At 66.4% G+C, this 56,587-nt stretch carries 56 protein-coding genes (1 of these 56 cut by a window edge); 27 read left to right on the forward strand and 29 right to left on the reverse strand.

From position 1 onward, the window contains the following. Nucleotides 1-44 precede the first annotated feature (44 nt). Nucleotides 45-485 (reverse strand): DUF1707 domain-containing protein, encoded by a 441-nt coding sequence (locus ACFC4D_RS43265; protein ID WP_376072322.1) that lies wholly within the window; start codon nt 483-485, stop codon nt 45-47. Nucleotides 486-649: 164 nt separating this feature from the next. Here ACFC4D_RS43265 and ACFC4D_RS43270 point away from each other — a divergent pair, with 164 nt between their 5' ends. From ACFC4D_RS43270 to ACFC4D_RS43290, 5 genes are all read left to right on the forward strand, one after another. Beyond that, nucleotides 650-1,882, forward strand: coding sequence for an acyl-CoA dehydrogenase family protein (locus ACFC4D_RS43270; protein ID WP_376072325.1), 1,233 nt, complete (start codon nt 650-652; stop codon nt 1,880-1,882). A 2-nt stretch (nt 1,883-1,884) separates the two neighbouring features. After that, nucleotides 1,885-3,009: an acyl-CoA dehydrogenase family protein gene (locus ACFC4D_RS43275; protein ID WP_376072327.1), complete on the forward strand. Its 1,125-nt coding sequence runs from the start codon at nt 1,885-1,887 to the stop codon at nt 3,007-3,009. A 200-nt stretch (nt 3,010-3,209) separates the two neighbouring features. Next, complete coding sequence (locus ACFC4D_RS43280) at nt 3,210-3,647, forward strand: carboxymuconolactone decarboxylase family protein (protein WP_376072330.1); 438 nt, start codon at nt 3,210-3,212, stop codon at nt 3,645-3,647. 108 nt (nt 3,648-3,755) lie between these two features. Next, a complete protein-coding gene (locus ACFC4D_RS43285) occupies nt 3,756-5,978 on the forward strand; it encodes an acyltransferase family protein (RefSeq protein ID WP_376072333.1) in 2,223 nt (740 codons plus the stop codon). A 32-nt stretch (nt 5,979-6,010) separates the two neighbouring features. Continuing rightward, nucleotides 6,011-7,609, forward strand: a complete 1,599-nt coding sequence (locus tag ACFC4D_RS43290; protein ID WP_376072335.1) for a PstS family phosphate ABC transporter substrate-binding protein — start codon at nt 6,011-6,013, stop codon at nt 7,607-7,609. Nucleotides 7,610-7,684: 75 nt separating this feature from the next. Here ACFC4D_RS43290 and ACFC4D_RS43295 read toward each other — a convergent pair whose 3' ends face one another. From ACFC4D_RS43295 to kdpF, 4 genes are read right to left on the reverse strand one after another with little or no spacing between them, the layout of a single operon-like run. After that, entirely contained in the window at nt 7,685-8,566 is an 882-nt protein-coding gene (locus ACFC4D_RS43295; RefSeq protein ID WP_376072338.1) for a potassium-transporting ATPase subunit C, read from the reverse strand. A 1-nt stretch (nt 8,567) separates the two neighbouring features. Beyond that, the gene (gene kdpB, locus ACFC4D_RS43300; RefSeq protein WP_376072341.1) at nt 8,568-10,715 is read right to left on the reverse strand and encodes a potassium-transporting ATPase subunit KdpB; all 2,148 of its coding nucleotides are present in this window, start codon (nt 10,713-10,715) and stop codon (nt 8,568-8,570) included. A gap of 1 nt (nt 10,716) precedes the next feature. Further along, entirely contained in the window at nt 10,717-12,387 is a 1,671-nt protein-coding gene (gene kdpA, locus ACFC4D_RS43305) for a potassium-transporting ATPase subunit KdpA (RefSeq protein WP_376072344.1), read from the reverse strand. Continuing rightward, nucleotides 12,388-12,474, reverse strand: coding sequence for a K(+)-transporting ATPase subunit F (gene kdpF / locus ACFC4D_RS43310; RefSeq protein ID WP_364632752.1), 87 nt, complete (start codon nt 12,472-12,474; stop codon nt 12,388-12,390). It abuts the gene before it with no gap. 293 nt (nt 12,475-12,767) lie between these two features. Between kdpF and ACFC4D_RS43315 the strand changes: the two genes are divergently transcribed. The 4 genes from ACFC4D_RS43315 (at nt 12,768) to ACFC4D_RS43330 (ending at nt 17,116) form a co-directional block, all read left to right on the forward strand. Further along, nucleotides 12,768-13,436 (forward strand): hypothetical protein, encoded by a 669-nt coding sequence (locus ACFC4D_RS43315; protein WP_375954748.1) that lies wholly within the window; start codon nt 12,768-12,770, stop codon nt 13,434-13,436. 334 nt (nt 13,437-13,770) lie between these two features. Further along, nucleotides 13,771-13,923 carry a hypothetical protein gene (locus ACFC4D_RS43320; RefSeq protein ID WP_375954750.1) on the forward strand — a complete coding sequence of 51 codons (153 nt, stop codon included), beginning with the start codon at nt 13,771-13,773 and terminating at the stop codon, nt 13,921-13,923. Then, a complete protein-coding gene (locus tag ACFC4D_RS43325) occupies nt 13,920-16,418 on the forward strand; it encodes a DUF4118 domain-containing protein (protein ID WP_375954752.1) in 2,499 nt (832 codons plus the stop codon). The genes ACFC4D_RS43320 and ACFC4D_RS43325 overlap by 4 nt, the downstream gene beginning before the upstream one ends. Continuing rightward, nucleotides 16,415-17,116 carry a response regulator gene (locus ACFC4D_RS43330; RefSeq protein WP_375954753.1) on the forward strand — a complete coding sequence of 234 codons (702 nt, stop codon included), beginning with the start codon at nt 16,415-16,417 and terminating at the stop codon, nt 17,114-17,116. Before ACFC4D_RS43325 ends, ACFC4D_RS43330 begins: the two co-directional genes overlap by 4 nt. Nucleotide 17,117: 1 nt before the next feature. Here the strand turns inward: ACFC4D_RS43330 and ACFC4D_RS43335 are convergent, their stop codons facing one another. After that, nucleotides 17,118-17,984 (reverse strand): thermonuclease family protein, encoded by an 867-nt coding sequence (locus ACFC4D_RS43335; RefSeq protein ID WP_376072347.1) that lies wholly within the window; start codon nt 17,982-17,984, stop codon nt 17,118-17,120. Nucleotides 17,985-18,026: 42 nt separating this feature from the next. Continuing rightward, nucleotides 18,027-19,220 carry a cytochrome P450 gene (locus ACFC4D_RS43340; protein WP_376072349.1) on the reverse strand — a complete coding sequence of 398 codons (1,194 nt, stop codon included), beginning with the start codon at nt 19,218-19,220 and terminating at the stop codon, nt 18,027-18,029. Nucleotides 19,221-19,328: 108 nt separating this feature from the next. On the opposite strand from ACFC4D_RS43340, the gene ACFC4D_RS43345 reads away from it, so the two are divergent. The 7 genes from ACFC4D_RS43345 to ACFC4D_RS43375 all read left to right on the forward strand — a co-directional run bounded on the left by ACFC4D_RS43345 (nt 19,329) and on the right by ACFC4D_RS43375 (nt 24,292). Next, nucleotides 19,329-19,517 (forward strand): hypothetical protein, encoded by a 189-nt coding sequence (locus tag ACFC4D_RS43345; RefSeq protein WP_376072352.1) that lies wholly within the window; start codon nt 19,329-19,331, stop codon nt 19,515-19,517. Between the two features lie 527 nt (nt 19,518-20,044). Then, on the forward strand, nt 20,045-20,713 hold the full coding sequence (locus ACFC4D_RS43350; protein ID WP_375954763.1) for an HAD family hydrolase: 669 nt from the start codon (nt 20,045-20,047) through the stop codon (nt 20,711-20,713). Between the two features lie 74 nt (nt 20,714-20,787). Beyond that, nucleotides 20,788-21,252 carry an OsmC family protein gene (locus tag ACFC4D_RS43355; protein WP_364630471.1) on the forward strand — a complete coding sequence of 155 codons (465 nt, stop codon included), beginning with the start codon at nt 20,788-20,790 and terminating at the stop codon, nt 21,250-21,252. Then, nucleotides 21,249-21,530: an acylphosphatase gene (locus ACFC4D_RS43360; RefSeq protein WP_375954765.1), complete on the forward strand. Its 282-nt coding sequence runs from the start codon at nt 21,249-21,251 to the stop codon at nt 21,528-21,530. Before ACFC4D_RS43355 ends, ACFC4D_RS43360 begins: the two co-directional genes overlap by 4 nt. A gap of 33 nt (nt 21,531-21,563) precedes the next feature. Beyond that, nucleotides 21,564-22,637, forward strand: a complete 1,074-nt coding sequence (locus ACFC4D_RS43365) for a hypothetical protein (protein ID WP_376072354.1) — start codon at nt 21,564-21,566, stop codon at nt 22,635-22,637. Then, nucleotides 22,637-23,803, forward strand: a complete 1,167-nt coding sequence (locus ACFC4D_RS43370) for a glutathionylspermidine synthase family protein (protein WP_376072356.1) — start codon at nt 22,637-22,639, stop codon at nt 23,801-23,803. Before ACFC4D_RS43365 ends, ACFC4D_RS43370 begins: the two co-directional genes overlap by 1 nt. Before the next feature lie 39 nt (nt 23,804-23,842). Beyond that, nucleotides 23,843-24,292, forward strand: coding sequence for a DUF350 domain-containing protein (locus tag ACFC4D_RS43375; protein WP_375956039.1), 450 nt, complete (start codon nt 23,843-23,845; stop codon nt 24,290-24,292). Here the strand turns inward: ACFC4D_RS43375 and ACFC4D_RS43380 are convergent. From ACFC4D_RS43380 to ACFC4D_RS43405, 6 genes are all read right to left on the reverse strand, one after another. Next, nucleotides 24,289-24,876, reverse strand: a complete 588-nt coding sequence (locus tag ACFC4D_RS43380; RefSeq protein ID WP_376072359.1) for a dihydrofolate reductase family protein — start codon at nt 24,874-24,876, stop codon at nt 24,289-24,291. The two genes, ACFC4D_RS43375 and ACFC4D_RS43380, sit on opposite strands and share 4 nt — an antisense overlap. Nucleotides 24,877-24,987: 111 nt before the next feature. After that, entirely contained in the window at nt 24,988-25,845 is an 858-nt protein-coding gene (gene mutM, locus ACFC4D_RS43385; RefSeq protein ID WP_375954771.1) for a bifunctional DNA-formamidopyrimidine glycosylase/DNA-(apurinic or apyrimidinic site) lyase, read from the reverse strand. 6 nt (nt 25,846-25,851) lie between these two features. After that, nucleotides 25,852-26,616, reverse strand: a complete 765-nt coding sequence (gene rnc / locus ACFC4D_RS43390) for a ribonuclease III (RefSeq protein ID WP_364630453.1) — start codon at nt 26,614-26,616, stop codon at nt 25,852-25,854. Nucleotides 26,617-26,635: 19 nt separating this feature from the next. Beyond that, the gene (gene rpmF / locus ACFC4D_RS43395) at nt 26,636-26,818 is read right to left on the reverse strand and encodes a 50S ribosomal protein L32 (protein WP_330182376.1); all 183 of its coding nucleotides are present in this window, start codon (nt 26,816-26,818) and stop codon (nt 26,636-26,638) included. Between the two features lie 81 nt (nt 26,819-26,899). Then, complete coding sequence (locus ACFC4D_RS43400) at nt 26,900-27,514, reverse strand: DUF177 domain-containing protein (protein WP_364632747.1); 615 nt, start codon at nt 27,512-27,514, stop codon at nt 26,900-26,902. A 76-nt stretch (nt 27,515-27,590) separates the two neighbouring features. After that, nucleotides 27,591-28,337 carry a DivIVA domain-containing protein gene (locus ACFC4D_RS43405; RefSeq protein ID WP_375954774.1) on the reverse strand — a complete coding sequence of 249 codons (747 nt, stop codon included), beginning with the start codon at nt 28,335-28,337 and terminating at the stop codon, nt 27,591-27,593. A gap of 252 nt (nt 28,338-28,589) precedes the next feature. On the opposite strand from ACFC4D_RS43405, the gene ACFC4D_RS43410 reads away from it, so the two are divergent. Then, nucleotides 28,590-29,126, forward strand: coding sequence for a GtrA family protein (locus ACFC4D_RS43410; protein ID WP_375954775.1), 537 nt, complete (start codon nt 28,590-28,592; stop codon nt 29,124-29,126). Between the two features lie 273 nt (nt 29,127-29,399). Next, nucleotides 29,400-30,440, forward strand: coding sequence for a hypothetical protein (locus tag ACFC4D_RS43415; protein WP_376072362.1), 1,041 nt, complete (start codon nt 29,400-29,402; stop codon nt 30,438-30,440). A 58-nt stretch (nt 30,441-30,498) separates the two neighbouring features. Here the strand turns inward: ACFC4D_RS43415 and coaD are convergent, their stop codons facing one another. The 3 genes from coaD to ACFC4D_RS43430 all read right to left on the reverse strand — a co-directional run bounded on the left by coaD (nt 30,499) and on the right by ACFC4D_RS43430 (nt 35,035). After that, the gene (coaD, locus tag ACFC4D_RS43420) at nt 30,499-30,984 is read right to left on the reverse strand and encodes a pantetheine-phosphate adenylyltransferase (protein ID WP_375954778.1); all 486 of its coding nucleotides are present in this window, start codon (nt 30,982-30,984) and stop codon (nt 30,499-30,501) included. A gap of 78 nt (nt 30,985-31,062) precedes the next feature. Next, complete coding sequence (gene rsmD / locus ACFC4D_RS43425) at nt 31,063-31,620, reverse strand: 16S rRNA (guanine(966)-N(2))-methyltransferase RsmD (RefSeq protein ID WP_376072365.1); 558 nt, start codon at nt 31,618-31,620, stop codon at nt 31,063-31,065. Between the two features lie 10 nt (nt 31,621-31,630). Next, complete coding sequence (locus ACFC4D_RS43430) at nt 31,631-35,035, reverse strand: pyruvate carboxylase (RefSeq protein ID WP_376072368.1); 3,405 nt, start codon at nt 35,033-35,035, stop codon at nt 31,631-31,633. A 275-nt stretch (nt 35,036-35,310) separates the two neighbouring features. Between ACFC4D_RS43430 and ACFC4D_RS43435 the strand changes: the two genes are divergently transcribed. Further along, nucleotides 35,311-35,490, forward strand: coding sequence for a DUF1737 domain-containing protein (locus ACFC4D_RS43435; protein WP_375954783.1), 180 nt, complete (start codon nt 35,311-35,313; stop codon nt 35,488-35,490). 3 nt (nt 35,491-35,493) lie between these two features. On the opposite strand, the gene ACFC4D_RS43440 is transcribed toward ACFC4D_RS43435, so the two are convergent. Next, a complete protein-coding gene (locus ACFC4D_RS43440; RefSeq protein WP_376072371.1) occupies nt 35,494-35,865 on the reverse strand; it encodes an SgcJ/EcaC family oxidoreductase in 372 nt (123 codons plus the stop codon). Continuing rightward, nucleotides 35,852-36,760: a helix-turn-helix domain-containing protein gene (locus ACFC4D_RS43445; RefSeq protein ID WP_376072373.1), complete on the reverse strand. Its 909-nt coding sequence runs from the start codon at nt 36,758-36,760 to the stop codon at nt 35,852-35,854. Before ACFC4D_RS43445 ends, ACFC4D_RS43440 begins: the two co-directional genes overlap by 14 nt. Nucleotides 36,761-36,862: 102 nt before the next feature. On the opposite strand from ACFC4D_RS43445, the gene ACFC4D_RS43450 reads away from it, so the two are divergent. Beyond that, on the forward strand, nt 36,863-38,077 hold the full coding sequence (locus ACFC4D_RS43450; protein ID WP_375954788.1) for a DUF445 domain-containing protein: 1,215 nt from the start codon (nt 36,863-36,865) through the stop codon (nt 38,075-38,077). 216 nt (nt 38,078-38,293) lie between these two features. After that, entirely contained in the window at nt 38,294-39,715 is a 1,422-nt protein-coding gene (locus tag ACFC4D_RS43455; protein WP_364630419.1) for a short-chain fatty acyl-CoA regulator family protein, read from the forward strand. Nucleotides 39,716-39,762: 47 nt separating this feature from the next. Here the strand turns inward: ACFC4D_RS43455 and recG are convergent, their stop codons facing one another. Beyond that, nucleotides 39,763-42,030, reverse strand: coding sequence for an ATP-dependent DNA helicase RecG (gene recG, locus ACFC4D_RS43460; RefSeq protein ID WP_376072376.1), 2,268 nt, complete (start codon nt 42,028-42,030; stop codon nt 39,763-39,765). After that, on the reverse strand, nt 42,031-43,911 hold the full coding sequence (locus tag ACFC4D_RS43465; protein ID WP_376072380.1) for a DAK2 domain-containing protein: 1,881 nt from the start codon (nt 43,909-43,911) through the stop codon (nt 42,031-42,033). A 288-nt stretch (nt 43,912-44,199) separates the two neighbouring features. Between ACFC4D_RS43465 and rpmB the strand changes: the two genes are divergently transcribed. Both rpmB and ACFC4D_RS43475 read left to right on the forward strand, forming a co-directional pair. Beyond that, nucleotides 44,200-44,391: a 50S ribosomal protein L28 gene (rpmB, locus tag ACFC4D_RS43470; protein WP_039799620.1), complete on the forward strand. Its 192-nt coding sequence runs from the start codon at nt 44,200-44,202 to the stop codon at nt 44,389-44,391. A gap of 92 nt (nt 44,392-44,483) precedes the next feature. Next, nucleotides 44,484-44,978, forward strand: coding sequence for a GNAT family N-acetyltransferase (locus ACFC4D_RS43475; protein ID WP_376072383.1), 495 nt, complete (start codon nt 44,484-44,486; stop codon nt 44,976-44,978). Nucleotides 44,979-44,993: 15 nt separating this feature from the next. Here ACFC4D_RS43475 and ACFC4D_RS43480 read toward each other — a convergent pair whose 3' ends face one another. The 3 genes from ACFC4D_RS43480 to ACFC4D_RS43490 are packed head-to-tail and all read right to left on the reverse strand — an operon-like array spanning nt 44,994 to nt 46,987. Next, a complete protein-coding gene (locus ACFC4D_RS43480; protein WP_376072385.1) occupies nt 44,994-45,263 on the reverse strand; it encodes a hypothetical protein in 270 nt (89 codons plus the stop codon). A 36-nt stretch (nt 45,264-45,299) separates the two neighbouring features. Further along, nucleotides 45,300-45,977 carry a uracil-DNA glycosylase gene (locus ACFC4D_RS43485; RefSeq protein WP_364630404.1) on the reverse strand — a complete coding sequence of 226 codons (678 nt, stop codon included), beginning with the start codon at nt 45,975-45,977 and terminating at the stop codon, nt 45,300-45,302. Between the two features lie 47 nt (nt 45,978-46,024). Further along, nucleotides 46,025-46,987 carry a thiamine-phosphate kinase gene (locus tag ACFC4D_RS43490; RefSeq protein ID WP_376072539.1) on the reverse strand — a complete coding sequence of 321 codons (963 nt, stop codon included), beginning with the start codon at nt 46,985-46,987 and terminating at the stop codon, nt 46,025-46,027. 201 nt (nt 46,988-47,188) lie between these two features. Between ACFC4D_RS43490 and ACFC4D_RS43495 the strand changes: the two genes are divergently transcribed. Next, nucleotides 47,189-47,965, forward strand: a complete 777-nt coding sequence (locus ACFC4D_RS43495) for a DUF3515 domain-containing protein (protein WP_376072388.1) — start codon at nt 47,189-47,191, stop codon at nt 47,963-47,965. A gap of 18 nt (nt 47,966-47,983) precedes the next feature. Here the strand turns inward: ACFC4D_RS43495 and ACFC4D_RS43500 are convergent, their stop codons facing one another. The 3 genes from ACFC4D_RS43500 to ACFC4D_RS43510 form a co-directional block, all read right to left on the reverse strand. Then, nucleotides 47,984-48,322 carry a DUF6191 domain-containing protein gene (locus ACFC4D_RS43500; protein ID WP_376072391.1) on the reverse strand — a complete coding sequence of 113 codons (339 nt, stop codon included), beginning with the start codon at nt 48,320-48,322 and terminating at the stop codon, nt 47,984-47,986. 39 nt (nt 48,323-48,361) lie between these two features. After that, complete coding sequence (locus ACFC4D_RS43505; protein ID WP_375954806.1) at nt 48,362-49,462, reverse strand: D-alanine--D-alanine ligase family protein; 1,101 nt, start codon at nt 49,460-49,462, stop codon at nt 48,362-48,364. Nucleotides 49,463-49,547: 85 nt separating this feature from the next. Further along, nucleotides 49,548-50,543, reverse strand: coding sequence for an NAD(P)H-dependent glycerol-3-phosphate dehydrogenase (locus tag ACFC4D_RS43510; RefSeq protein ID WP_376072394.1), 996 nt, complete (start codon nt 50,541-50,543; stop codon nt 49,548-49,550). A gap of 154 nt (nt 50,544-50,697) precedes the next feature. Here ACFC4D_RS43510 and cofC point away from each other — a divergent pair, with 154 nt between their 5' ends. The 3 genes from cofC (at nt 50,698) to ACFC4D_RS43525 (ending at nt 54,592) form a co-directional block, all read left to right on the forward strand. Continuing rightward, nucleotides 50,698-51,387 carry a 2-phospho-L-lactate guanylyltransferase gene (cofC, locus tag ACFC4D_RS43515; protein ID WP_375954808.1) on the forward strand — a complete coding sequence of 230 codons (690 nt, stop codon included), beginning with the start codon at nt 50,698-50,700 and terminating at the stop codon, nt 51,385-51,387. A gap of 62 nt (nt 51,388-51,449) precedes the next feature. Then, entirely contained in the window at nt 51,450-53,639 is a 2,190-nt protein-coding gene (locus tag ACFC4D_RS43520) for an RNA degradosome polyphosphate kinase (protein ID WP_364630383.1), read from the forward strand. After that, nucleotides 53,636-54,592 carry an NUDIX domain-containing protein gene (locus ACFC4D_RS43525; protein ID WP_375954810.1) on the forward strand — a complete coding sequence of 319 codons (957 nt, stop codon included), beginning with the start codon at nt 53,636-53,638 and terminating at the stop codon, nt 54,590-54,592. Before ACFC4D_RS43520 ends, ACFC4D_RS43525 begins: the two co-directional genes overlap by 4 nt. Before the next feature lie 195 nt (nt 54,593-54,787). Here ACFC4D_RS43525 and ACFC4D_RS43530 read toward each other — a convergent pair whose 3' ends face one another. From ACFC4D_RS43530 to leuC, 3 genes are all read right to left on the reverse strand, one after another. Further along, a complete protein-coding gene (locus tag ACFC4D_RS43530; protein WP_364630377.1) occupies nt 54,788-55,429 on the reverse strand; it encodes an HU family DNA-binding protein in 642 nt (213 codons plus the stop codon). A 156-nt stretch (nt 55,430-55,585) separates the two neighbouring features. After that, entirely contained in the window at nt 55,586-56,194 is a 609-nt protein-coding gene (leuD, locus tag ACFC4D_RS43535) for a 3-isopropylmalate dehydratase small subunit (RefSeq protein WP_153807886.1), read from the reverse strand. Nucleotides 56,195-56,249: 55 nt separating this feature from the next. Continuing rightward, nucleotides 56,250-56,587: the 3' portion of a 3-isopropylmalate dehydratase large subunit gene (leuC, locus tag ACFC4D_RS43540; RefSeq protein ID WP_375954813.1), read on the reverse strand. It continues 1,087 nt past the right edge of the window; the window shows 338 of its 1,425 coding nt (coding positions 1,088-1,425); its start codon lies off the right edge, out of view; the stop codon is at nt 56,250-56,252.

The following is a 56,587-nucleotide window of genomic DNA, read 5'->3' on the forward strand; positions in this document are numbered from 1 at the left end:
GGTACCTAGGTACACCGGGCCGCCGGTTTTTGTGTCCGGTGCGCTTATCGCACGCGCAGGTTCGCGCCGCAGCCGGTCGAGGCGCTCGCCTCCCAGCCCATGACGGCGCGGAACGCGAGCACCGCACCCCACGGGCCGATGACCCAAATGGGCCAGGGGTAGGTGAACTCGCCCGCCGCCACCGAGACCATGGCCCAGATGGCGACGCAGAGCAGACCGACCGCGAGCCAGGCGCTGCCCTCGATGCGCTGCCAGATCGGGAAGCGTCCCAGTGAGCGCGATTGCGCCACAGGCGCTTTCGAGAGTTTCGGCAGATCGCCGAGCACCCGGGTGAGGTCTTCGCGGGTGGCGGTGGCGTAGACCTGGTTCAGGCGTTCGTGGTATTCGGCGACGTCCAGGCGGCCATCGGCCATATGGCGGCCCAGCGCTTCGGCGACCTGTGCGCGCTCGGCATCGGAGGCGCGGGTACCGGGGCTGATGTCCATGATCGTTCCTTCCTTGATATTCCTTTGTGGAACGTCTTGCATTCCAGAATATTCCTCCACAGTGGAATGTCAATCCCGTCAAGTGAGGGCAGGTGCCAGCACATTTGCCAGCGGGGGTGAGGCAGTGAGATGGTTGGGGTCGGTTCTTCGCACAAGGAGTTTTCGTGGACCTCGACTGGTCGCCCGCTGAGCTGGCGTTTCGCGATGAAGTGCGCCGCTTCCTCGATGAGAATCTGACCCCCGGACTGCGGCGCGCGGGACGGTTGGCCACCAGCGTCTATCCGGACCACGAGGCCAGCATGGAATGGCAGCACATCCTGCACGCCAAGGGCTGGGCCGCACCCGCGTGGCCGGTGAAGTACGGCGGCTGCGATTGGAGCCTGACCCAGCACTACATCTTCGGCCGCGAATGCACCCTCGCCGGTGCGCCGAACCTGTCCCCCATGGGGATTCGCATGGTCTCGCACGCCATCATGGCGTTCGGCACCGCGGAGCAGAAGGATTTCTTCCTGCCGCGCATCCTGACCGGCGAGGTGTTCTTCTGCCAGGGCTACTCCGAGCCCGAGGCCGGATCCGATCTGGCCTCGCTGTCCATGGCCGCGGTCGAGGACGGTGAAGAGCTGGTGGTGACCGGATCCAAGATCTGGACCACGCACGCCACCGAGGCCAACTGGATCTTCGCGCTGGTGCGCACCTCGAAGCAGGCCAAGAAGCAGCAGGGCATCACCTTCGTGCTGATGGAGATGGACGCCCCCGGCATCCAGATCCGCCCGCTGGTGATGACCTCCGGCGAACAGGTGCAGAATCAGGTCTTCTTCGATCAGGTGCGGGTGCCCAAGGCGAATGTCCTGGGGCGCATCGACGATGGCTGGACCGTCGCCAAATTCCTGCTCAATTTCGAGCGCGGCGGCGGCGCGGCGGCCCCGGCGCTGCAGGTGATGGCCGAGGAGCTGGCGCAGGCCGCCCGCACCCAGCCCGGCCCGAACGGCGGTGTGCTGCTGGATGATCCGGCGTTCGCGGCCAAACTGGCCGATGCCCGGATGCGCGCGGATGTGCTGGAGATCCTCGAATACCGCACGCTCGCACTGGTTTCCAGCGGGAAGGATCCGGGTCCGGCCGCGTCCACCATCAAGATTCTGGGCACCGAACTGAGTCAGGCGCTGACCGAACTGGCGCTCGAGGCCGCCGGACCGCGCGGGCGGGTCTATCAGCCGCACGCCACCATGCCGGGCGGGCCGATCGCCGATTTCACCCCGCCCGCGGACGGTTTCGTCTCCGGTGAGGAATGGCAGGCGGTCGCGCCGCTGCGCTATTTCAACGATCGCGCCGGTTCGATCTACGCCGGCAGCAATGAGATTCAGCGAAACATCATCGCCAAAGCGACCCTGGGACTGTAGCCATGGACTTCTCCTTCACCGCTGAACAAGAACTGCTCCGCGATACCGTCGTGGACTATCTCGCGGCCCGCTACGACCTCGAAAGCAGCCGTGCCGCAGCGCGAATCGGCGCGGGCTGGCAGCCGCGGGTGTGGCGCGGACTGGCCGAGGAGGTCGGCATCCTGGGTGCGGCGCTGCCCGAATCGGCCGGCGGCATCGGCGGCGGACCCGTCGAGACCATGATCATCGCCGAGGCGCTCGGCGGGGCGCTGGTGGTCGAACCCTATGTGGACACCGTGGTCGTGGGCGGCGGGCTGCTCCGGCGCGCGAGCGGTAAGCGCGCCGAGGATCTGCTGTCCGGTATCACCGAGGGCTCGGTGGTCATCGGCTTCGCCGGACTGGAACCCCAGTCCGGTTACGACTACGGCACCATCGCCGCCACCGCCGTGCGCGAGGGCGACGACTGGCTGCTGACCGGCGTGAAGACCGTGGTCACCTCGGCCCCGATCGCCACCCACCTACTGGTGACCGCGGCGATCGACGGCGAAATCGCGCTCTTCGCGGTCGATTTCGATGCCGCGAACCCGCCCGCCGGGCTCACCGTGGAGTCGTACCGCACCATCGACGAACGCCCGGCCGCGGATCTGACCTTCCAGAACCTGCGTCTCCCGGCGGATTCCCTGCTGCTGACCGATGCGGGCGGCGCGGTGGCGGCGACCATCGACGAGGCCATCGCCGCGATTTCGGCCGAGGCGGTCGGGGCCATGCGCAAGGTGGTCGCGGACACCGTCGAATACACCAAGCAGCGGCACCAGTTCGGTGTCCCCATCGCCAGCTTCCAGGCGCTGCAGCACCGCATGGTGAATATGCATCTGGAACTCGAACAGGCCGTTGCCGCAAGCTATCTGGTGACGCTGAAACTGACCGCGACCCCGGCCGAACGCGCCAAGGCGGCCTCGGCCGCCAAGGCCACCATCGGCCGAGCCGCCCGCCTCATCGGGCAGGAGGCGGTGCAGTTGCACGGGGCCATGGGTATGACCGAGGAACTGGCCATCGGCCACTTCTTCAAACGTCTCACCGCCGTGCAGTACGAATACGGCACCACCGCGCACCACACCGCCCGCTATGCGGCACTGACCCGGCCGTAACCGCCCGAACCACGGTTACGGCCTCCGGGCCCCAGGGGGTGGGGCCACGGTGACCGCCGGGTCCGCACATCCGAACCAGTGCGCGGACCCGGCGGATCACGCTGTGATCGGCCGCACAGTCGCGTCGCGTCACGAACGCGCGCCCTTTCTCGTCCAAGGTGTGTACCGAACCGATCGGCACGTCATGAAAGGACGAGCACATGTCACGAATGAACCTGGCAGCGGTCGCGCCCGAGGTCTACAAGGCGTGGATGGCGGCCGAGGTCGCGATTCGGCGCGGCCCGCTCGACGCGACGGTCCGCGAGCTGGTGAAGATCCGGGTGTCCCAGATCAATCGATGCCTCTTCTGCATCGAGATGCACACCACCGAGGCTCGCAAGGAGGGCGAGACCGAGAAGCGCATCTACCATCTGAACGCCTGGCGCGAATCCGACCAGTTCACGCCCGCCGAGCGCGCCGCGCTCGAATACGCCGAAGCCGCCACCGAACTCGGTGAGCACGGCGTCTCCGATGAGATCTGGGCCGAGGTGGAGAAGAATTTCGAGGAGGGCGCTCGCGGCGGCCTGGTGGCCATCACCGCCCAGATCAATCTCTGGAACCGCCTCGGCGTCCCGCTGCGCCTGTACGACGCGGACTGATCAGGGTCGGACCGCCCCCTCGATGATCGGGACGATGGCCACATTCCGGTGAAGATTCGTGCGGCGATTGGCAAATATGCGGCTACGGATACCAGAATGGTCGCCGCCATGTCCTTTGCCAGCACCGATCAGCCCGCGCCGTCAGCGCCGGACAGCGAGCCTCAGGCCGCACCGGTGCCGAGTCCGGGTTCCGGGGCACATGATCCGGGGGCCTACCGGCACGATCTGGATGGTTTGCGCGGGATCGCCATCGCCCTGGTGGTGGCGTTCCACATCTGGTTCGGGCGGGTGTCCGGCGGCGTGGACGTCTTCCTGGTGCTATCCGGATTCTTCTTCACCGGGATGCTGGTGCGACGCTCGGATTCGGGCGTCGTCGGGGTGCCCGCGACGATTCGCCGGACCCTGCGACGGCTGCTGCCCGCCATGGTGGTGGTGCTGGCGGCGGTGGTGATCGCGGCGGTGCTGCTGCTGCCGCACACCCGCTGGTCCGATATCGCGGCGCAGACGCTGGCCTCGCTGTTCTACTACCAGAACTGGTATCTGGCGCTGTCCTGGTCGGATTATCTGGCCGCGGACCCGTCGGTGAGTCCGCTGCAGCATCTGTGGTCCATGTCGGTGCAGGGGCAGTGCTATCTCGGCATGCTGCTGATCATCGCGACGGTGGCGTGGCTGTGCCGCCGGGGTCCGGCGCTGCGCCGGTTCACCCCCGTGCGCGGTGTGCTGGCCTCGGATCCGATGCGGGCGCTGCTGCGGTCCGGATTCGGCCGCCGGATGGTGCGGACTTCGCGGCAGAACGTGCTGCGCATCGGCTTGGCCGTGATCTTCACCGCCATCGCGGTCGCCTCGTTCTGCTATGCCGCCGAAGGGGTTTCGACCCAGCAGGGCTGGAACTACTACGACACTTTCGCACGTGCCTGGGAGCCGCTCACCGGTGCGCTGCTGGCACTGGCGGCTCCGATGGTCAAGCTGCCCAAACTCATGCGCGAAATGCTGGGCTGGGCAGGTATCGCCGCGATCATCGCGTGCGGCTGGCTGGTGAACGGCTCCTCGGTCTTCCCCGGTCCGTACGCGCTGATTCCGGTGCTGGCGACCGTCGCGCTGATTCTGGCCGGGGCCGGGCTCGCCACCGCCGGACAGCCGCTGGTGAATCGCCTGCTGGCGAGTTCGCCCATGGTCGGGCTGGGCGGTTTCGCCTACGCGCTGTACCTGTGGCACTGGCCGATCCTGATTTTCTATCTGGGCGAACGGCATTCGCGCGAGGCCGGTGCGGTCGGCGGGCTGATCATCATCCTGGTCTCGTTCGTACTCGCCTATCTCACACACCGTTTCGTGGAGGAACCGCTGCGCCTGCGGTCCACGCCGACCGTGCCCGCCGCGCCCGCCCGCGCCCGCATGCTGATCGGCGTCGCGGTCTCGACGGTGGGCGTACTGCTGCTGGGATCGACCGTCGCCTGGCAGTGGAGCATGGGTGCGAAGGCGCATGCGGTGGGTGAGCTCGATCCGGCGAAGTATCCGGGCGCGGCGGCGCTCGCCGATGGCGCGCTGGTACCGCGCGCGCCGATGCGGCCGACCATCGAGGAAGCCCCGGCCGATGTCGCCTATCCGACCCGGGACAGCTGTATCGCCGATTTCGACACCCGCTCGGTGGTCACCTGCACCTACGGTGACGCGAACGCGCATCGCACCATCGCGGTGGTCGGCAATTCCCATGCCGAGCACTGGATTCCGGCGTTGCAGATCGTGGCGGAGAAGTACCGCTTCAAGATCAGCGTCTACCTGAAGATGGGGTGCCCGCTCACCGTGGCGGAGGAACCCATGTACAAGGGTCAGCAGAATCCGGACTGCAAGGACTGGTCACACGATGTGATCGAGCGGCTCGGCGCGGAACGCCCCGACTACGTCTTCACCACCGGCACCCGGCCCGCCGACAATGGCGGCGACGAGATTCCGCAGGATTACCTCGACGTCTGGCATGAACTCGCCGATCGCGGTTTGCAGGTGCTCGCCATGCGCGATACGCCGTGGTTGCGCCGCAATGGAATTCGCTATCGCGCCATCGATTGCCTGGCCTCGGGCGGTAATCGGGTGGAATGCGGGATGAAACGCCCCGACGCGCTCTCGGCGGTGAATCCGGCGCTGGCGGCCTCGGACGATTTCCCCAATGTGCATGTGCTGGACCTGAACAACGCGGTCTGCGAACCCACCGTTTGCGCCGTGGTGGAGGGCAATATCCTCATCTACCACGATGAGCATCACCTCACCGCGAGCTATTCCCGTTCTCTGGCACCGGAACTCGAACGCCAGCTACGCCCGATTCTGGGCTGGTGGTGAGTTCGTTCTCGTTCCGGTAACCCTGGATCGGTATGGTGCAGCCCAGCAGCTCGATCCTGCGGGCGGACAACAGAATTCGAGGTCTGGTGAACGGCGGGGGCTTTCCTATCGAAATCGTGTTGGCGCTCATCGGCATTGTGGTGCCGATCGCGGCGTTCGTCTGGGAATTCGTGCTGGTCGGGCGCAAAAGGCTGGGCTACCGGGTGCAGATGGACACCCCGGTCACCGGTGAGATCGAATCCGTATTCCCGGGCGTACTACCGCAATTGCAGCCCGACGGCACCGGTACGCCACCGGATCTGAAGGATCTGTCAGTGGTGCTGATGCGCATCGAGAACAGCGGCGCGACCGATATCGACGACGGTGATTACGCGGTGCCCGAGGCCGAACTGGTCGGCGTGCACATCCATTTCCCGGATCGCCGCGTCATCGGTATGGCCGTCACCGAACTCAGCGATGACACCCTCGGCGACTGTCTGCGCCCGGGCACCGGTATCGGTAAGCGCGAGGACGCCGCGCATCACATCGGAATCATCGATCTGCCCAAGGTGCCGATGAATCGGCGCGATCACTACAAGATCCTGGCGATCCTGCAGCGCAGTGCGGGCACCGGCGGCGTCTACCCCACCCCGATCGTGCGCGCCAAGATCAAGGGCGGCCGGGTCGCCGAAACCCGCAGCAATACGGGCACTTCCCCGCGACTGCTGGCATTGATCGGCTTCCTGGTGGTGGTCGTGGCCGTCCAGTACTTCGTCGGCCTGCGCCCGCAGGACACCCCGGTGAACGCCCAATGCACCAGCGGCAAGCTGACCTTGGTGGGATCCACGGCCTTCGAACCGGTCGTGCGCGATGCCGCCGCCGCGTACCACAAGCTGTGCGACGGAGCGGATTTCAGCTTCGCCTTCGACGGCAGCGATCGCGGTCTGAGCCGCGTCGACGATGAGGGTAAGGGCAATCCGGAACTGCTGGCCGTCAGCGATGGCGCCAAGGGCCCCGGGTATCCGGATCTGCGCCCGCGCACCCTGGCGCTGTCCCTGTTCACCATGGTGGTGAATCCCGGTGTGGGCGTGAGCGATCTGAGCGTGGCGCAGATTCGCGATATCTACGCCGGACGAGTGAGCAATTGGCAGCAACTGGGCGGCCCGGATCTGCCGGTGCGCGTGGTGAATCGGGCGCTGGGCTCGGGCACCCGGGAAACCTTCCGCACCCGTCTGCTGGGTGACGAGCAGCCCCCAGCGCCGCCCGCCACCAGCTGCCGCGCCATCAGCGCGGGCAATCCGGCCGGTGCGTCCTTCTGCGAGGTGCAGGTCACCAAGGACATGCTCAAGACGGTCGCGGAATTGCGCGGGGCCATCGGTTACGCCGAGAACGCCGATGCCACAAAGGCTTCCGATGTGAAGACGGTGACCATCGGGGGCCAGTCCCCCACCCGGGAACAGGTGGCGGCGCACGCCTACCCGTTCTGGAATGTCGAATACGCCTACAGCAACGGCGAACTCCCCGCCGATTCGCTCGCCGCGGCCTTCCTGCGCTATCTCACCGATCTACAGGGCAAGGACGTACTGCGGTCGTACGGCAACACGCCCTGCACCGAACTGCCCAACCCGACCACCTGCACGCCGAATCCCTGACGCACGCGGTCCACAGTCACTTCCGTGAAAGTGACTGTGGACCTGCGTCTTCCACCGGCCGATGCCTGGCGGGTATCAGGCGCGGAACGGGTACTTGCCGTCCAGGTCGAGGTTGAGTTCGACCACGTTCACGCGCGGCTGGCCCATGAAGCCCAGGACGCGACCGCTGGTGTGCGCGTCCACCAGCGCCCGCACCTGATCCGAGGAGACATTGCGGGCCTTGGCGATTCGAGCGATCTGGATATCCGCGTACGCCGGGGAGATGTGCGGGTCCAGACCGCTGCCGCTGGCGGTGACGGCATCGGCGGGCACGACCGGCTGTGCCGGGGCGTCACCACGAATCGGGACGATGAGCCCGGCCGAGTAGTCCTCACCGTCGGTGGCGCATTCGACCTTCACACCCTTGTACTCGGCCAGGAACGGGGTCTTGGTCACCGAGCAGAACTCGTTGACGCTCACCACCTTCTCCGGATGCTCGACGGTGCCGTTGGTCTCGCGCGGGCCGATCACCGAGAGCACCGCGCCCACGCCGCCGGGGGTGCAGAACGGGCGAGCGCCGTCCACGCCTTCCAGTTCGCCGATGGTCTTGCTGCGGGTGCACACCGTGGTGAGCAGGCCGGTCTTGTCCGGCGCGCTGTCCACGATGTTCTCCGGGCCGAGATTGCTCGCGGCCGTGGCGGTCGGGTCGTATCCGCTGGACCCGGCGGCGGACGGGCGGCTCTGGAAGTACTGCACCAGCGCGCCGCCCTTGTCATCGGTGAAGGATTGCCCGATGAGGCTGGACCCCACCGTCTTTCCGCCCGATTCGATGAGTGACCCGTCGGCGTTGTCCTTCAGGCCGGGCAGCTGTGCGATCGCGAAAACCGCCAGCGGATAGATGATTCCGGTGATCGCGGTCAGCACCAGTAGCGCGCGCAGGGCCGCCACATGCTGCCGGATCCAGGTTGACATGCGCATTTCAGGACATCCCGGGGAGGAATTGGACGACGAGGTCGATCAGCTTGATCCCGATGAACGGGGCGATGATCCCACCCACGCCGTAGACGGCCAGGTTGCGACTCAACAGCTTCGAGGCTGCCGCGGGCTTGTAGGCCACACCGCGCAGCGCCAGCGGGATCAACAGCACGATGATGATCGCGTTGAAGATGACCGCGGACAGGATGGCGGACTGCGGGCTCGCCAGCCGCATCACATTGAGCATGTCCAGGCCGGGGTACAGCGCCACGAACAGCGCCGGAATGATGGCGAAGTACTTGGCGATGTCATTGGCGATGGAGAACGTGGTGAGTGCGCCGCGGGTGATCAGCAATTGCTTGCCGATCTCCACGATCTCGATGAGCTTGGTCGGATCCGAATCGAGATCGACCATATTGCCCGCCTCTTTGGCGGCCGAGGTGCCGGTGTTCATGGCCACGCCGACATCCGCCTGGGCGAGTGCGGGCGCGTCATTGGTGCCGTCACCGGTCATGGCGACCAGGCGGCCACCGGCCTGCTCCTTCTTGATCAGGGCCAGTTTGTCCTCGGGGGTGGCCTCGGCGAGGAAGTCGTCCACGCCCGCCTCATCGGCGATCGCCTTGGCGGTCAGGGGATTGTCGCCGGTGATCATGACGGTGCGGATGCCCATCTTGCGCATCTCGTCGAAGCGCTCGCGCATGCCCTGCTTCACCACATCCTTGAGATGGATGACGCCGACCAGCCGGGCCCTACCGTCCCTGACCTCCGCGACCACCAGCGGTGTGCCACCGGAGGCGGAGATGCCGTCCACGGTCTGGCCGAGCAGGTCCGGAATCGAACCACCCTGTGCGCGCACCCATTCGGTGACCGCACTGGCCGCACCCTTGCGCAGCTGATGACCATCGGACAGGTCCACACCCGACATGCGGGTCTGGGCGGTGAATTCCACCCAGGTCGCGCCGGTGAGCTCACCGGGGGTGCGCTCGCGCTTGTTGTAGGCGGTCTTGGCGTACACCACGATGGAGCGGCCCTCGGGGGTTTCGTCCGCGAGGCTGGAAAGCTGTGCGGCATCGGCCATTTCGTCGGCGGTGACACCCGGCATCGGCACGAAGTCCGACGCTTGACGATTACCGAGGGTGATGGTGCCGGTCTTGTCCAGCAGCAGCGTGTTCACATCGCCCGCGGCCTCGACCGCGCGGCCCGACATGGCCAGTACATTGCGCTGCACCAGCCGGTCCATACCGGCGATGCCGATGGCGGAGAGCAGCGCGCCGATGGTGGTCGGAATCAGGCAGACCAGCAGCGACACCATGACGATGCCGGTGATGCCATTGCCGTTGAGCGCCAAGCTGTCCGGCACGCCGGGCAGGTTCGCCTTGGAGAAGATGGCCAGCGGCTGGAGCGTCGCCACCGCGAAGACGAAGATGATGGTCAGCGCCGCGAGCAGGATGTTCAGCGCGATCTCGTTCGGCGTCTTCTGCCGCGACGCGCCCTCCACGAGCGCGATCATCTTGTCGATGAAACTGCCGCCCGGCTCCTGGGTGATCTTCACGACCACCCGGTCGGACAGCACCGTGGTGCCGCCGGTGACGGCGGAACGGTCGCCGCCGGATTCGCGGATGACGGGTGCGGATTCACCGGTGATGGCCGATTCGTCCACCGAGGCAATGCCTTCCACGACATCACCGTCACCCGGGATGACCTGGCCCGCCTCCACGACCACGAAGTCGCCGCGCTGGAGTTCGGCCGCGGCGACCTTCTCCTCGATCACCCGTGCGCCGGGTGACCAGTTGGCCAGGCGGCGGGCGACGGTGTCGGTCTTGGCTTTACGCAGGGTATCGGCCTGCGCCTTACCGCGCCCCTCGGCGACGGCCTCCGCCAGATTGGCGAAAAGCACTGTTGCCCAGAGCCATACGACAATGGCCCAGCCGAAGAAGGAAGGGTCGACGATCGCGAGGATGGTGGACCAGACCGCGCCGATCTCCACGATCAGCATGACCGGATTGCGCCATAGCGTGCGCGGGTCCAGTTTCTTGACCGCGTCCGGCAAGGACTTCAGCAGCAGCTGCGGATCGAACAGTCCGCTGGTGACCCGGCCCTTGGGCGCCGACGCCTCCGGCGTCACCGCGGGTTCGATGGTGGGAGCAGACATGTCAGTGGATTCCTTCGGCGAGCGGCCCGAGCGCCAGCGCGGGCAGGAAGGTCAGGGCGACCAGGATGATGGTCACGCCGACGACCATGCCGATGAACTGCGGCCTATGTGTCGGTAGCGTGCCGATCGATTCCGGCGTCGAACCCTGCTGAGCCAGCGAACCGGCCAGTGCGAGAACGAAAATGATCGGCAGGAAGCGGCCGAAGACCATGGCCAGGCCGAGCGCGGTGTTGAACCATTCGGTATTGCCGGACAGTCCCGCGAAGGCGGAGCCATTGTTGTTGGCGGCGGAAGTGAAGGCGTACAACACTTCCGAGAGTCCGTGCGGTCCCCCGTTCGCCATACTGGCGCGCTGGCCGGGCATGGCCATCGCGACCGCGGTGCCGATGAGCACGATGAGCGGGCTGATCAGGAAATACGAAGCGGCGAGCTTGATTTCACGCGGGGTGATCTTCTTGCCGAGGTATTCCGGGGTGCGCCCGACCATGAGGCCCGCGACGAACACCGTGATGACCGCCAGGATCAGCATGCCGTAGAGACCGGATCCGGTACCGCCGGGCGCGACCTCACCGAGCTGCATATTGAACATGGTCATCATGCCGCCGAGGCTGGTGTACGAATCGTGGAACGAGTCCACCGCGCCGGTCGAGGTGAGCGTGGTCGCCGAGGCGAAGGTCGCCGAATTCGATACGCCGAAGCGGGTTTCCACCCCTTCCAGGGATGCGCCGAGCGCGGTCGGGACCGTGCCGTGGTGCTGCAACTGGAACAGGTTGGTCAGCAGGGTGCTGGCCAGCGCGATCACCGACATGACCGCGGCGATGGCATAACCCTGCTTCTTGGAGCCGACCATGCGCCCGAAGGTGCGCGGCAGCGAGAAGCTGATCACCAGCAGCAGGAAGATCTCCAGCCAGTTGGTCCAGGCGTTCGGGTTCTCGAACGGATGCGCGGAGTTGGCGTTGTAGAAGCCGCCGCCATTGGTGCCGAGTTCCTTGATGACCTCCTGGCTCGCCACCGGTCCGCCGGTAATCGTCTGCGTCCCACCGGTAATGGTCTGCGCGACCTGATCGTGCAGGTGGAAGTTCTGGATCACCCCGCTCGCGACGAGCACGATGGCGGATACGAATGCCAGGGGCAGCAGAATGCGGATGGTTCCCCTCACCAGATCCACCCAGAAGTTGCCCAGATCGCCGGTATGCCTGCGCGCGAAGCCGCGCACCAGCGCCACCGCCACGGCCATGCCGACCGCGGCCGAGACGAAGTTCTGCACCGCGAGTCCGGCCATCTGCACCAGGTGGCCCTGGGTCGATTCACCGGAGTAGTTCTGCCAGTTCGTATTCGTGACGAAGCTGACGGCGGTGTTCCAGGCCAGCGCCGGGGTCATCTCGGTGCCCGGATCGTTCAGGTGTAACGGCAGTTTGCCCTGAATCAGCTGGAGGAAGAACAGGAACAGAATGCTCACGGCCGAGAAGGCCAGGACGCTGCGCGCGTACACGCCCCAGGTCTGTTCGACCCCGGGCTGTACGCCGATGGCGCGGTACAGGCCGCGTTCGGCCTTGGAATGCTTATCGCCGCTGTAAACCCGGTACATGTAATCGCCGAGCGGTACATGCACCAGGGCCAGCGCGATCACCAGGGCCATCGTGAAGATGAACCCCGCGGTAGTCGTGCTCACTTAGAACCTTTCCGGGTACAGCAATGCCGCGATCAGAAAAACGGCGATGCCGACGGCCAGAACCAGACCGATAACGTTCTGCGTCACAGCCGTTCCACCCCGCGCTGGATCAGGCCGAGCAGGGCGAAAATCGCCACCGTCAGCACCGTGAACACCACGACGGACATGTATCGAAACCTCTCTCTAACCGGTGCCGCGCCTCAGGTGCGGCAGAGCGAGTCAAGCGGTCGATTGGTCGCTATTCGAGGTCCTTTACGCCTTCTTAGCGTCTCGCGGCCGTGCATTGACGCTCCGCTTACGCGCTCGGCTCGGTGTGTCGGAATGCGGGCGTGGCGCAGGTCTTCCGTACCCTCGATCAGGCAGCCGACAAGGGAGGCCCCATGTTCGAACGCGCACTACAGAAGTCAGTGGAGCTGGTCCTCAAGGGCAGCACCGGGATCCAGGCCCCGCTCGCCGCCAAATACGTGGCGCGACTGCACCGCAAACATCCGGATCGCTCTCCGGCGGGCATCGAACAGGGCCTGGAATTGCGCTATCTGACGGTGGTCACCATCAGTGGCACGCTGGCCGGACTCTCGGCCGCGGTCCCCGGCGTCGGCACCCTGATCGGATTGGCGGTCAGCGGCGTCGAATCGGTGTTCTTCCTGGAGACCTCGGCGCTGTACGCCGCCTCGCTGGGCGCGGTGCACGGTATGGGCGATCTGCCCGCCAAACAGCGCCGCACCCTGGTTGCCGGGGTGGTGCTGGGTGAAACCGGCGAACAATTGCTCGGTAAGGGCGCGAGTCAATCCGCCCGCGACTGGGCCAGCACCGTCGGCGATCACCTGCCGGTGATCAAGAACATCGACAACGCCATGGCCAAACGGTTCATCGTGCAATTCGTCGTCAAACGCGGTGTGCTCATGTTCGGCAAAACGCTGCCCGCCGGCATCGGCGCGGTTATCGGCGCGATCGGCAACCGCGCTCTCGCCAAATCCGTGATCAATAACGGGCAGCGCACTTTCGGGCCCGCGCCGACCAGTTGGGATCGCGCATTCGCCACGAAATAGCTTTGGCACGATAGGTCACATCGCGAGCCGCGTTCGGTCATAACTCGCGCCCTACAGTTGGCGACGGTTCTGGGAATCGTGTGGGTAACCAGACCACTTCGAGGGGTGGAGGTCCCGCCCTCGCGCTCCCGGTGGCCAGTACCCGCGGGGCGGGCCCTCCACCGAAATCTCCCCGGCCGGATCGGCCCCCGTCAGCCGAATGGGCGACTGTCGCCGGAATCACGACACGCGGGCGTTAAGAAAGCGTCAGCATCGGCCGCCGCGGCGAAATCGACGGTCATCCTTGGGAGTCCGGCCATGGCGGCCGGGCTTTTCCGCTGACTGAGGAGAGATCGTGCCGGACATCGTCGTTCCATTGATGGTGATCTTCGGATTCCTGGCTGCCGCACTGTTGCTGCGGGTGCTCGCGAGCACCGAACCGAATCGGGTGCGGGTGCGCGCGGCCCGCCCGGACTTTCCGGCCGCACGCGTGATGATGGACGAGTGAAACGCGGCCAGCTACGGATCTACCTCGGCGCTGCCCCCGGAGTGGGCAAGACGTTCTCGATGCTGTCGGAGGCACATCGGCGGCTCGAACGCGGTCGCGATGTGGTCGCGGCCGTGGTCGAGACGCACGGGCGATCCAAGACGGCCGAGATGCTGGCGGGTATCGAGCGGATCGCCCCCAGGATGATCGAGTATCGCGGGACCACGCTGCCCGAACTGGATGTGGAGGCGGTGCTGCGGCGCGCGCCCGCGGTGGTGCTGGTGGACGAGCTCGCGCATACCAATGTGCCGGGCAGCAAACACGAAAAGCGCTGGCAGGACGTGCAGGAACTGCTGGACGCCGGGATCGATGTGGTGTCCACGGTGAATGTGCAGCATCTGGAGAGCCTCAACGATGTGGTCGAGCAGATCACCGGGGTGGTGCAGCGGGAAACCGTGCCGGACTGGGTGGTTCGCTCCGCGGATCAGGTCGAGCTGGTCGATATCACCCCGGAAGCGTTGCGGCGCAGGATGTCTCACGGCAATGTGTACGCGGCGAGCAAAGTCGATGCCGCACTGCGCAATTACTTCCGGCCCGGCAATCTGACCGCGCTGCGCGAACTGGCGCTGCTGTGGCTGGCCGATCAGGTGGACGCCGCCTTGGCGAAATACCGTGCCGACCACAAGATCACCGATACCTGGGAGGCGCGCGAACGCCTGGTGGTGGCGGTGACCGGCGGCGGCGAATCCGAGACCATCGTGCGGCGCGCCAGCCGCATCGCGGCCAAATCCAGCGCCGAACTCATTGTGGTGCACGTGGTTCGCGGTGACGGGCTGGCCGGGGTGTCCGCCCAGCGGCTCACCCGGCTCCGTGATCTGGCCACCGGACTGGGTGCGAGCCTGCACACCGTCACCGGTGACGATGTCCCCACGGCGCTACTGGATTTCGCGCGTCAGGTGAACGCGACCCAGCTGGTGCTGGGCACCTCGCGGCGCTCGCGCTGGGCGCGCATGCTCGACGAGGGCATCGGCGCGACCGTGGTGCAGGAGTCCGGCAAGATCGACGTGCACATGGTCACCCATGAGGAATCCAATCGCGGTTTCCGCTGGTCCTCGCTCGCACCGCGCGATCGCAAACTCGGATCCTGGTCCGCCGCACTGCTGGTGCCCTCGATCATCTGCCTGATCACCGCGCTGTGGCTGGACAGTTGGCTGAATATCGGCGGTGAGAGCGCGGTGTTCTTCATCGGCGTGATCGTGGTCGCGCTGTTCGGCGGCGTCGCACCCGCGACGCTGTCGGCGCTGCTGTCCGGGGTGCTGCTGAACTGGTTCTTCACCGCGCCGCGCTACAGCCTCACCATCGCCGATCCGGACAACTTCCTGACCATCGTGGTGCTGCTCATGGTCGCGGTGGCGGTCTCGGCGCTGGTGGATGTGGCGGCCAAACGAACTCGGGAGGCGCGCAAGGCATCCCGGCAGGCCGAATTGCTGACGCTGTTCGCGGGCGCGGTACTGCACGGCGCGGATCTGCCGGACCTGCTCGAACGCGCGCGCGAGACCTTCAATCAGGAGGCGGTCAGCCTCATCACCGATGACGAGATGGTGGCCTCGGTCGGCGAGGATCCGCCCACCGAGGTGATCGACGCCTACACCGCGGTCGAGGCGGGCGATGATCTGCACTGGCTGCTGTTGCGCGGGCGGGCGCTGTCCTCGGGTGATCGGCTGGTGCTCGGCGCGGTCGCGAATCAGGCGGCGGGACTGGTGAATCAGAAGCGATTGCAGCAGGAGGCGGGTGCGGCCCAGGCGGTCATGGAGGCCGATAAGCTGCGCCGCGCGCTGCTGTCCGCGGTCAGCCACGATCTGCGCACGCCACTGGCCGGGGCCAAGGCCGCGGTCTCCAGTCTGCGCAGTGACGATGTGGAGTTCTCCCCCGAGGACACCGCCGAATTGCTTGCCACGGTGGAGGAATCGGTGGATCAGCTGACCGCGCTGGTCGGCAATCTGCTCGATTCCTCGCGGCTCGCGGTGGGCGTGATCAAACCGCAGATGCGGCGCACCTATCTGGACGAGGTGGTGCATCACGCGCTCATGGGCATGGGCACCCGGGGTATGGGCCGCCGCGCCATGAACCGGGTCGAGGTGGAGGTGGGCACGGTCTGCGTGCGCGCGGATTCCGGCCTGCTGGAGCGGGTGCTGGCCAATCTCATCGATAACGCGGTGCGGTACTCCCCCGGCGACTCGCCGGTGCGGGTGACGGCGGAGCACACCGGTAAGCGGGTGGCGATTACCGTGGTCGATACCGGACCCGGTGTACCGACCGGTATGGAAGATCAGCTCTTCGAACCCTTCCAGCGGCTCGGCGATCGTGACAACTCCACCGGCGTCGGCCTCGGCCTGTCGGTGGTGCGCGGATTCGTCGACGCCATGGACGGCACGGTGCACGCCGAGGCCACCCCCGGCGGCGGACTGACAATGGTGATCGACCTACAAGCATGCGATGAACAGGAGAACCCGTGACGAACGCGGCGCCGGCGCCGACGAAAGTCCTGGTGGTCGATGACGAACCGCAGATCCTGCGGGCACTGCGCATCAACCTGTCGGTGCGCGGCTACGAGGTGACCACGGCCGCCACCGGGGCCGCGGCCCTGCGCGCGGCCGCCGAGAAACATCCGGACGTGGTCGTGCTCGACCTCGGCCTGCCCGATATGGACGGTATCGAGGTGCTGGCCGGACTGCGCGGCTGGTCCACCACCCCGGTCATCGTGCTGTCCGCCCGCACCGACTCCTCGGACAAGGTCGAGGCCCTGGACGCGGGCGCCGACGATTACGTCACCAAACCCTTCGGCATGGATGAGCTGCTGGCCCGCCTGCGCGCCGCGGTCCGCCGCTCGGCGGGCACCGCGGACAGCTCCGAACCGGTGATCGAAACCTCCTCGTTCACAGTCGATCTCGCCGCCAAGAAGGTCACCCGGCACGGCCGCGATGTGCACCTCACCCCCACCGAATGGGGCATGCTGGAAATGCTGGTGCGCAACAAGGGCAAGCTGGTGGGCCGCCGGGAAATCCTGCGCGAGGTCTGGGGTCCGTCCTACGCGACCGAAACCCATTATCTGCGTGTGTATCTCGCCCAGTTACGCCGCAAACTCGAAGACGACCCGTCCCAGCCCAAACATCTACTCACCGAAGCGGGCATGGGCTACCGCTTCCAGGTCTGACTCACTTCTCCCGGAAGATGATGTCCTCGGGTGCGACGGTCAGCCGCACCCGCGACCCGCGCACCTCGACCAGGGTGTCCAGATGCGTGCTGTGCCCGGTGTCCAGTGTGTAGAGCTCATCGCCGTGCGCGGCCAGGAACTGATCGAAATGCGACATGTCCACCGCGCTGGTATCGGCGGCCAGATACTCCGCCAGCCGACGGAAGAGCTTGGGCAGGATGACCACCCGGGATTCCAGATCATCGATCGAGGTGACGTCGAAACCGACCGTGGTCACATCCTGCGCCCAGATGCCCGACGCCTTGCCGCGCGCGGTCTCCACGGCCGCGGTCAGGACCTGGCGCAGATCGGGGAACAGGCCGGAATAGTAGGTCGGATAGGCCAGACCCTGTTCCAGCAGATGGTGATTCGCCGACCGGGTCAGCTCGTCCGGATCGACGAAATGCGCACCGCCGTCGTGTGCACCGGTATCGGGCTCACCCGGGAACGCGAAAGCGACCGCGCGACCGTACTTGTCGGCGAATTTGGTGAGAATGTAGCCGTCGATCGTCGCGGGCGTCGCGGCGGTGACGGTCTGCTCCTTGCGCGTGACATCGGTGAAGCCGAGGAAGGCCAGCAGTTCCGCGCTCGCCTTATCGGCGAGTTCGGGCGGCTGATGCCAATTGTGCGCGGCATGCGGTGGGCGGTAATGGGTTTCGAGGGCATCGATACCGTCCAGCCGGAGCTGGAAGCCGCCCTGCGCGTTCGGGCGGACCGCCAGTCCGGTACGGGCCAATGCGGCCGAATCATGCGGGTAGAAGCGAATCGAATCGCCGTCGGGCTGCGCGCCGATCACGCGAAATTGCCCGGTGATCACCTTGAAGGTCATTCCCTCCAGGCTAGGCGCGCACGGTGTCCGACGGGTGAATTCCTAGCGGGTCAGGCGTAAAGGCAGGGATTTGAGTCCGTTATTGAGATTGGAGCGGATACGGCGGGCATCGCCGGTCTGCTCGATCGTCGGGAAGCGGGCGAGCAATTCCTCGAAGAAGACTCGGCCCTCCATGCGGGCCAGGTGTACGCCGAGGCAGAAGTGCTGAGCCAGGCCGAAGGACAGGTGCGGATTGGGATTGCGGGTGATGTCGAAACGCTGCGGATCGGCGAAGACATCCTCATCGCGATTGGCCGAGGTGTACCACATGGCGACCTTGTCACCGGCCTTGATCGGCACGCCGCGAATCTCGGTATCCGCGGTGGCGGTGCGGCGGAAGTAATGCAGCGGATTCGCGAAACGCAGAATCTCTTCCACCGCACCGGGAATCAGCGCGGGGTTGTCCCGCAGCGCCGCCAACTGTTCCGGATGTCGCAGCAGCAGTTGCACTCCCGAGGACAGCATTGTTTTGGTGGTGTCGTTCCCGGCGATCACGAGCTGGGTGAAGAAACTGCCGAATTCGATGTCCGACATGGCTTTTCCGCCGAATTCACCGGCCAGGATGAGTGAGGTCAGATCCGCCTGCGGCTCCCGCTCCCGCCGTGCCATGGAGAACTGGATGGCGTAGATCGCCATTTTCGTCATCTCGGCCGTGGTATCGAAATCGCCGACCAATTCCGGATCCTGTTGACTGGTGGACTGTTCCGCCCAATGCCGGATATCGGGCCAGTCCGCTTCCGGAATCCCGAACAGCCCGCCGACCACCTGACTCGGCAGCACCCCGGCGACATCGTGCACGAATTCCACGTCACCGCCGGTGTTTTCGAGCAGCCGCCGGGTAAGTTCACGAACCCGATCCTCCATCTCGCCGATCACCCGCGCCTTGAAATGTTCGGCCAGCGGCCTGCGGTAATCGGTATGCCGGGGCGGATCCATCATGAGCAGCATGTTCCGGGTCTGCTCCAGCCGTTCGGGCGGCTGATTCTCCAGCATCACACCCTCCCGCTCCGCGGAGAACAGCAGCGGATTGCGCGCCACATGCGCGACATCCGCATGCTTGAGAATCGCCCAATACCCCGGCTCACCGGGCATGTCCTGCCAGTACACCGGCCACGTGCCGCGCAATTCGGCGAACATCTCGTGGATCGGCCCGTCCACATAGAGTTCCGGATCGTAGATATCCATGACCGTGCCCACGGCCCACCTCGGTATTCACTTGCGGGTGTATGTCTTTCGATTCGGACGCTAACCGCACACCAGCGCCCGCGGTCGCGTTCGCACCCACCATCTCATTCAGTGGACACCATGTCAGCGAAATGCGCGGACCACCACTACTTCGCAGGTGAGGTGACCACAGGAGCGGGCGAGGTGGTCGCGGCCGTGGTGGTCGGCACCGCCGTCGGAGCCACAGTGGTCACCGGCGAGGTAGTCGTCACCGTCGTCGACGGCGCCGCCGGCGAGGTGGTGATCACCCCGCAGTTGTCACCGCAGTGATCGATACCACCCGGCGGCACACCGCAATTGTCGCCACAATGATCGATACCACCGGTTGGCGCACCGCAGTTGTCATTGCACTGGTCTATAACCCCGGGCAGTGTCACGCAGGCTTCGGTACGGCAATTATCGGTACCGCCATTGTTTCCACCACCACCCGGATTGTCCTGCGCCGCACCCGGATTCACCGACGGCGCGACGGAACTCGTCGGCGCGACCGTCGTGGACACCGAGGTCTTGGTGACCGAACTCGGCGCAGGCGTCCCCGACTCCTCGGTACTGCACCCCGCCAGTGCCAGCACCCCGAGCACCAGAACCACCAAGGCACGCAGCCGATTACCCATACCCATCTCCACACCTCTCCACCGCCGAGGCGGCCCCACCCGACCCGGTCCGACGCTAGAAGCGCACGACCGCACGCGGTATCGGGCAGATGCCCTATCGGACGCGGGGCTCGACCTCGACCGATCGCCCCTCCGGTCACCCCCGGCGCGCGGGGTTCGGGGGTGACCGGGACGATGGTGGACATGTCTGTTGCCGCGATCGTCTTCGATATGGACGGGGTCCTGATCGACACCGAACCGATCTGGGAGGAGGTGCGGCGCGCTTATATCGGTGAACTGCACGGGCGTTGGCTGCCCGATACCCAGGATCGGTTCATGGGGATGAGTACGGCCGAATGGGCTGCGTACACCAGTGCGGATCTGCTGGATGGGCGGCGCACACCCGATGAGGTTGCCGAGGATGTCATCTCCCGCATGGCGGCCCGGTATGCCGATCATCTGCCGCTGATGCCGGATGCGGTGGAGACCGTGCGGCGCTTCGCCGATCGGTTCACCCTCGGCCTGGCCAGTTCCTCGCCGCGCAGGCTCATCGATGTGGTGCTGGACCATATGGGCGTCACCGACCTGTTCCACACCACCGTCTCGACCGAGGAGGTCGAACGCGGTAAGCCCGCACCGGACGGGTACCTGGCCGCGGCGGCCGGACTCGGTATCGAGCCCGCGCACTGCGTGGCCATCGAGGATTCCAGCAATGGTCTGCGCGCCGCGCACGCCGCGGGCATGACGGTCATCGCGGTCCCGCATCCGCGCTACCCGCTCAAGCCCGATGCGCTCGCGCTGGCCTCGTATGTCGCCGAGAACCTGAAGTCGCTGACCCCCGAACTGGTCGTGGACCTCACACCGGTGCGCTGAGCGGAATTCCGCTGACCACGGCACTGTTTCGAACCGAACAGCAGTGAATTCCGCACGAATGCGAGGATCTTGGTATGTCCGAACAGACCGCCGCGCCCCAGAACGCCACCGCCGCCCCGTCCGCCGAACCGGTCGAACTGTGGGCCGAGCGCACCGGGACCCGGGCCTACACCGGCCGCAATAATCGCGGCGGCGAGGTACTCATCGCGTCCGCGGGCGTGCCCGGCGCGTTCACCCCGGGCGAACTGCTCAAGATCGCGCTCGCCGGCTGCACCGGGCTCAGCGCCGATTTCACCCTCTCGCGCAAGCTCGGCGAGAGCTTCGACGCCACCGTGCGCGTCTCCGGTGACGCCGACCGCGAGAACGAGACCTACCCCGAGCTCAACGAATCCTTCGAACTGGATCTCAGCGAACTCGATCAGGCCACCCGCGAACGCCTGCTGGTCGCCGCGCAGCGCTCGATCGACAAGGTCTGCACCGTTGGCCGCACCCTCAAGGCCGGGACCACCGTCAACCTGACCTTCCGCGTCGACGAATGACCGAATCCCCCGTCCGGCTCAGTGCCTGGGCGCACGGCCAGGTGCAGGGCGTGGGCTTTCGCTGGTGGACCCGGTCCCGCGCCCTGGAACTGGGCCTGACCGGATACGCCCGCAATCACCGCGACGGCCGCGTGCACGTGGTGGCCGAAGGCTCCCGTACCGGCTGCGAAACCCTGCTGAGCCTGCTACGTTCCGGCGACACGCCTGGTCGCGTGGACCTGGTCGTTGCGGACTGGGTGGACGCCCAGGGAGGCATAATCGGATTCGAGGAGCGCTGATGCAGGCGCAGGTCGCACACCAGGAGTCGATCGTTGGCCATTGAACGTTTCGGCGGCACCCCGGAAGACCCGAACCGCCGCCCCGATTCCAGCGACCCCGCAGCCACCCCGGACCACACCCCCGGCGACGAATCCCGCATCAGCGCATCGGATTCCGGCCCGAGCACGCCCGCCGCGAGCGAGCCGCCGACCGTCGAAACCGGTGCGGCGAGCGACGCCGAACCCCCGGCCGAAGAGCCGAAGCGGGCGTGGGGCCAGGGCGGCCACACCATCAAGAAGCGTTCGGACACCCCCGCGCCGGACCCGAACACCTCGGACGCGACCGATCGGTCCGCCGCCGAATCCACGCCCGAGGCAGCCACTTCGGACCACCCCGGCGGCGCGTCGATCGTCGGCGCGATGCCGGGCGCGGGCGACCTCCCCACACCACCGACCTTCGAAATGCCGGTGCCGCCGCTGGAACCCGGTACGGGACAGGCTCCCCCGCCATTCCCGGCTCCGGCTCCCTTCACCGCTCCCGAACCCCGGCGCGGCAGTATGCAGCGCCAGGAGGCGGGCGTCACCGCACCCCGGCCGCCCACCGTCGCGGAGGCGCGTGCCCGGGAGAAGGCGCGCAAGCGCGCCGAGGAGGCCGAACAGGCCGCGGCCGAGGCCGCCGAGACCAAGCGCAAGAAAAAGAAGAAGGTGCTCATCGGCGGCGCGGCCGTGGTCGGCGTGGCGGCGCTGGTGGGCGGCGGGTACCTGGCGTATGACGCGCTGACCACGCCCGAGGTGACCGCCTACTGCACGGTGGTGGCCAAGAAGGGTCAGGTGGTCGCGGTCGGCAACGGCCAGACCGTCACCGCCACCAGTGACAATCAGGAAATCGTCATTCCGGACAACTACTGCGATGATGCCAAGCGCACGGGCAGTACCGGACTGGGCGGAATCTTCATTCTCAATGGCAGTCAGTACCGCTACTACTACGGTGGCAGCGGCAATACCATCGGCCACGCACCGACCGGCGGCAGCACCGTGCTGCCCAAGGGCGCGGACGTGAAAACCAAGAGCGGCAGCACGATTCAGCGCGGCGGGCTCGGTTCCAAAATCAGCGGTGGAGGTTCTTGATGCGGCGAGTGCGGAGCACTCCGCGCCCGGGTTGGCAGCAGATCATCGAGAGTCAGGGGCTGGTCTACGGCTCGCCCGGACGCGATACCAATGGCCAGCCGCGCCCGTACTGGGACGAATCGGTGCACTACGAATTCGATATGGATGAGATCCTGTCGCTCGAGGCGCAGGTCGAGGTGCTGCACACCATGTGCCTGCACGCCGTCGAACAGATCATCCTGACCGAGCGTTTCGCCGATTTCGGTCTGCCGCAGTGGAGTTGGGAACCCATCGCCAATTCCTGGAAGCGTTCGGACCCGCATATCTACGGCCGCTTCGACCTGCGCTACGACGGTCGCGGACCGGCGAAACTGCTGGAGTACAACGCCGATACGCCGACCTCCCTGCTGGAGGCGGCAATCGTGCAGTGGCACTGGCTCACCGACACCCACCCGGACGACGATCAGTGGAACTCGTTGCACGAGAAGCTGGTCGAGCGCTGGGGCGAGGTCCGCGATCTGCTCCCCAGTGCGGAACTGCACTTCACCTGGTCCGGCGCGGACGCCTCCGGTGAGGACAATGTCACCACCGCCTATATGCAGGAAACCGCCGCCGAGGCGGGCTTCGACACCATCGCGCTGCCCATCGAGGAAATCGGATTCGATACCGAGCTGGAGCGTTTCGTCGATCTCGCCGAGGCCCCGGTCGACTCCATCTTCAAGCTCTACCCCTGGGAATGGGTGCTGGACGACGACTTCGGCAAGCGCGTCACCCAATCCCTGCCGGGCACCATGTGGATCGAACCACTGTGGAAGACAATGCTTTCCAACAAGGCGCTACTGGCGGTGCTGTGGGAGATGTACCCCGGGCATCCGAACCTGTTGCCCGCCTACCTCGATGACCCGCACGAGCTCACCGAATACATTCGCAAACCCAAGCTCGGCCGCGAGGGCGCGAATATGACCATCGTGGGCGCGGGCATGGAAACCGCCACCGGCGGGGTCTACGGCGAAGAGGGCTTCGTCTACCAATTGCTGGACCCGCTACCGGAATTCGACGGTATGCGCCCGGTGCTGGGCGCGTGGATCGTCGGCGACACCTCCGCGGGCCTGGGCATCCGCGAAACCGTCGGCCTGATCACCGATGACACCTCTACGTTTGTGCCCCACCGCATTCCGCAGCCCTGACCCCCAACCTTCCACCCCTACTGGAGGACCCACCAGATGATCACCACGCTCGCGCTCGAATCGGGATATTGGAGCTCACTCGGTCGTGGCGTAGGCGCGATCCTCCTGTACGCGCTGATCGGCCTGGCGCTCATGCTCATCGGCTTCTACGCCGTCGATCTGACCACCCCGGGCAATCTGCGCCATATGGTCGCCCAGGGCCTGCCCAATGCCGTGATCGTCAGTGCCGCGGGCATGCTCAGCATGGCCTTCATCGTGGTGCTGGCCATCTACGCGCAGGCGGGCAAGCTGTCCGAGGGCTTGATCGCGGCGCTCATCTACGGTCTGGTCGGCATTGTCGCCCAGGTGATTTCGGTGCGCGTGATCGAAGCGGTGCTCGGCATCAATATCGGCGAGGTACTGAAGAGCCCCACGTTCTCCACCGAGGCTCTCGTCGTCGCCGCCGCGCATTTCGCGCTCGGCCTGGTCGTCGCGGTCGCGATCCTCTAGCGGACCCGGCTGTACTTGAGGAAGGCCACGCCGTCCTCGAACACCCGGCTGGTGAGCACCCGGTAGCGGGTGGCCTCGGGCAGCCGGGATCCGGCCGTGCCGAACAGCGGGCGACCGTGCCCGAGCACGATCGGATACAGCTTCAGGAAGATCTGATCGATCTCCGGCAGCAGCGTCTGCGCCAGCTCACCGCCGCCGCACAACCAGATGCCCAGCCCCTTCTCACGCTTGAGGTCGCGCACCCGCGCCAGCGGATCACCGGTGATCAATTCCACATCCGGATCGGGCGACTCGGGCAGGGTCTGCGAGACCACGAACTGCCGCAGATGCGAATACGGGCTGGACGTGCCCGTGCGCACCCCGAAATCGTGCGTCTTACGGCCCATGATGACGGTGTCGAAGGTGCTGAAGGGTTTGCGGTCCACACCGAGCGCCTCGCGGACCTTGGTCGGTAGCGTCTCCGGGTACTGCGCGATGATCGCGGGACCGTGATCACCCCCGACCGGGAAGAAGTCCACCGAACCGTCGTCGGAAGCGATGAATCCGTCGATGGTGGCTGCCACGTAATAGGTCAGTTTGCGCATTGGTCCCTCCAGCCGGCACCACACATGCCGCTGTCAAAAAGGTAGCGCTTCAATGCCTTCGATAGGGAGGCTAGTCCGAACAGCGGGCATGAACTGTCAGTGACGTGGCGATCAGCCGCGGGGCCGGGGCTGGCAGCGCGGGCAGGAGAACGAGGACCGGTTCATGAACTTCTCCCGGATCATCGGCGCACCGCAGCGGCGGCAGGCTTCGCTCTCGCGGCCGTAGGCGTTGAGTGAGCGCTCGAAGTACCCGGATTGCCCGTTCACGTTGACGTAGAGCGCGTCGAACGATGTCCCACCGGCTTGAAGTGCCTCGCTCATCACCGTGCGCACCTCGCCCAGCAGGCCGCGCGCGGCGGGCCGGGTCAGCTTCGACGCCACCCGTTCCCCGTGCAGCTTCGCCCGCCACAGCGCCTCGTCGGCGTAGATATTGCCGACCCCGGACACCACGGTCTGATCGAGCAGCACCCGCTTGATCTCGGAGTTCTTGGCGCGAATGGCCGAGACGATCTTTTCGTCATCGACGAGCGGATCCAGCGGATCGCGCGCGATATGCGCGACCGGCTCGGGCACCAGCGTCCCGTCCACCTCGACCAGCTCCGCGAGCTGCCAGCCGCCGAAGGTGCGCTGATCCACGAACCGCAGCTGATCGCCGGTATCGAGATTCGCGATGATGTGCGCGTGCTTCTCCAGGGCGGCGTCGGCAGGCTGCACCAGCATCTGCCCGCTCATGCCCAGATGCACGACGAGGGAGAGATCGGGCTCATCGAAGGTGAGCCAGAGGAATTTGCCGCGCCGCTGCGCGGATTCGACCCGCAGGCCGGTGAGCCGGGCGATGAGATCATCGCCGCCCTCGAGATGCCGTCGCACCGATCGCGGATGTTTGACGGTCACCGAATCGACGACGCGGCCCACCACATGATCGGCGAGCCCGCGCCGTACGACTTCGACTTCGGGAAGTTCGGGCATCGGCGGCTACTGCGCCGATTCCCCGGCGGCAGCGGCACTTTCGGCGTTCAACGCCTGATAGGCGGCGCCCGCGGCCTTCTGCTCGGCTTCCTTCTTGGAGCGTCCCACCCCCTGGCCGTACGCCTTCCCACCGATCACCGCGGTGGCGGTGAACTCTTTGTCGTGGTCGGGTCCGGTGGAGGTGATCTCGTAGCTGGGCACGCCGATACCGCGCTCGGCGGTCAGCTCCTGCAGGCTGGTCTTCCAGTCGAGCCCGGCCCCCATGCGGGGTCCACGCTCGAGCAGGTCGGCGAACAGCCGCAGCACCACGCCACGGGCGGTGTCGATGCCGTGCTCGAGATGCACCGCGCCGAGCAGCGATTCCATGCCGTCGGCGAGGATGCTCGGCTTGTTCCGGCCGCCGGTGAGCTCTTCGCCCTTACCGAGCAGCAGATGGGTACCGAGCCCGCCCGCGCCGAGGGTACGAGCCACCTCGGCCAGGGCATGCATATTCACCACGCTGGCACGCAGTTTGGCGAGCTCGCCCTCGGACTTATCCGGATGCTCCAGATAAAGACGTTCGGTGATGCTCAGGCCGAGAACTGAGTCGCCCAGAAACTCCAGGCGCTCATTGGTCGGGAGCCCACCGTTCTCGTAGGCATACGACCGGTGGGTGAGCGCGAGGCGCAACAGGTCCGGTCGCAGGCCGACGCCGAGCGCTTCGAGCAGGCTGGAATGGTCGGCGGAGTCACCCACGGCGGGCACCTCCGCCGCGTCCTTGCTGGCGGTCACGATCGGCTGGATCAGAGAATCAGACCGCAGCGGTGACCTGGCGGCCCTTGTACGTGCCGCACGAGGGGCACGCGATGTGCGGCAGGGTCTGCTGGCCGCAGGCACGGTTCGGGCAGGTGATCAGGGTAGGCGCACTGGCCTTCCACTGGCTCCGGCGCGAGTGGGTGTTGGAACGGGACATCCGGCGCTTCGGAACGGCCACGACTACTTCTCCTCTGTCCTCTGACTCACGGCGCCATTGTGGCCCGCAAGGATAAATCTGTTGATGGGTCCGGTACAGCGCCTAGGCGCCGCTTCCGGGGGCTGCGTCACCGACGACGTTGTCGTCCGCGACATCCAATTTCGCGAGCCCGGCCCAGCGAGGGTCAAGTATCTCATGACCATGGCCGGAACCCGCAATCGCCATCCGTACGCCGCATTCGGGGCACAATCCGGCACAATCCGGCTCGCAGAGCGGCTGTAGCGGCAGCTCCAGACCGACGGCGTCGATGACGGCCGCTTCGAGTTCGATCATGTCATCGACCAGGCGATGCACTTCGTCTTCCTCGGTGGTCTTCTCGGTATTGCTGTCCGGATAGGCGAACAGCTCGGTGAGATGCAGCTCGATATCGTCGGTGAACGATTCGAGACAGCGCGAGCACTCACCCTCGATGGGCGCGTGCACCGTACCCAGCACCAGCACGCCCTCGGAGACCGACTGCAGGGTCAGATCGAGTTCGACCTCACCGCCCGCGGGGATGCCGACCATTTCCAGGCCGATCCGGTTGTCGGTGGTGAAGGTGCGCTGGACCGGGAGGATCGACCCCGGCTTGCGGCCCAGGCGTCGCGTATCCAGATTGAAGCCCGCGTCGTCGACCGTCGTGCGACGGTGACGCGGCTTGGAACCGGATTCGGACATCAAGGACTCACTCACGTTCGGTATGGAATGGGCAACCACCCAACAATACCGAAACGTACTGCTGCGCCCAAACCGGCTACCGGCGGAACTCGGCGGCGTAATCCTGCACGCTCGTACCGGAACGCACCTGGTTGCGGCCGCGGCCGATGATGCGCAGCGTGCTGTGCAGGGTCTCCTCGAAGTCGGCCAGCTTGCCGTCGACGTAGTCATCGCATTCGGTGCGCAGGCGATCGGAATCGGCCTGGGCGGTATCGATGAGCCGGGCGGATTCGACATGCGCCGCGCGGACCACCTCGGTGGCCGAGACCAGGCGTTCCTGTTCGGCCTTACCGTCCGCGACCGAGCGGTCGTAGCTGGCCTGACCGGCGGCGGTCATGCGATCGGCCTCGGAACGGGCACGGCCGGTGACCATGTCGAATTCCTGATTGCCCTCGGCGACGACCCGTTCGGCCTCGGCCTCGGCGGAGCTGACCAGGTGTTCGGCGTGCGCGCGGGCCTCGGCGACCATGCGGTCGGCGTGCGCCTTGGCATCGGACAGGATGCGATCGGCCTCGTCACGAGCACCGGTGACGGTGTCGTGCGCCTGCTGATTCGCGCCGCTGACCGTGCTCTCGGCGGCATTGCGGGCATCGACCACGATCTTGTCGCGGTGGTCGAGCACATCCTGGGCGTCGTCGAGTTCACCCGGCAGGGCCTCGCGCACATCGTCGAGCAGTTCGAGGACCTCACCGCGCGGGACGATGCAGTTGCGCGTGGGCGGAATGCCCCGCGCCTCCTCGATGATGGCCACGAGTTCGTCGAGCGCTTCGAATACGCGGTACATGTTGCTACCCCACTCTCCTGCCTGGACTACACGGCGAGACCTCCGCGGGAACAAGTCTGCCCTTCCGAGCGCTGTCACCAAGGTTCGAACCCGGCGTGTCGGAGACCTGTTTCACACCACACGAAAAGAAGTGGAGGAAACCCCTCCAGTTGGTTTACATTCAAGCAACAAGAAATTGTTGTGTCGGGACGGCGGAGCCTCTACAGGGATGACTCCGCAGGGCACGTCCCGACGTGTTCGAGGGATATGACGATGGCTGTTCTGGACATGCCGCAGCGGGCCGCAGCGCCCGGCACCGCGCTGGTCGACGCCTACGCATATGGCGCCGAGGCCATGGTCTCCGGCACCGAGGCCGTCCGCACCGCGGGCGCGCGCTGGACCGAACAGGTCGGCGCGTGGTTGCGCAGTGAGCACGCCATCGCCCAGTTGCTGCGGTTCGCCCTCGTCGGCGGACTCAGCAATGTCGGCTATCTGCTGCTGTTCCTGGCCTTCTACGGCGGTGGCCCGCAGCTGGCCAATCTGGCCGGATCCATCGTGAGCACCGCGCTCGCCAATGAACTGCACCGGCGGTTCAGCTTCCACGCGGCCGGGCGGGTGCGCTGGTACACCGCGCAGCTCGAGGGTGGCGGACTGGCGCTGGCGGGTCTGGCGATCACCTCGGCGGGACTGGCGCTGCTGGAATCGACCGCACCCGGGCTCGGCAATATCGCCGAAGCCGCTGCGGTACTGGCGATCACGGCCGCGGTCGGCACCATTCGCTTCCTGACCCTGCGCCTCTGGGTCTTCTGACACTCACTCGCGGCGAATCCCCGCACCCAGCCGAAACTCGGCAGTGGGTGCGGGGATTCGCTATTTCCGGGTAGGGCGGAACCCGCTCGGCGATGGCTGCGTCAAAGCAAGCATCGACCGATTGAAAGGGGTTCCTCCCATGCAGAGATCGCACGGATGCCTCGGCGGACGGCGCGATACCCGCCGCCCCACTCCCCCGCGCCCCGCCGGACGAGCGCACGCATCCTGCGTCAGACATGGCTGGCGGCGCGGACGCCCGCGCGGGGAGGGCGAATGAAGCGCCATGGCGACTCCGCGCCCGATGCCGATACCGAACGCCGACGGCATTGCGCGCCAAAGGGATTGGCCCGGCGACTGCTCGAGGGGTGCGGTGCGCCGGGCGATGCGGCGCCGGGACGCGCGGACACCTCCCGTCGCGGTAGATCATCGGCGAATGACTCGACACCGTGGGGCATTTCGATGGCCGCCGGTGTCTCGGCCCAGAATTGGCGGGATCGGCATCGGCTGTTGATCGAGGCGGTACTGCCGGAGATGGCCGAAGGCAGTGTGGTGAGCCATCAATCGGCCGCGGTGCTGTACGGCGCTCCGCTGTGGCGGACCCCGTTGGATCGAGTGTGCGTGACCCGCAATCGCCGGGGCGGCGGTCGCACCCGGCCGTATACGAAAGTGCATGGCTCCCCGCTGGATTCGGCGGTGGAGATCGACGGCATGCTGGTCACCCCGCCCGCGCGCACGGTGATCGATCTGGCGCTGTCCCTGCCGTTCGAGGCGGCCGTGGTGGCGGGTGACGGCCTGACCGGGATGTTCGGCCTCACCGAAGCCGAACTGGCCGAAGAACTCTCGCTCGCGAGATGCCGGCACGGCATCGCCCAGGCCAAACGGGTCGTCGCGGCCCTGGACGGCCGCAGTCAGAGCGCGGGTGAATCCCTGAGCCGCCTGATGCTGCGCCGCCAGGGTCTGCCCGCACCCGCCACGCAGGGCAATGTGCTCACCCCCGACGGCCGTTTCGTGGGCCGGGTCGACTTCTACTACGAGGAATTCGCCGTCCTCTGCGAATTCGACGGCCCGCTGCGCTACGGCCGTCTGCTACACGCCGCGGGCAATGTCCCCGAGGCCCTGCGCCGCGAGCAGATTCGCGAAACCTATTTGCGCGCCTTGGGTTTCCACGTCATCCGCTGGACCTGGAACGAACTGCACACCGACGATCCGGCCCGCCGCCTGCGCGCCGCCCTGTCCCGCCCGCGCCGCGCCGACGGCCGCGTGGAACCGGCACCCGCCCCGGCCCCGCGCCGGATCCCGGCCCTGCGCCTATAAGCGGAGACGGGGCCGGTGTGGGTGCGATCGATCGAGCGCACCCACACCGGCACTCGTATCAGCCCTGGTTTTCCGCGATGCGGGCGAGCAGTGCCTTGTGCACGATCGGGGGCAGCAGATCGGAGATGTCACCGCCGAGCTTGGCGACTTCCTTGACCAGCGAACTGGATACGAAGCTGTACTCCGGATTGGAGGCGATGAAGTAGGTGTCCACCCCGGTGAGCTTGCGATTCATCTGCGCCATCTGGAGCTCGTACGCGTAGTCGTTGGCATCCCGCAGCCCCTTGACGATCGCGGTAACCCCTTGTTCGCGTGCGAAATCCACGAGCAGCCCGCGCCAGGATTCGACACGCACATTGGGCAGATCCGCCGTCACCTCGCGAATGAGTTCCATCCGCTCCTCGACGGTGAACATCCCCTGCTTGTTGGGATTCACCACCACCGTGATGATCACCTCGTCGAACTGCTCAGCCGCGCGGGCGAACACATCGACATGTCCCTTGGTCACGGGATCGAACGATCCCGGGCACAATGCTCCAGCCATGGCCGAACGCTACCCCAGCCCGCACCGGCCCGGCCCGGCTGCCTGTCGAGCGGCCGGGCGCTGGGTCGGCATGGTCGCTCAGGGCTCGTATTCGGCGAGGTCCAGGCGGGTTTCGCCGTAGACCCGGGACTTCAGCGGCGCGTATCCCTCGGGCCAGATCAGTTCGGGGGAACGGGTGGAGCGTTCGACGACGAGCAGGGCTCCGTCGTGGAGCCAGCCGTTGGCGATGAGGGCGCGCAGGTCGTCCAGGACCTTGGATACCTCGACCGCGTAGGGCGGATCGGAGAAGACGAGGTCGTAGGGGGCGGCCGGGCGGCCGCCGAGAGTGCCAGCAGCGGTGGTCATTCGGAGTTCCGCGCCGGGCAGCCCCAGGTCCGAGATATTGCCTCGAATGATCGTGGCCGCCTTGCGGTCGGATTCGACCAGCAGCGCGTGGGATGCCCCGCGCGACAACGCTTCCAGGCCCAGCGCCCCGGAGCCCGCGTAAAGGTCCAGGACCCGCATATCGTCGAAGTCCATCCGGGCCTCGAGCAGGTTGAACAGGGCTTCGCGGACGCGATCCGAGGTCGGGCGGGTGCCCGCGGGCGGGACGCGTAGCCGGCGTCCGCCCGCGGTGCCCGAGATGATGCGGGTCATCGGGTTGCGATCATTCGGCCGCGGCCTCGGTGAGCCGGAGTTCGACGAGCAGGTCGCCGCCTTCCACCTGCTGGACCTTGCTGATGGCCACGCGCTTGATGACGCCGCCGCGCGGCGCGGTGATGGCGGCTTCCATCTTCATGGCCTCGATGGTGCCGATGGTGTCGCCCGCCGATACCGAATCGCCTTCGGAGACAGCGAGGGTCACCACGCCCGCGAACGGTGCGGCGAGGTGGCCGGCGTTGGTCTTGTCGGCCTTCTCGGCGGTGGGGACCTCGCTGGCGATGGAGCGGTCGCGCACCGTGATGGGGCGCAACTGGCCGTTCAGGATGCACATCACCGTGCGCATACCGCGCTCATCGGGTTCGGAGATCGCCTCCAGGCCGATGAGCAGGGTGACGCCCTTGTCGAGCTGGACGCGATGTTCCTCGTCGTGGCGCAGGCCGTAGAAGAACTGGTTCGCGGACAGGTTGGTGGTGTCGCCGAATTTCTCACGGTGCGCGAGGAATTCGGAGGTGGGGCCGGGGAAAAGCAGGTTGTTGAGGGTGGCGCGGCGTTCGTCGGAGGTGCCGTTCAGGGCGGCCTCGTCATCGGCGGTGAGCTGGGTTTCGGGCTTGGCCGGACCTCGACCGGCGAGGGCGCGGCTGCGGAACGGTTCGGGCCAGCCGCCCGCCGGGGTGCCGAGTTCGCCTCGGAGGAAACCGATTACCGAATCGGGGATGTCGTAGCGGCCCGGATCGTTCGCGAAGTCCTCGACATCGACACCGGTGCCGACCAGCGCGAGGGCGAGATCGCCGACGACCTTCGAAGACGGGGTGACCTTGACCAGGCGGCCCAGAAGCCGGTCCGCCGCAGCGTATTTGGCTTCGACCTCTTCGAACTGATCACCCAGGCCGAGCGCGATGGCCTGCTGGCGCAGGTTCGAGAGCTGACCACCCGGGATCTCGTGGTGGTAGACGCGCCCGGTCGGGCCGGGCAGCCCGGATTCGAAGGGCCCGTACACCTTTCGGAGTGCTTCCCAGTACGGCTCGAGATCGCACACGTTCTGGAGGTTGAGTCCGGTGTCGTATGGCGAATTCGCCGCCGCGGCAACGATTGCCGAGAGCGCGGGCTGAGATGTGGTGCCCGCCATGGGCGCACTCGCGCCGTCCACGGCGTCCGCACCGGCCTGCCAGGCGGCCAGATAGGTGGCCAGCTGCCCGCCGGGGGTGTCATGGGTGTGCACATGCACCGGCAGGTCGAATTCGCGGCGCAGCGCGGTCACCAGGGTCGCGGCCGCGGGTGCGCGCAGCAGTCCGGCCATATCCTTGATGCCGATGATGTGCGCCCCGGCCTCGACGATCTGCTCGGCGAGTTTGAGGTAGTAGTCCAGGGTGTAGAGGTCTTCGTTCGGGTTCGACAGATCCCCGGTGTAGCTGAGCGCGACTTCCGCTACGGCGGTGCCGGTTTCGCAGACCGCGTCGATGGCGGGCCGCATCTGGTCGACATTGTTGAGCGCGTCGAATATGCGGAAGATGTCGATACCGGTCGCGGTGGCCTCGGAAACGAAAGCGCGCGTGACCTTTTCGGGGTACGGGGTGTACCCGACGGTATTGCGCCCGCGCAGCAGCATCTGCAGATTGATATTCGGCACGGCCTCGCGCAAGGCGGCCAGGCGCTCCCACGGATCCTCGTACAGGAAGCGCAGTGCCACGTCATACGTTGCGCCGCCCCAGCATTCGATGGACAGCAGCTCGGGAGTCATGCGCGCCACATGCCCGGCGACATCGAGCAGACCGTTGGTGCGCACGCGGGTCGCGAGCAGCGACTGATGCGCGTCGCGGAAGGTAGTGTCGGTGACCGCCACGCCCTGCTGCTGCCGCAGCGCCTTGGCGAAGCCTTCGGGACCCAGTTGCAGCAGGCGCTGCCGTGATCCGGGCGGCGGCGGCACGGTCATATCGAGCGCGGGCAGTTTGTCGTGCGGGTACAGCTTGGTGGGCCGGGTGCCGTGCGGCTTGTTCACCGTGACATCGGCCAGATAGTTCAGGATCTTGGTGCCGCGGTCCGCGGAGCTCTTGAGCGTGAGCAGTTGCGGGCGTTCATCGATGAACGAGGTGGTGACGCGTCCGGCGCGGAAATCCGGATCGTCCAGCACCGCCATCAGGAACGGGATATTGGTCGTCACGCCACGAATGCGGAATTCGGCGACGGCACGGCGGGCGCGCGCCATGGCGGTCTGGAAGTCGCGGCCGCGGCAGGTGAGTTTGACGAGCATGGAGTCGAAGTACGCGCCGACCTCGGCACCGACATTGGTGCCGCCGTCCAGGCGTACGCCCGCGCCGCCCGGGGACCGGTACCCGGTGATACGACCCGTATCAGGCCGGAACCCGTTCGCCGGATCCTCGGTCGTGATCCGGCACTGCAACGCCGCACCACGAATAACAATCGACTCCTGGCTCAAACCAAGATCATCCAACGACTCACCCGAAGCAATCCGCATCTGCGACTGCACCAGATCCACATCGGTGATCTCCTCGGTCACCGTGTGCTCGACCTGAATACGCGGATTCATCTCGATGAACACATGATTGCCCCGCTCATCGAGCAAAAACTCCACCGTGCCCGCGCACGAGTAGCCGATCTCCTTCGCGAACGCCACCGCATCCGCGCAAATCCGATCCCGCAGCTCCGGATCCAAGTTCGGGGCCGGGGCCATCTCGATGACCTTCTGATGCCGCCGCTGCAACGAACAATCCCGCTCGTACAGATGAATCACATTGCCCTGCTGATCAGCCAGAATCTGCACCTCGATATGACGAGGATTGATCACCGCCTGCTCCAAGAACACCGTCGCATCACCGAACGCCGACTCCGCCTCACGCGCGGCAGCCTCGATCGCCTCGCGCAGTTGAGCCTTATCCGCGACCCGGCGCATACCGCGCCCGCCACCACCGGCCACCGCCTTGACGAAGACCGGGAACTCCATGGTCTCCGCAGCGGCCAGCAGCGCGTCCACATCCGAGGACGGCTCACTCGAGGCGAGCACCGGCAGCCCCGCGGCCTTGGCGGCGGCAATGGCCCGCGCCTTGTTACCCGTCAGCTCCAGCACATGCGCCGACGGCCCGACGAACGTGATGCCCTCGGCGGCGCAGGCCGCGGCCAGGTCCGGATTCTCGGAAAGAAAACCGTAACCCGGGTAGATGGCGTCCGCGCCGGAAGTCTTTGCGGCCTTGATGATCTCGGCGATGGACAGATATGCCCGGACCGGATGGCCGGGCTCGCCGATCTGGTACGCCTCGTCGGCCTTCAGCCGATGGACCGAATTGCGATCCTCGTACGGGAACACCGCGACGGTGCCGGTGCCGAGTTCGTAGGCCGCGCGGAACGCGCGAATGGCGATCTCGCCGCGGTTGGCGACCAGGACTTTGGAGAACATTCGACCAAGGTACCTGGCCCCGCGTATCGAACGGGCATCGAAGTCGGCTTCGCAGCAATCTTCACAGTCACATACCGGTCGGTTGCGAATTTGTGTTCATCACCTGGACACATAGCCTCCGGTGAGGTTAGCGGAAACTGCGCACGAGGATTCGCCGACTTGCTAAGGCCCACCGCCGAAAACCTCCCCGCATTCACCTCGGCGTCCCCGCCGAACGAGCGGCCGGTGCGAATCCGGCACGAGTCCTGCGAAATCCACGCCTCTAGGCTCGAACCATGACAAGCCTCCCGCGCCTGCGCTACCGCCTGATCACCGGACCGGACGACGCGACCTTCTGCGAACGCGTCAGCGCGCTGCTCGACGACGGTTACCGCCTGCACGGCGCACCATCGGTGACCTTCAACGGCACGAATGTGATTGCGGCACAGGCGGTCATCCTCGATTCCGAGGACTGAGTCTCAGCCGCCGAAGGCTCGGGTGATGGGCGCGAGGTCGAAATAGTCGCGCCAGGCGGAGATTTTGCCGTCGGTGATCTCGAAGGTGCCCATCACCGGCAGATCGGTGGCAGCGGCCGGGGTGCGCAGGGTGTCCGTGCGCTCGTTCATGACCAGATTGCCGGTGACCAGCTGGCGGTGAATGGTGAAGTCGATGCCGTCCAGGGCGGCGGCGAAACCGGCGATGAAGTCGCGAATGGCTTGGCGGCCGACCACCGGTTCCATCGGAATGTTGTGGTAGACGGCGTCCTCGGTGAAGAAGGAGGCGATGTGGTCCGGATCGGGTTTCGCCCAGGCGGCGCACATTTCGCGAACCAGGGCATCAGGGTCGGACATTGTTCTTCCTTTCGACGCCGTCGCCGATGCGGCGGGCGGCGGCGGCCAATTCAGTGAGGTAGCGGCGGCGTTCGTCGCGGGTGACATCGGTGCGGAGCGGGCCGATCTGGAGTTCCATCACGGCGTGGCCGCTGCCGTCGAAGACGGGGGCGCTGATGTAGCTGAGCGGCAGTGGGATGTCCTCGTCGAGGGTGGCCAAGTCATAGGCGGGGCCGACGATGGTGGCCAGCTGCGCCAGCACGCGGCCGCGCAGATCCTTGTTCGCGGGATGTTCGGAGAGGTGATCGGCGACCTCCGACAGCACGCGGGCGGTGGGCAGGCTGTCGGGTTCCAGCCGCCAGGCGCAGAAACCGTTGGCGCGCAGCGTGTTCAGGACTTCGCGGTATTCATCGCGGCGTTCGGGGCCGCGGGTGTCGAGCCAATCCTGTTGGCGGCCCGGACCGCAGTGCGCGATCATGCCCGCGCCCGCCGGGGCGCGCAGCGGAATGCGGACACCGGATTTCATGCCGACGGTGAGACGGTCCCGGGTGACCGCCAGGAATTCGAGGTATTCGCCGTCGATGGCGGTCAGGGCCGCACCGCAGTCGACCTGTTCGGCCAGGCGCTCCAATTCGGTATTGAGCCAGGCGCGATCGCCACGCGAATCGGCGGCACGGACACCGAGTGCGGCCAGCGCGGGCCCGACGCGGTAGGTCAGATCGGGCAGGCGGCGCACCCAGCCGCGTTCGGTGAGCGCGGCCAGGATGGCCCCGGCGGTGGAGCGGTTCAGATCGAGATTGTCGGCGATTTCGGCCGAGGTGAGCGGGGTGCGCTGGGCGGCCAGCAATTCCACGATGGAGATGACGCGCTGGGTGGGCGGGGAGCTGTCGGCCGTCCTCGTCTTGCCAGCGGGCACGCGCGTCTCCTAGCCTCTCGATACGAATAGCCGAATCACAGGATTCGAATAATCGCGCCAGGGAGCGGTCATGGCAATACGTATCGCGCGGCAGCTCGCGTCGTGATCGCGGATTTCACCGAGCACTGGCTGCTGTACTGCTCGATTCCGGTGGTGGCGGCCCTCATCGGCTGGGTGACCAAGATCGTCGCCGTGCGGATGCTGATGTACCCGCTCGAATTCCGCGGCATCCCACCGTGGTTCGGCTGGCAGGGGGTGATCCCCCGCTCGGCACCACGCATGGCAACCATCGCCGTCGACCTGATGTTCGGCAAGCTCATCGATCCGCAGGACATCATCGCCCGCATCGATATCGCCGAACTGACAACGCGTTTGCGCGAACCGCTGGACGCGGGCGTGGACTACATGGTCCGCGAGATGATGCTCAAACATCAGCCGCGGCTGTGGGTGAATATGCCCGATGCCGCGCGGCGCGCAATCATCGAACGCGCGCAACGGGATCTGCCGCGCCTGATCGAGGACATCGTGTTCGATCTGCGCACCAATATCGATCAGGTGATGGACCTGCGCGGTATGGCGATCAGCGCGCTGGTGGACGATAAACGGCTGCTGGTGGAGATGGTGCGCCGGGTGGGCGCGCATGAGTTGCGCTTCATCGTGCGGTCCGGGCTGATCTTCGGCACGGTGCTGGGTTTCGTGCAGATGATCACCTGGGCGTTCACCCATTCCTCCTGGCTCATGCCCGCTTTCGGCGGTTTCACCGGTTTGGTGACGGATTGGCTTGCGCTGCAGATGATCTTCCGGCCGATCAAGCCGATCGGCATCGGACCGCTGCGCTGGCAGGGCCTGTTCCATAAGCGCCGCGAGCAGGTGTGCGCCGATTACGGCGATTTGATCGCCACCGAAATCCTCACCCCCGCACGGATTCTCGAAGCCGTACTGAACGGTGAGCGTGCCGACCGGTTGGCATCACTGCTCAATCATCACGTCAGCGAATTCCTGAACGTACAGACCGGTCCGGCGAAACCGCTCATGCTCATGGTCGCCCGGGACAGCTATACCGCCATCGAACGCGATGCCGTCACCTTCGTGCTCGAACACGTCCGCGCCGCCGCGCATTCGGGCCTCGACCGGCACGCCATCGAGGCCCTGGACGTGCGCAGTCTGGTCATCGAGAAGACCAAACAGCTCACCGATGACGAGTACGAGGGCCTGCTGCGCCCGGCCTTCAAACAGGACGAGTGGAAGCTGGTCGCCATCGGAGCGGTCCTCGGATTCCTCGTCGGCGAACTTCAGGTTCACCTCATACTGGCGTGACCGGACCGATCCGCTGTCCGATTGCCACCCCGGTTCGGCAACGGCCGGGGGCGCTCCCGCGTACGATGAGTGCCTTGCGTATGAGAATTCAGACCGCCGAATTCGCACGCTACGCAGCCGCACCGCGAAGGCGAAACGCCACGCAGTAATAAGAAATAGCGGCAAGTCCCTTCAAATTGCGATGTTTGCGAAGCGCGATCGGTAGCATCCTGCACTGTGCGCAAGATGTATGCGGGTGCTCGACTACGGCGGTTGCGCGAGGAACGGCGAATGACCCAGGCGGCCCTGGCCAAATCCCTGGATCTCTCGCCCAGCTACCTCAACCAGCTCGAGCGGGATCAGCGGCCACTCACCATTCCGGTACTGCTCAAACTGAACTCCACGTTCGATCTTGATGTGCAGTTCTTCGCCGCGGACTCCGATGCCCGGCTGGTCTCGGACCTACACGAGATACTGGTCGAGGCCGCGGGCGGTAATGCGGCGCCGGTCGCCGAGGTGGAAGATCTGGCCACCCGGATGCCCGAGGTCGCGAAAATCGTTGTGGCCATGCACCGCCGACTACGCGCGGCCACCGATCAACTCGATCTGCTGTCCTCGAAGGTGGCCACCCCCACCGGGGCCCCGGGCGTGCCCATGCCCTACGAGGACGTGCGAGATTTCTTCTACGACCACCACAATCACATCGCGCAACTGGATCTGGCCGCCGAGCGGCTGTTCGAGGACTGCGGGCTGACGGTGGGCTCGCTGGACCGCCAGCTCGCGCGGGTCGCCGAGGAGCGCGCGGGCGTCACCGTACTGGTGCGCGGCGACGGCGCGGACCCGAATGTGCCCAAGCGCCACTATGAACCGGAAACCCGCACCCTGACCCTGGCGCGGCGGTTGCGCCCCGGGCAACGCGCCTTCCAGATCGCCTCGACGCTGGCATTCCTGTTGCACGGCAACCTACTCGACGAGGTGCTGGACGAAACCCCGTCGCTCAGTGGGGAATCGAGAACCCTGGCCCGCATCGGCCTGGCCAATTACTTCGCGGGCGCACTCGTCTTGCCGTACAGCAAATTCCTGCGCTCGGCCGAAGAACTACGCTACGACATCGACCTGCTCAGCCTGCGTTTCGAAGTCGGCTTCGAAACCGTCTGCCATCGCCTGTCCACCCTGCAACGCCAGGGCCAGCGCGGGGTCCCCTTCTTCCTCATACGCACCGATCGCGCGGGCAATATCTCGAAACGCCAGTCCGCCACCGCCTTCCACTTCTCCAGAGTCGGCGGCAGCTGCCCGCTGTGGGTCGTGCACGAGGCCTTCGCCCATCCCGGCCGCATGCTCACCCAGGTGGCGGCCATGCCGGACGGCCGCCGCTACCTCTGGATCGCCCGCACCACCACCCCCACCCCGACCGGATTCGGCACCGCCGGAAAGGAATTCGCCATCGGGCTGGGCTGCGATATCGAATACGCCGACCGCCTGTCCTATTCCCGCGGGCTGCAATTGGACGATCCGGCCGCCGCGATACCCATCGGCGCGGGCTGCAAGGTCTGCGAGCGCCCCAACTGCGCCCAGCGCGCGTTCCCGCAAATCGGCCGCCCCCTGGCCATCACCGAACACACCAGCAGCGATCTGCCCTATCCCCGCCTGCCCCGCTGAGGATGTGCGTGTAATGGCGTCGGCGAACGCCATTACACGCACGGCGGTCAGGATTTAGCCAGGTACTCCAGGCGCTCGCCGTCCACGGCGGCGTGCATCATGCTGGCCAGGCCCGGATGCTTCTTCAACCCCGGATCGGATTCGGTTACCTCCCTGGCCAATTGCTGCGCCGCGGTGATCACCTCGAGATCGTCGAGCAGCGACAGCAGGCGCAGGCTGCGGGCGGTGCCGGATTGCGCCGAACCCAGCACATCGCCTTCACGGCGCTGGCGCAGGTCCAGCACCGCAAGTTCGAAACCGTCGGTGGTTCCGGCGACCGCCTCCAGCCGTGCCATGGCGGTGCCGACCGGACCGGATTCGGTGATGAGCAGGCACAATCCGGGGTGTTTGCCTCGGCCCACGCGACCGCGGAGCTGATGCAGCTGGCTCACACCGAAGCGGTCGGCGTCCAGGATGGCCATGACGGTGGCGTTCGGAACGTCAACGCCCACTTCGACAACCGTGGTGCAGACCAGCACATCGATCTCGGCATCGTTGAAGGCGCGCATGACGCGGTCCTTCTCATCCGAGTGCAGGCGGCCGTGCAGCAGCCCGACGCGCAGATCCTTCAGTGGCCCCGTGCTCAGCATCTCGAAGATGTCCACCGCCGAATGCGTGGTGGGGCCTTCCTTCTCCTCTTCGGACTTCTTGCGGCCCTTGGTCTTTCCGTTCTCCTCTTCATCACCGATGCGCGAGCACACCACATACGCTTGGCGACCCGCACCCACCTCTTCGTGAATGCGTTCCCAGGCGCGATCCACCCAGGACGGTTTCACCTTGGCGGGCACCACCTTCGAGGTGATCGGCGACCGGCCGCGCGGCAGCTGGGTCAGGGTGGAGGTTTCCAGATCGCCCAGGGTCGTCATGGCGATGGTGCGCGGAATCGGGGTCGCGGTCATGACCAGCAGATGCGGGCTGATGCCGTTCTTCGCCTTGGCGCGCAAGGCATCTCGCTGTTCCACGCCGAAGCGGTGCTGTTCGTCGACGATCACCATGCCGAGATCGAAGAACTCGACCGAATCCTGAATGAGGGCGTGCGTGCCGATGAGAATGCCCGCCGCGCCCGTGACGGCGTCCAGCAGCGCGGCTCGTTTCTGACCGACGGACATGGAACCGGTCACCAGCACGACCTTGGTGGCGATATCGGCCGCACCGAGTTCACCGGCAGTGGCGAGATCGCCGAGCATCGCCTTCAGCGACCGATAGTGCTGGGAGGCAAGCACTTCCGTCGGCGCGAGCAGGGCGCACTGCTGGCCGTTGTCGACCACCTGCAACATGGCGTGCAGCGCAACGATAGTCTTACCGGAGCCGACCTCGCCCTGGAGCAGACGGTGCATGGGGTGGGTACGGGACAGATCGGCGGAGATCTCGTCGATCACCGTGCGCTGGCCCTCGGTCAGTTCGAAGGGCAGGCGTTTGTCGAACGCGGCGGCGATACCGTCGGTGCGGGGCAGGCTCGGTTTGGCGGTGCGGCCCTCGGCCTGATGCCGCCGCTCCGCGAGCACCAGTTGCAGGGCCAGGGCTTCGTCGAAACGCAGTCGGCCCCTGGCCTGATCGATATCGGTCTTGCTGTCGGGTAGGTGGATCAGGCGCAGCGCGTCCGAGACCGGGAGCAGCGAATGCTCCTCGAGCAGCTCCACCGGGAGCGGATCCTCGATGGGGTCGAGCTGATCGAGCACCTGGCGCACACAGCGCAGCAGATCCCAGCTCTGCACCTTGGCCGTGGCCGGATAGACCGGGATGAACTCGCGTTCGAAGAACGAGACATCCACGCCGCCCGCGCCTTTCGCGGTCGCCGCCAGACCGCGCAGCGCACCGCCGCCGCGCACCGAGGTGAGGTTCTCGATGGAACCGCCCTCCTTATCGGGCAGGATCAGGTAGTCCGGATGCGAGAGATTCCAGCGGTCCGGCCGCCACCAGTGCACGGTGCCGGACATCATGGCACGCACACCCCCCTTCACCAGATGGCGCACCTTGTCGCCATTGAAGAAGGTGACCTCGATGGGTTTCGAGCCGCCGGTGTCCAGGCTCACCTTGAGCAGGCTGCCGCGCCGATTCTTCATGGGGCGCAGATCGGTTTTGGTGACCCGGCCCATGACGGTGATGTGCTGGCCCTCCTCGGGCGCCTCCTCTGTGAGAGGCTGGCCCTGGGTGGCATAGCGCAGCGGATAGTGGCGTAGCAGGTCCTCGACGGTATGCATATCGAAGGCCTCGGCCAGCGGTTCGGCGGCTTTCACCCCGAGCACATGGTCGAGCCGATCACCCAGTGTCGCCACCTATTCCACCCCGATCTGCACCAGATCACCGGCCTGCCCGCCGGGATACGTCACCACCTCGACACCCGGGAACGCGGCGCCGATGTGCTCGGCCAACTCCTGCGAAAGTCCCTGCGGCGCATCCGCGCCGATGAGCATGGTGACCAATTCGCCACCCAGACCCAGCATTCGATCCAGCAGCGTACGCCCGGCCGCCCGCGGATCGGGATCGATCACCACCACATCGTGCCCGACCAGTCCGAGACCGTCGCCCGCATCGCACATGCCGACAATGGTCAACGCGCGTTCGGGCGCGATTCGCAAAGCGCCCCAACGGGTTCCGGCGGCCGCCTCGGACATGGCGAAGACATCGTCGGCCGCGGCCCGCCCGGCGTCGTGCATTGACAGCGCCGCCAGCCCCTGCACCATGGACCCGCTCGGCAGCATGAGCACATCCCGATTGCCGTCGCGCGCGGCCACACTCACCGCCATCAACTCGTGCGCGGGCAGGGCCCCGTTCGGCAGCACCAGCACCTCACGATGCGGCAGCCGCCGAATCCCGGCCAGCAGCGATTCCGCCGTCACCCGCCCCTCGAGCACCTGCGCCCCGGCATCCTCGAACAGCCGCACCACCCCGTCCCCGGTCGCCACCGCGAGAATCCCGCGCTCCCCCGACCCCAATGGCACCGGCCCCGCCGCCGCCAGCGTCTCGATCCGAATCCCGCTCAGTTCCCCCGCCGCGATCCCCGCCTCGACCGCCGCCCCCGCATCCGCACAGTGCACATGCGCCGACCACGTCCCCGCCCCATCCCCCACCACAACCACCGAATCCCCCAGCCCCCCAAGCTTTTCGCGCAACTCGGCCACACCCGCCTCATCGGCCCCGGTCAGTAGGAACATGACCTCATAGTGCGGTGCCCCACCGACAAGTGCGTGCGCGACACCGTCATTCGCATGCTCGGCACCGTCATTCGCATGCTCGGCACCGTCATTCGCATGCGCGTCACGGTCATCGAGCGCCCCCTCCCCCGATCCGGGCATAACTCCCCCACCACCCGACCCGGTGGACACCGCGCGTTCGGCCTGCCGCAGATACTCGGGACGGCCCGGAGCCTGCCCGCCGGTGGCGACAACCAATTCATCGAGCAGCACGAGCAGCCCGCGCGCCCCGGCATCCACTACCCCGGCCCGCCGCAGCACACCCAGTTGCGATGTCGTCTCGCCCAGCGCCTTGGCCGCCCCGTCGGCCGCGGCCAGCGCCACCGCGTTCAACGTCGGTTCCGTACATTCCGCCGCGTGATCGGCGGCCCGATCCAGCACAGTGAGCATGGTCCCCTCCACCGGCGAACTCAGCGCCCCGCGCACAAGACGCGCCGCCCGGCGCAGGGCCAGTCGCAGCGTCGCCTCGGTGAGGTCTTCATCACGCACCGCATCGGCCATCCCCCGCAGCACCTGCGAAAGGATGATCCCCGAATTCCCCCGCGCCCCGATCGTCGCCGCCCGCGCCATGGCCGACGCCACAATTCGCGCGGGCACCCCACCGGCCGGAGCGTCCGGCGATCCGGCGGCCGCGGGCACACTCGCGGCCCGCGCACCCGGCGAAGTGGTGCCTTCCGATTCCGCGCGCCCGCTATCCGAGGTCACCGCGAGGCCGGTGGAATCGACCATCCGACGGTTCGTGACCCGGTGGGCCGCCTCTTCGGCGGCATGGATCGCGGCGCGCATGGTGGCCAGCAGGTTCGTACCGGTATCGGAATCCGCGACCGGGAACACATTGAGGGCGTTGATCTCATCGCGGTGCCGTTCGAGCCCGGACAGGCAGGCCTGTCCCCAGCGCAGCAGCGCCTCACCGTCGAGCACGTCCCCTACCCCGGGCACCGGCACCGTCCTTTCGCCGCACATCAAAGTCGCTGTTCCCCCGGCTGCCAGCCTAGTCCGGAGTGTGGACACCGCGCCGTCACCTGCCGTTCGTTCGCAGGGGTCTCCCAGCGAAGTGGGGGGCAATTGGACATGGCCCGGCGGGGGCGGTTACTCTTGCACGGTTGCCCGACGCGGGCACTGATCCTTCTCAGGCATCAGAAACGCGTTCGCTAGCGATTCGCTGGCAGGCACGTCCCCAGACATTACGTTTCCGGACACGCTGTTTATTCGAGCAGCGCGTCCCAACATGACATGAAGGAGCTCGCGACTATGGCTGCCGTCTGCGACGTCTGCGCCAAGGGCCCCGGCTTCGGTAAGTCGGTTTCGCATTCGCACCGGCGCACCAACCGTCGTTGGAATCCGAACATTCAGACCGTGCGCGCCCAGGTTGCCCCCGGCAACACCCGCCGCATGAACGTGTGCACCTCCTGCCTCAAGGCCGGCAAGGTCGCCCGCGGCTGATTACCGCTTTTCTGTAAGAGCCCCGGCACCCACAATGGGTGATCCGGGGCTTTTGCTGTGCTCCGGGCACATTGGGACCGCAGGGGTCGAAAATGAGTGAGTGGCAGGTGCTTCCGCTCGAGGCCGAACATGTGCGCAGCATGGCCGAATGCCATATCGCGTGCTGGCGTGAGGCATATCAGGGATTGGTGCCCGCGCATGTGCTCGACGCGTTCGACGTCGACAGGCGCGCGGCGGCGTGGGAGAAGATCCGGGTGAACTATCCCGGACGCAATATCGTCGCCGTCGTCGACGGCACGGTGATCGGATTCGCCAGTGCCGGACCGGCTCGCGATGAATCACCCGTCGCGGAACGCGAAATCAGCGCCATGTATGTCCGGAAAGCCTGGTACGGCACCGGAGTAGCGCACACCCTCATGGAAACGGTGCTGGCCCAGGACGCCGATACCTCACTCTGGGTGTTCGAGGAGAATCCGCGTGCCCGGGCCTTCTACCGCAAATTCGGCTTCGAGCCCGACGGTGAACGCCGAGTCGAAGCCTTCACGCCCTCCATCGAAATTCGAATGGTGCGCCGCGCGGGGCGCTGAGGGCGTCGGGTTCGATCAGCGATCGCCGGTGAAGCAATCCAGGTTCTGGCTGATCGTCATCGGCAGGCAGGCGATCCGCGAGGTCACCTGCGAGCTCATGGTGGCGGCGCTATTGGTGTCGAACAAGCTCGCCACCTGGGTGCCACCCTCATTCGTCGTCGCAACGGGAGCGTTGGTGAAGGGCTCCAGCGTCAACGGCGCGGCATTGGCGGCGGCAGGGGCGGCGGCGAGGGCCGCCCCTGCGGCCAGTACCACGAAAACACCACGGGCAGTCTTGTTCTGCATTCACATGCTCCTGAATCGGATCAACGGATTCGCGCTCTAGGGCAGACGCCAGTCCACCGGCGCGGCACCCAATGTACCCAGTAATTCATTGGTTCGGGAGAACGGGCGCGATCCGAAGAATCCGCGCGAGGCGGACAACGGTGAGGGATGGGCGGATTCGATGTAGGGCGTGGACCCCAGCATCGGCTTCAGAGTGGAGGCGTCCTTACCCCACAGAATGGCGACGAGTGGCTGATCACGGGCCACGAGCGCGCGAATTGCCTGCTCGGTCACCGCTTCCCAGCCTTTACCGCGATGCGAGGCCGCCTGGCCCGGCTGCACGGTGAGAACTCGGTTCAACATGAGCACACCCTGATCCGACCACGGCGACAGATCACCGTTCGACGGCATCGGCAGTTCGAGATCCTTGGTGAGCTCGGAGAAGATATTGGCGAGGCTGCGCGGCACCGGTTTCACATCCGGTTCCACCGAGAAACTCAGCCCCATGGCATGGCCGGGAGTGGGGTACGGATCCTGGCCGACGATGAGAACCCGGACCTTGTCGAACGGTCGCTGGAAGGCGCGCAGCACATTCTCCCCCTTGGGGAGATAGCCACGGCCCGCGGCGTTTTCGGTACGGAGGAATTCGCCCATCTCGGCAATGCGATCGGCCACCGGTTCCAGGGCCTCGGCCCATCCTGAATCGACGACCTCCGACAGCGGTTTGTTGCCCATGTCGGGAGAACTTATCGTGACGAGTTTCGCGAGGGAAGACCGCCCACCTATGCGAAGGATTCCCAACCGGTAAGTCCGTTTCGGGCGATACCGTCCACGGTCACGCCGGAGCCCTCGGTGACGCGGCCGATACGCACCCAACCTGCGGGAAGATCAACGGCATCAGTGAAAGTCGCGGCGAAGGCATGATCCTCGCCGCCGGTCAGAATCCAGTCGAGGGCGTTCGCGCCGACCGCGTCGGCGATCACCTCCAGCACCGGATCGCGCAGTGCGGCGGAGTCGAGATCGACAGCCACACCGGAGGATTCGGCGATATGACCGACATCGGCGAGCAGGCCGTCCGAGACATCGGTGAGGGCGGTGATCCGCACCGTATCCGGCAGCGTCAGCACCTCCTCGTACGGCGGCTGCGGAACCTTGTGCACGGCAATGACATCCGCGAAACGCGAAGTGTCGACACAGCGGAAGTGCTCCGGCTCGACGCCGCCGTGCAGCAGCGCGAATCCCGCGCCGGACCAACCCAGCAGTCCGGCCACGGCGACGATATCGCCCGGCCGCGCACCGGATTTCAGAATCGGCTCACGTCCGGCCGGATCACCGAACGCGGTCACCGAGATCACCAGCAGCGGTGCGCTCACCACATCGCCGCCCGCGATGGACGCGCCCGCGCGCTCGGCCTCGGCCCACATGCCATCGGCGAGATCGGTGACGAAATCGATCGGGGTCTCGGGCGGGCAACCGAAGGACACCACGAACGCGCTCGGCGTGGCTCCCATCGCCACGACATCGGCCGCGTTCTGCGCGATCGCCTTACGCCCGATGTCATGCCCACTGGACCAGTCCAGCCGGAAATGCCGGTCTTGCACCAGCATGTCCGTTGTCACCACGAACCGCTCATCGGGTGCCGCGACCACGGCCGCATCATCCCCGGGCCCGAGCAGCACCCCCGGCCCCTGCTTGCGCCCCGCGTTGATCCGGGCAATCACCCCGAACTCCCCCACCTCCCGCACCGTCACCGCATCACTGCCGTACCCCGGAAACTTCACGCGGGAGCCACGACGCTGACTGCTGCTGGCGGTGATGACGGTCTCCTCGGCAATGAGTGGGCTGCGGACGCTCGACCTGGAAACGGTACCCTCGGACACGCAATCGACGACCACCAGCCGGGACGCGCTGTGCCCGGCCCGGCACGATCGGGGACCGACAACCGGATGAGCACCGACACCCACGGCAGCGACGCCACCGAACCCGGCACGGTAGATATCGCCAAGCCCGCCGCAGACGCGAGTGACAGCGCTGCCGCCGATACGCGGGCGGCCGCCGAGGAGTCGACGTCCAGCACGACCACCGAGCCTGCGAACTCGGCGGGCAGTGGCGCACAGGCGGCCGATGCGGCCGATGCGGGCGCGGAGAAGTCCACGGACACCGGCGAATCCGATGACGAACCGGCCGAACGCCGCTCACCCGCGCTGATTGCCACCGCCGTCGCGCTGCCGATCGCACTCGTGGCGGGCGTGCTGGTGATGGGTGTGCTCGCCAATCGGCATCCCGCGCGCGAGCCGCTGGTGCTGGGTGCGGTGCAGGCCCCCGCCGCGGCCGGGCCGCTGTGTTCGGCGCTGCTGCCCGCACTGCCCGAGAAACTCGGCGACTACAGCAATTCCGAACTCGTACAGCCCGCGCCGGTGGGCGCGAAGGCGTGGCAGCTGTCCGACGGCGGGGACGCCATCGTGCTGCGCTGCGGCCTGGATCGGCCGCTGGAGTTCAATCGGGCCTCACCGTTGCAGGTCGTGAACGGCGTCAACTGGTTCGATGTGCGCGATCAGACCAGCGGCGCGGCCTCGGGCACCTACTGGGCGGTGGATCGCGGTACGTACATCGCGCTGACCATGCCCGACAATGCGGGACCGACTCCGCTGCAGGAGATTTCGGACGCCGTCAGCAAGGCGATGCCGCAGCAGGCGCTGGATCCGGGACCGCTGCCGAACTGAATCAGCGCCCGAACCGAATCAGAGCTTGGGCAGCCGGGCTTTCCCTGTGGTGAGATCGATCTTCATACCGTCGGTGCCGTCGCCCGGATTCTCGCGGTGCATCAGCACCGACTGCCGCTGTTCGAATTCGTGCTTCTTACCGGATTCGAAGACCGAGCCGAATTGCTCGAACCCGATGGCGGCCGCGCTGCGATTCTCATCCTCGCCGCCGCGCATCCAGGGGAGCCCGGTGCGGCCGGTCACCTTCCGGTAGCCGACCTCCGCGAAGGCAACCACGATTATCAGGATCGCCAAGCCGGGGATGGTCATCGCCATGAGCACGCCATCCAGGGTACTCAGCACCCCGGCGGCTGCCATCGACCTCAGGTCTGATGGCAGCTCCACCGGTTGGGGGAGTCAGCGCAGGCCGGTGCCCCGGGCCAGCGCGGTTTCCACGAGCGTGGTGACCAGCTCACCGCGATCGATGCCGGTGGCCTCCCACATGCGCGGGTACATGGAGATGGCGGTGAAACCGGGCATGGTGTTGATCTCGTTGATGACCGGGCCGTCCGCGGTGACGAAGAAGTCGACGCGCGCGAGTCCCTGGCAGTCCAGGGCCTGGAACGCCCGCACCGCGAGTTCCCGAATCTGTTGCGACACATCGTCGTCCAGCTTGGCGGGGACGTCGAATTCGCAGACGTCGTCGAGGTATTTGGTGTCGAAGTCGTAGAACTCGGGGCCTTCGGGGGTTTCCTCCGGCATCCGGATCTCCGCCACCACACTGGCTTCCACGCGCCCGTCCGGGAATTCCAGTACGCCGCACTCGACTTCGCGGCCGATGATACCGGCCTCGATGATCACCTTCGGATCATGCTGGCGCGCAACGGCGATGGCGGCGTCGAGCTCATCCCAGCCATCGACCTTGGTGATGCCGATGGAGGATCCACCGCGCGCGGGCTTCACGAACACTGGCAGCCCGAGTCGATCGCGATCGGCCTCGGACAGCGTCGCGGTGCCCGCCCGCAGCACCACCTGAACGCCGATCGGAAGCCCTTCCGCCGCAAGGAGTTTCTTGGTGAACTCCTTGTCCATACCGGCGGCGCTGGCCAGTACGCCCGGCCCCACATACGGCACCCCGGCGAGTTCCAGCAGCCCCTGCAGCGTGCCGTCCTCGCCGAATGGCCCGTGCAGCACCGGGAAAACCACATCCACGCTGCCGATCGCCGCGTCCGCGCTGTCCAGCGGAACGAGTCCGCCCGCGCGGCTGGGATCGGCGGCCAGGGTCAGCTCGGTGCCGATCGAATCCACCGACGGCAGTTCCCTGCTCGCGTCCGCGGTGAGCGCGTGCGAGTCCGCGGCATTGAGCACCCAGGTGCCGTCCCGGGTGATGCCGATCGGAACCGCCTCGTACCGTTCGGGATCGAGGCTGCCCAAGACCGTACGGGCCGACACACACGAGACGCCATGCTCGTTGCTGCGCCCGCCGAACACCACCGCCACCCGGATCCTGTTGGTCATGCCCGGAACCATATCCGGCGGTGATGGCAGTGCGGTTACGCGGTCGCCCCAGGTCGCGTCGCAATCGCGCCACGCCGCACCGGAATCACTCGGACTTGAGCCGCCGCCCCAGCAGCTGTCCGACCGCATCGGCGGTGGGCAGCCCCTCGTGGCAGACCTGATGCATGGCATTGGTCAGCGGCATCTCGACCCCGTGCGCGGCGGCCAGCGCCCGCACCGATGTGCAGGACTTCACACCCTCGGCGACCTGGCCATGAGTGGCCTGCTGTGCGGCCTCCATGGTGCCGCCCGCGCCCAGCACATGACCGAAGGAACGGTTGCGTGAGAGCGGTGAGGTGCAGGTGGCGACCAGATCGCCGACCCCGGCGAGTCCGGCCAGGGTCACCGGTTCCGCGCCGACCGCGACACCGAGCCGGATGATCTCCGCGAGCCCGCGCGTGATGAGGCTGGCAATCGAGTTGTCGCCCAACCCCATTCCGGAGGCGATACCGCAGGCCAGCGCGATCACGTTCTTGCACGCGCCGCCGATCTCGCAGCCGATCACATCGTGATTGGTGTACGGCCGGAAGTATCCGGTGGCGCTGGCGTGCTGCACCGCTTCGGCCCGCGCGGTATCGGTGCAGGCGACCACGGTGGCGGCGGGCTGCCGATCGGCGATCTCGCGCGCCAGATTCGGCCCGGACAGCACCGCGACCCGGCTCGGATCCGCACCGCTGACTTCGGCGATGACCTGACTCATGCGCAGCAGGGTGCCGGTCTCGATGCCCTTGGCCAGACTCAGCAGCGTGGCGTCCCCGGGAATGGCGGGCTGCCATTCGGCGAGATTGGCGCGCAGCGATTGCGACGGCACGGCGAGCACCACGATGTCCGCTCCGGCCAACGCGATCCGATGATCATCGGTGGCGGCGATCGGCGGCAGCGTCACCTCGGGCAGATACCAGGGATTGCGATGTTCGGTGCCGAGCACTTTGGCCACCTCCGGCCGTCGCGCCCACATCGTGACGTCGGTTCCCGCCTCCGCCAACACCTTCGCGAACGCGGTCCCCCACGACCCCGCCCCCAACACCGCTGCCCTAGCCATCTGCCCAATATAAGCGCGCCCGAAATCCACCGCGCCGAGCATCGCAAACCGGGTACTCCGGGCGCGGGGAAGCCAGAGCGGGTACTACGGGTTATCGAGGTGGGTGTGGGCGGGCGCTCACACGGTCGTCACTTTGGAGTGGGAGGATTCGGGCATGCGGTCGACCGTGCACGCCGTGATCGCGGTGAAGAATCTCGAGCTGGCCAAGAGCCGGCTCGCGGATCGGCTGCTGCCGCGCGACCGGCCCAGATTGGTGCTGGCGATGCTGACCGACACCGTGACCGCGGCGGTCGCCACGGCGAGCGTCGCGTCGGTGACGGTGGTGACGCCGGATCCGGTGGTGAGTGAATTGGTGCGCGGGCTCGGTGCGCGCGTACAGCCCGAACCGGCGATTCCGGGTGGGCTCAATGCCGCGCTGGCGGCCGGGGCGGCGGCGATCAGGAGTGCGCACGGTCCGGTCGATCTGCTTGCGCTGCAGGCTGATCTGCCCGCGTTGCGGTCGCGCGAACTCGCCGACATGGTGAGTGCGGCGAAACATCGACGCTCGGTGGTTGCTGATCATGACGGCAGCGGCACCGTGGCACTGCTCGTCCGGGATCCGGGCACCGCCCTGGATCCGCTTTTCGGCCCCGATTCGGCCCGCAGGCATATCGCGGCGGGCGCGGTGGAATTGCTCGGTGACTGGCCCGGATTACGGCAGGACGTGGACACGGCGGCGGATCTGGATCGCGCCGCCGCGCTCGGCGTCGGAGCGGCCACAGACACGCTGCTCAGTGAAATCGGCGTGTCGCAGGCGTGTCGGGGAGTCGAACAAGTACAGCGAACAGGTTCCTCACTGTGCTGACCGGGCGTGATCTGCGCTGCAATGGACGGTGTCAGAACGGCACCCCGCACACGACATAAGGAATGATCGTGAGAGTGAGCGATACGGATACCGTCAAGCAACCGCCGCTACTACCCGCGGCCCCGCCCGCGGCAACCCCACCGCCCACTGCCACGGCAGCGGCACGTTTGCCACAGGATCGGTACCTGAACCGAGAACTCAGCTGGCTCGATTTCAACGCGCGCGTTCTCGCGCTCGCCGAGGACACCTCGCAGCCATTGTTGGAGCGGGCGAAATTCCTCGCGATTTTCGCGTCCAATCTCGACGAGTTCTATATGGTGCGCGTCGCCGGGCTCAAACGCCGCGCCGAAACGGGTTTGTCGGTGCGGTCCGCCGATGGGCTGTCCCCCACCGAACAGCTGGAGATGATCGCGGCCCGCACCCAGGATCTGGCGCACCGCCATGCCCGGGTGTTCCTCGATCAGGTGCTGCCCGCCCTCACCGCGGAGAACATCGCCATCACCCGCTGGGCCGATCTCGACGACGGCGAAAGGCAGCGGCTGTCCGGGTATTTCCAGGATCAGGTCTTCCCGGTGCTGACCCCGCTGGCCGTCGATCCGGCGCACCCGTTCCCGTACATCAGCGGATTGAGCCTGAATCTCGCTGTCACGGTGAAGGATTCGGTCACCGGCGGTGAGCACTTCGCGCGCGTCAAGGTGCCCGACAATGTGGACCGCTTCGTGCGCGTGCGCCGTTCGCCGCGCGAATCCGGTGCGGCACAAGGCACCGGACTGGCGCCCTTCCTGCCGATGGAAGAGCTGATCGCCGCACACCTGGATCAGCTTTTCCCGGGAATGGAAGTGGTGGAACACCATTCGTTCCGCATCACCCGCAACGCCGACCTCGAGGTCGAGGAGGACCGCGACGAGGATCTGCTGCAGGCCCTGGAGCGCGAACTCGCGCGCCGCCGCTTCGGATCGCCGGTGCGCCTCGAGGTCTCGGACGATATGACCGAGCACATGCTCGATCTGCTGCTGCGCGAACTCGATGTCGATCCCGGCGATGTCATCCAGGTGCCCGGCCTGCTCGACCTGTCCTGCCTGTGGCAGGTGTACGGCGTGGACCGCCCCAATCTCAAGGACGCCCCGTACGTGCCCGCCACCCCGCCCGCCTTCGGCGAACGGGAAACGCCCCGAAACGTTTTCGCGGCGCTGCGCGAGGGCGACGTACTGGTGCACCACCCGTACGACTCCTTCTCCACCAGCGTGCAGCGCTTCATCGAACAGGCCGCGGCCGATCCGCAGGTGCTGGCGATCAAGCAGACGCTGTACCGCACCTCGGGTGACTCCCCGATCGTGAACGCGCTCATCGACGCCGCCGAGGCCGGTAAGCAGGTCGTGGCACTGGTCGAGATCAAGGCCCGCTTCGATGAGCAGGCCAACATCAAATGGGCTCGCGCACTGGAACAGGCGGGCGTGCACGTGGTCTACGGCCTGGTCGGTCTCAAGACGCACTGCAAGACCTGCCTGGTGGTGCGCCGCGAGGGCGCGACCATCCGCCGCTACTGCCATATCGGCACCGGTAATTACAATCCCAAGACCGCGCGCCTGTACGAGGACGTCGGCTTGCTCACTGCCGCACCGGAAATCGGCGCGGACCTGACGGATCTGTTCAACTCGCTGACCGGATACTCCCGAAAGTCGAGTTACCGCAACCTGCTCGTCGCGCCCATCGGTGTGCGGCAAGGGATTATCGAGCGCATCGAGCGCGAGGTGGAACTGGCCGCCGAGGGCGCTCCGGCGCGAATCCGCTTGAAGGCCAACGCCCTGGTCGATGAGCAGATCATCGACGCGCTGTACCGCGCGTCGCAGGCGGGTGTGCCCGTACAGGTCGTGGTGCGCGGTATCTGCGGGCTGCGCCCGGGCGTGCCCGGGATGAGCGAGAACATCGAGGTGCGCTCGATTCTCGGCCGCTACCTGGAGCATTCGCGCATCCTGCACTTCGCCGCCCAGGATCAGTACTGGATCGGCAGCGCCGATATGATGCATCGCAATCTGGACCGGCGCGTGGAAGTGCTGGCGCAGGTGAAGGATCCGAAGCTGGCACAGCAGTTGGGCGAGGTCTTCGACTCCGCGCTCTACCCGACCACCCGCTGCTGGGTGCTGCGGCCCGACGGCAGCTGGGTCGCCCAGCCCGATCCCGATGTCGCCGGTGAAGAGATTCGCGACCATCAGGACTACCTCATGCGACTGCGGCGTCCGGATCGCCCGTGACACCACCGGACTACTCCCCCGCCGCCGATTTCCCGGATCCCCGGGTGAAAGCCAACATTCCGGCCGCGGGGGCCGTGCTGTGGCGTTACGCGCCCGATGGGGCCATCGAGATCGCCCTCGTCCATCGACCCAAGTACGACGACTGGTCACTGCCCAAGGGCAAGGTGGACCCGGGTGAGAGCCTGGTGATGACGACGGTGCGAGAAGTGGCCGAGGAGACCGGGATCCACTCCCGGCTCGGCCGCTATCTCGGCCACGTCACCTACCCGGTGACCGGACATCGCAAGCTCAAGCGCGTGGACTACTGGGCCGCACAGATTCTCGACGGCGATTTCGAATCGAACGCGGAAGTCGATGTGCTCCAGTGGCATCGGATCGACGGGCTGATGGACGCGCTGTCCTATCCCATGGATCGCCACATCGTGCGCAATTTCCTTCGGCTGCCGCCGGATACGGCCACCATGCTGCTGGTGCGCCACGCCAAGGCGGGCCGCCGGGACCGGTTCGCCGGTGCGGACGAGGACCGTCCGCTCGAAAAGGCCGGGCGCGCACAGGCTCGCGAGCTGGTGCCGAATCTGCTGGCGTTCGGCCCCACCGAAATCCATTCCGCCCCACCGGTGCGCTGTGTCCAAACCGTGACCCCGATCGCCGAAAAGCTGGGCCTGGACATCGAACTGGAGCCGCAACTGTCCGAAACCGGTTACGCCGCCGCCCCGGACACCGCGCGCAAGCGCATTCGAGATCTGGCGGCCGAGCGGGAGATTCCGGTGATCTGCAGTCAGGGCAAGGTGATTCCGGATCTGCTGGAGTGGTGGGCGGCCAAGGACGGCGTCACGCTGCCGCCCGCCCGTAATCGCAAGGGCAGCGTCTGGGTGCTCTCGGTACAGCAGGGCCGCCTGGTCGCCGCCGATCATCTCGATCGCGCATTGAACCCGACCGACATTCGGCGCTAGGGCATTTCGAGCCGCCGGGATATTTCGCACTACAGTTTTGCGGCAATTACCCGGCGGCCGAACCATTTCCGGCCTCTGACGGGCCGAATGCCTCCGAACAACTACCCCCGAACGTGCGAAACGGCCCGGCGATGCCGGGCCGTCTCACATGTTGTGCGGTGCCGAAAACCCGTCAGCGACGGGCTGTTCGAGCGATCAGCGGCGAGCGGTGCGCTTCGCCGCGGTCTTCTTGGCCGGAGCCTTCTTGGCCGGTGCCTTCTTGGCGGCGGTGGCCTTCTTGGCGGCGGTGGCCTTGACGGCGGTCTTCTTGGCCGGCGCCTTCTTGGCGGTGGCCTTGGTGACCGTCTTCTTGGCAGCAGCCTTGGTCGCCGTCTTCTTGGCGGTGGCCTTCTTGGCCGGAGCCTTGGTCGCGGCCTTCTTCGCCGTGGTCTTGGCCGGTGCCTTGGTGGCGGCCTTCTTGGCGGTCTTCTTGGCAGCGGCCTTCTTCGCACCGGCCGGCTTGCCCGACACCGGAGCAGCCACACCACGTTTCACGGCCGGGCCGCTCGCGGTGATCTTCTGCTTGCCGGCGATGATCGCCTTGAACTGAGCGCCGGGACGGAAGGCAGGCACCGAAGTCGGCTTCACCTTGACGGTTTCGCCGGTGCGCGGGTTACGAGCAACGCGCGCTGCACGCTTACGCTGTTCGAACACACCGAATCCCGTGATGGTGACGCTCTGACCTTTGTTCACAGCACGCACGATCGTATCTACCATCTGCTCGACTGCAGCAGTAGCGGTGCGCCTGTCAGTACCCAACTTCTCGGTCAGAACATCGATCAGTTCCGCCTTGTTCATTGAATCCTCCGCAGACTAATGGCCCGTCGTCGGACCGACTAGGTACCACGGTAAACCTTCTTTGAGCAAGAGTCTATCTGCCACACCCATTTTGATGAGAGATGGCACACGACCAGCTACCTCGTTTGGGGGCGTTCAGCTAACGCCCCCCAATGATTACGTCTGCGAAATACGCGCCGGAATGGTGGTGGGTTTCCATGTCGGCCTTGCGTTTTCGAACTGACCGATCTGGTCGCTGTGCCGGAGAGTGAGGCCGATGTCGTCCAAACCTTCCAGCAGGCGCCACCGCGTGTAGTCGTCAATATCGAACGGCAACACGACCGTTCCGGCCGTCACGGTGCGCGCCTCGAGGTCCGTCGCCAATTCCAAACCGGGCTGTTCCTCGAGCAGTTTCCAGAGCAATTCCACATCGCTCTGCGCCATCCGAGCCGTCAGAAGCCCGTCCTTACCGGCGTTTCCGCGGAAGATGTCCGCGAAGCGGGACGAGATCACCACGCGGAACCCGTAGTCTTTCAGCGCCCAAACCGCGTGCTCGCGTGAGGAACCGGTACCGAAATCCGGACCGGCGACCAGCACACTGCCGCGGTTGTAGGGCTCGGCGTTCAGAATGAAGTTCGGATCCGTTCGCCATGCCGCGAAGAGTCCGTCCTCGAAACCCGTTCGGGTAACGCGCTTCAGGTAGACGGCGGGGATGATCTGGTCGGTGTCGACGTTGGATCGGCGGAACGGAACGCCGATCCCCTTGTGGACCTTGAAGGCTTCCATCGTGTTTCTCCTGATGTCTGTGAGGGCAGCGGATTACGGGCCGGTAAAGCCGAAATCAGTTGAGATCCGCCGGTGAGGACAGGGTTCCGCGCACCGCGGTGGCGGCCGCGACCAGCGGCGACACCAGATGCGTGCGACCGCCCTTGCCCTGTCGCCCTTCGAAGTTCCGGTTCGAGGTGGAGGCACAGCGCTGACCGGGCGAAAGCTGATCGGGGTTCATTCCCAGGCACATCGAGCAGCCCGCCTGCCGCCATTCCGCGCCGGCCGCGGTGAAAATCTCGCCCAGCCCTTCGGATTCGGCCTGCGCGCGCACCCGCATGGAACCGGGAACGATCAACATGCGCACGCTCTCGGCGATCTTGCGGCCCTTCAAAACATCGGCCACCGCACGCA

The organism is Nocardia sp. NPDC056000, assembly GCF_042269265.1.
Classification (GTDB): Bacteria; Actinomycetota; Actinomycetes; order Mycobacteriales; family Mycobacteriaceae; genus Nocardia.

Coding starts and splice junctions, on each gene's coding strand:
- ACFC4D_RS43265 (WP_376072322.1), bottom strand. CDS start 485: ATGGACATCAGCCCCGGTACCCGCGCCTCCGATGCCGAGCGCGCACAG.
- ACFC4D_RS43275 (WP_376072327.1), top strand. CDS start 1,885: ATGGACTTCTCCTTCACCGCTGAACAAGAACTGCTCCGCGATACCGTC.
- ACFC4D_RS43280 (WP_376072330.1), top strand. CDS start 3,210: ATGTCACGAATGAACCTGGCAGCGGTCGCGCCCGAGGTCTACAAGGCG.
- ACFC4D_RS43285 (WP_376072333.1), top strand. CDS start 3,756: ATGTCCTTTGCCAGCACCGATCAGCCCGCGCCGTCAGCGCCGGACAGC.
- ACFC4D_RS43290 (WP_376072335.1), top strand. CDS start 6,011: ATGGTGCAGCCCAGCAGCTCGATCCTGCGGGCGGACAACAGAATTCGA.
- ACFC4D_RS43295 (WP_376072338.1), bottom strand. CDS start 8,566: ATGCGCATGTCAACCTGGATCCGGCAGCATGTGGCGGCCCTGCGCGCG.
- kdpB (WP_376072341.1), bottom strand. CDS start 10,715: ATGTCTGCTCCCACCATCGAACCCGCGGTGACGCCGGAGGCGTCGGCG.
- ACFC4D_RS43315 (WP_375954748.1), top strand. CDS start 12,768: ATGTTCGAACGCGCACTACAGAAGTCAGTGGAGCTGGTCCTCAAGGGC.
- ACFC4D_RS43335 (WP_376072347.1), bottom strand. CDS start 17,984: ATGACCTTCAAGGTGATCACCGGGCAATTTCGCGTGATCGGCGCGCAG.
- ACFC4D_RS43345 (WP_376072352.1), top strand. CDS start 19,329: ATGTCAGCGAAATGCGCGGACCACCACTACTTCGCAGGTGAGGTGACC.
- ACFC4D_RS43350 (WP_375954763.1), top strand. CDS start 20,045: ATGTCTGTTGCCGCGATCGTCTTCGATATGGACGGGGTCCTGATCGAC.
- ACFC4D_RS43355 (WP_364630471.1), top strand. CDS start 20,788: ATGTCCGAACAGACCGCCGCGCCCCAGAACGCCACCGCCGCCCCGTCC.
- ACFC4D_RS43360 (WP_375954765.1), top strand. CDS start 21,249: ATGACCGAATCCCCCGTCCGGCTCAGTGCCTGGGCGCACGGCCAGGTG.
- ACFC4D_RS43370 (WP_376072356.1), top strand. CDS start 22,637: ATGCGGCGAGTGCGGAGCACTCCGCGCCCGGGTTGGCAGCAGATCATC.
- ACFC4D_RS43380 (WP_376072359.1), bottom strand. CDS start 24,876: ATGCGCAAACTGACCTATTACGTGGCAGCCACCATCGACGGATTCATC.
- mutM (WP_375954771.1), bottom strand. CDS start 25,845: ATGCCCGAACTTCCCGAAGTCGAAGTCGTACGGCGCGGGCTCGCCGAT.
- ACFC4D_RS43400 (WP_364632747.1), bottom strand. CDS start 27,514: ATGTCCGAATCCGGTTCCAAGCCGCGTCACCGTCGCACGACGGTCGAC.
- ACFC4D_RS43405 (WP_375954774.1), bottom strand. CDS start 28,337: ATGTACCGCGTATTCGAAGCGCTCGACGAACTCGTGGCCATCATCGAG.
- ACFC4D_RS43410 (WP_375954775.1), top strand. CDS start 28,590: ATGGCTGTTCTGGACATGCCGCAGCGGGCCGCAGCGCCCGGCACCGCG.
- ACFC4D_RS43415 (WP_376072362.1), top strand. CDS start 29,400: ATGAAGCGCCATGGCGACTCCGCGCCCGATGCCGATACCGAACGCCGA.
- coaD (WP_375954778.1), bottom strand. CDS start 30,984: ATGGCTGGAGCATTGTGCCCGGGATCGTTCGATCCCGTGACCAAGGGA.
- rsmD (WP_376072365.1), bottom strand. CDS start 31,620: ATGACCCGCATCATCTCGGGCACCGCGGGCGGACGCCGGCTACGCGTC.
- ACFC4D_RS43430 (WP_376072368.1), bottom strand. CDS start 35,035: ATGTTCTCCAAAGTCCTGGTCGCCAACCGCGGCGAGATCGCCATTCGC.
- ACFC4D_RS43435 (WP_375954783.1), top strand. CDS start 35,311: ATGACAAGCCTCCCGCGCCTGCGCTACCGCCTGATCACCGGACCGGAC.
- ACFC4D_RS43440 (WP_376072371.1), bottom strand. CDS start 35,865: ATGTCCGACCCTGATGCCCTGGTTCGCGAAATGTGCGCCGCCTGGGCG.
- ACFC4D_RS43465 (WP_376072380.1), bottom strand. CDS start 43,911: ATGTGCGGCGAAAGGACGGTGCCGGTGCCCGGGGTAGGGGACGTGCTC.
- rpmB (WP_039799620.1), top strand. CDS start 44,200: ATGGCTGCCGTCTGCGACGTCTGCGCCAAGGGCCCCGGCTTCGGTAAG.
- ACFC4D_RS43475 (WP_376072383.1), top strand. CDS start 44,484: ATGAGTGAGTGGCAGGTGCTTCCGCTCGAGGCCGAACATGTGCGCAGC.
- ACFC4D_RS43480 (WP_376072385.1), bottom strand. CDS start 45,263: ATGCAGAACAAGACTGCCCGTGGTGTTTTCGTGGTACTGGCCGCAGGG.
- ACFC4D_RS43485 (WP_364630404.1), bottom strand. CDS start 45,977: ATGGGCAACAAACCGCTGTCGGAGGTCGTCGATTCAGGATGGGCCGAG.
- ACFC4D_RS43495 (WP_376072388.1), top strand. CDS start 47,189: ATGAGCACCGACACCCACGGCAGCGACGCCACCGAACCCGGCACGGTA.
- ACFC4D_RS43500 (WP_376072391.1), bottom strand. CDS start 48,322: ATGGCAGCCGCCGGGGTGCTGAGTACCCTGGATGGCGTGCTCATGGCG.
- ACFC4D_RS43505 (WP_375954806.1), bottom strand. CDS start 49,462: ATGACCAACAGGATCCGGGTGGCGGTGGTGTTCGGCGGGCGCAGCAAC.
- ACFC4D_RS43510 (WP_376072394.1), bottom strand. CDS start 50,543: ATGGCTAGGGCAGCGGTGTTGGGGGCGGGGTCGTGGGGGACCGCGTTC.
- cofC (WP_375954808.1), top strand. CDS start 50,698: ATGCGGTCGACCGTGCACGCCGTGATCGCGGTGAAGAATCTCGAGCTG.
- ACFC4D_RS43520 (WP_364630383.1), top strand. CDS start 51,450: ATGATCGTGAGAGTGAGCGATACGGATACCGTCAAGCAACCGCCGCTA.
- ACFC4D_RS43530 (WP_364630377.1), bottom strand. CDS start 55,429: ATGAACAAGGCGGAACTGATCGATGTTCTGACCGAGAAGTTGGGTACT.
- leuD (WP_153807886.1), bottom strand. CDS start 56,194: ATGGAAGCCTTCAAGGTCCACAAGGGGATCGGCGTTCCGTTCCGCCGA.